This window comes from Streptomyces sp. NPDC001231 (assembly GCF_042896885.1).
GTDB lineage: Bacteria > Actinomycetota > Actinomycetes > Streptomycetales > Streptomycetaceae > Streptomyces.
Window position 1 is genome coordinate 14,964 of sequence record NZ_JBIAXS010000017.1, and the last position, 55,345, is coordinate 70,308.

At 73.4% G+C, this 55,345-nt stretch carries 53 protein-coding genes, 2 pseudogenes and 1 riboswitch (1 of these 56 running past the window's edge); of the genes and pseudogenes, 26 read left to right on the forward strand and 29 right to left on the reverse strand.

Translation table 11 applies throughout. The annotated features are described in order from the left end of the window. Positions 1–132: 132 nt before the first annotated feature. Together ACFY3J_RS21235 and ACFY3J_RS21240 are read right to left on the reverse strand one after the other, a co-directional pair. Positions 133–1,326, reverse strand: coding sequence for a glycoside hydrolase family 64 protein (locus ACFY3J_RS21235; RefSeq protein WP_390841479.1), 1,194 nt, complete (start codon positions 1,324–1,326; stop codon positions 133–135). A 191-nt stretch (positions 1,327–1,517) separates the two neighbouring features. After that, positions 1,518–2,138, reverse strand: coding sequence for an L-threonylcarbamoyladenylate synthase (locus tag ACFY3J_RS21240; RefSeq protein WP_384182146.1), 621 nt, complete (start codon positions 2,136–2,138; stop codon positions 1,518–1,520). A gap of 910 nt (positions 2,139–3,048) precedes the next feature. Between ACFY3J_RS21240 and ACFY3J_RS21245 the strand changes: the two genes are divergently transcribed. Further along, the gene (locus ACFY3J_RS21245) at positions 3,049–4,545 is read left to right on the forward strand and encodes a helix-turn-helix domain-containing protein (RefSeq protein ID WP_390841480.1); all 1,497 of its coding nucleotides are present in this window, start codon (positions 3,049–3,051) and stop codon (positions 4,543–4,545) included. Positions 4,546–4,842: 297 nt separating this feature from the next. Here ACFY3J_RS21245 and ACFY3J_RS21250 read toward each other — a convergent pair whose 3' ends face one another. From ACFY3J_RS21250 to ACFY3J_RS21280, 7 genes are all read right to left on the reverse strand, one after another. Beyond that, positions 4,843–6,075, reverse strand: coding sequence for a cytochrome P450 (locus ACFY3J_RS21250; protein WP_384182140.1), 1,233 nt, complete (start codon positions 6,073–6,075; stop codon positions 4,843–4,845). Next, the gene (locus ACFY3J_RS21255) at positions 6,072–7,310 is read right to left on the reverse strand and encodes a cytochrome P450 (protein WP_384182137.1); all 1,239 of its coding nucleotides are present in this window, start codon (positions 7,308–7,310) and stop codon (positions 6,072–6,074) included. Before ACFY3J_RS21255 ends, ACFY3J_RS21250 begins: the two co-directional genes overlap by 4 nt. After that, positions 7,307–7,909, reverse strand: coding sequence for an ATP/GTP-binding protein (locus tag ACFY3J_RS21260; RefSeq protein WP_225079439.1), 603 nt, complete (start codon positions 7,907–7,909; stop codon positions 7,307–7,309). The genes ACFY3J_RS21255 and ACFY3J_RS21260 overlap by 4 nt, the downstream gene beginning before the upstream one ends. Next, positions 7,884–8,243 (reverse strand): DUF742 domain-containing protein, encoded by a 360-nt coding sequence (locus ACFY3J_RS21265; protein ID WP_384182134.1) that lies wholly within the window; start codon positions 8,241–8,243, stop codon positions 7,884–7,886. The genes ACFY3J_RS21260 and ACFY3J_RS21265 overlap by 26 nt, the downstream gene beginning before the upstream one ends. After that, on the reverse strand, positions 8,240–8,662 hold the full coding sequence (locus ACFY3J_RS21270) for a roadblock/LC7 domain-containing protein (RefSeq protein ID WP_225079441.1): 423 nt from the start codon (positions 8,660–8,662) through the stop codon (positions 8,240–8,242). Before ACFY3J_RS21270 ends, ACFY3J_RS21265 begins: the two co-directional genes overlap by 4 nt. Then, positions 8,659–10,530: an ATP-binding protein gene (locus tag ACFY3J_RS21275; RefSeq protein WP_390841481.1), complete on the reverse strand. Its 1,872-nt coding sequence runs from the start codon at positions 10,528–10,530 to the stop codon at positions 8,659–8,661. The genes ACFY3J_RS21270 and ACFY3J_RS21275 overlap by 4 nt, the downstream gene beginning before the upstream one ends. Positions 10,531–10,778: 248 nt before the next feature. Further along, on the reverse strand, positions 10,779–11,270 hold the full coding sequence (locus ACFY3J_RS21280; RefSeq protein ID WP_390841482.1) for a TIGR00725 family protein: 492 nt from the start codon (positions 11,268–11,270) through the stop codon (positions 10,779–10,781). A 190-nt stretch (positions 11,271–11,460) separates the two neighbouring features. On the opposite strand from ACFY3J_RS21280, the gene ACFY3J_RS21285 reads away from it, so the two are divergent. The 4 genes and pseudogenes from ACFY3J_RS21285 (at position 11,461) to ACFY3J_RS21300 (ending at position 13,303) form a co-directional block, all read left to right on the forward strand. Next, a complete protein-coding gene (locus ACFY3J_RS21285; protein WP_390841483.1) occupies positions 11,461–11,856 on the forward strand; it encodes a hypothetical protein in 396 nt (131 codons plus the stop codon). 58 nt (positions 11,857–11,914) lie between these two features. After that, a pseudogene (locus ACFY3J_RS21290) lies at positions 11,915–12,166 on the forward strand (aspartate aminotransferase family protein); the annotation flags it as partial. 232 nt (positions 12,167–12,398) lie between these two features. Beyond that, a complete protein-coding gene (locus ACFY3J_RS21295) occupies positions 12,399–12,812 on the forward strand; it encodes a hypothetical protein (RefSeq protein ID WP_384182216.1) in 414 nt (137 codons plus the stop codon). 50 nt (positions 12,813–12,862) lie between these two features. Further along, complete coding sequence (locus ACFY3J_RS21300; protein WP_384182210.1) at positions 12,863–13,303, forward strand: Lrp/AsnC family transcriptional regulator; 441 nt, start codon at positions 12,863–12,865, stop codon at positions 13,301–13,303. 22 nt (positions 13,304–13,325) lie between these two features. Here ACFY3J_RS21300 and ACFY3J_RS21305 read toward each other — a convergent pair whose 3' ends face one another. From ACFY3J_RS21305 to ACFY3J_RS21315, 3 genes are all read right to left on the reverse strand, one after another. Beyond that, positions 13,326–14,438: a PP2C family protein-serine/threonine phosphatase gene (locus ACFY3J_RS21305; protein WP_384182120.1), complete on the reverse strand. Its 1,113-nt coding sequence runs from the start codon at positions 14,436–14,438 to the stop codon at positions 13,326–13,328. Positions 14,439–14,500: 62 nt separating this feature from the next. Further along, positions 14,501–15,388: a Gfo/Idh/MocA family protein gene (locus tag ACFY3J_RS21310; RefSeq protein ID WP_384182117.1), complete on the reverse strand. Its 888-nt coding sequence runs from the start codon at positions 15,386–15,388 to the stop codon at positions 14,501–14,503. A gap of 174 nt (positions 15,389–15,562) precedes the next feature. After that, a complete protein-coding gene (locus ACFY3J_RS21315) occupies positions 15,563–15,793 on the reverse strand; it encodes a hypothetical protein (protein ID WP_384182114.1) in 231 nt (76 codons plus the stop codon). A 217-nt stretch (positions 15,794–16,010) separates the two neighbouring features. On the opposite strand from ACFY3J_RS21315, the gene ACFY3J_RS21320 reads away from it, so the two are divergent. Then, complete coding sequence (locus ACFY3J_RS21320; protein WP_384182111.1) at positions 16,011–16,829, forward strand: SAM-dependent methyltransferase; 819 nt, start codon at positions 16,011–16,013, stop codon at positions 16,827–16,829. Positions 16,830–16,951: 122 nt separating this feature from the next. On the opposite strand, the gene ACFY3J_RS21325 is transcribed toward ACFY3J_RS21320, so the two are convergent. After that, entirely contained in the window at positions 16,952–17,875 is a 924-nt protein-coding gene (locus tag ACFY3J_RS21325) for a helix-turn-helix transcriptional regulator (RefSeq protein WP_225079448.1), read from the reverse strand. A 98-nt stretch (positions 17,876–17,973) separates the two neighbouring features. Then, positions 17,974–18,204: a DUF397 domain-containing protein gene (locus tag ACFY3J_RS21330; protein WP_141364546.1), complete on the reverse strand. Its 231-nt coding sequence runs from the start codon at positions 18,202–18,204 to the stop codon at positions 17,974–17,976. A 154-nt stretch (positions 18,205–18,358) separates the two neighbouring features. Between ACFY3J_RS21330 and ACFY3J_RS21335 the strand changes: the two genes are divergently transcribed. The 4 genes from ACFY3J_RS21335 to ACFY3J_RS21350 all read left to right on the forward strand — a co-directional run bounded on the left by ACFY3J_RS21335 (position 18,359) and on the right by ACFY3J_RS21350 (position 20,382). Next, positions 18,359–18,853, forward strand: coding sequence for an ATP-binding protein (locus ACFY3J_RS21335; RefSeq protein WP_384182107.1), 495 nt, complete (start codon positions 18,359–18,361; stop codon positions 18,851–18,853). A 42-nt stretch (positions 18,854–18,895) separates the two neighbouring features. After that, entirely contained in the window at positions 18,896–19,414 is a 519-nt protein-coding gene (locus ACFY3J_RS21340; protein WP_384182104.1) for a hypothetical protein, read from the forward strand. Between the two features lie 294 nt (positions 19,415–19,708). Beyond that, positions 19,709–19,975 carry a WhiB family transcriptional regulator gene (locus ACFY3J_RS21345; protein ID WP_376608151.1) on the forward strand — a complete coding sequence of 89 codons (267 nt, stop codon included), beginning with the start codon at positions 19,709–19,711 and terminating at the stop codon, positions 19,973–19,975. A 143-nt stretch (positions 19,976–20,118) separates the two neighbouring features. Then, the gene (locus tag ACFY3J_RS21350; RefSeq protein WP_384182100.1) at positions 20,119–20,382 is read left to right on the forward strand and encodes a DUF5133 domain-containing protein; all 264 of its coding nucleotides are present in this window, start codon (positions 20,119–20,121) and stop codon (positions 20,380–20,382) included. Positions 20,383–20,428: 46 nt separating this feature from the next. On the opposite strand, the gene tgmB is transcribed toward ACFY3J_RS21350, so the two are convergent. From tgmB to ACFY3J_RS21365, 3 genes are all read right to left on the reverse strand, one after another. Further along, positions 20,429–21,412 carry an ATP-grasp ribosomal peptide maturase gene (gene tgmB / locus ACFY3J_RS21355; protein ID WP_384182097.1) on the reverse strand — a complete coding sequence of 328 codons (984 nt, stop codon included), beginning with the start codon at positions 21,410–21,412 and terminating at the stop codon, positions 20,429–20,431. A gap of 14 nt (positions 21,413–21,426) precedes the next feature. Then, positions 21,427–21,618 carry a putative ATP-grasp-modified RiPP gene (gene tgmA, locus ACFY3J_RS21360; protein ID WP_384182093.1) on the reverse strand — a complete coding sequence of 64 codons (192 nt, stop codon included), beginning with the start codon at positions 21,616–21,618 and terminating at the stop codon, positions 21,427–21,429. 121 nt (positions 21,619–21,739) lie between these two features. After that, positions 21,740–22,072 (reverse strand): DUF1232 domain-containing protein, encoded by a 333-nt coding sequence (locus ACFY3J_RS21365; RefSeq protein ID WP_384182207.1) that lies wholly within the window; start codon positions 22,070–22,072, stop codon positions 21,740–21,742. Positions 22,073–22,300: 228 nt separating this feature from the next. On the opposite strand from ACFY3J_RS21365, the gene ACFY3J_RS21370 reads away from it, so the two are divergent. After that, entirely contained in the window at positions 22,301–23,338 is a 1,038-nt protein-coding gene (locus ACFY3J_RS21370) for a hypothetical protein (protein ID WP_384182089.1), read from the forward strand. Between the two features lie 190 nt (positions 23,339–23,528). Here the strand turns inward: ACFY3J_RS21370 and ACFY3J_RS21375 are convergent, their stop codons facing one another. Further along, positions 23,529–24,761, reverse strand: a complete 1,233-nt coding sequence (locus ACFY3J_RS21375; protein ID WP_384182087.1) for a hypothetical protein — start codon at positions 24,759–24,761, stop codon at positions 23,529–23,531. 481 nt (positions 24,762–25,242) lie between these two features. Between ACFY3J_RS21375 and ACFY3J_RS21380 the strand changes: the two genes are divergently transcribed. Next, on the forward strand, positions 25,243–25,476 hold the full coding sequence (locus tag ACFY3J_RS21380) for a chaplin (protein WP_384182084.1): 234 nt from the start codon (positions 25,243–25,245) through the stop codon (positions 25,474–25,476). A gap of 159 nt (positions 25,477–25,635) precedes the next feature. On the opposite strand, the gene ACFY3J_RS21385 is transcribed toward ACFY3J_RS21380, so the two are convergent. Beyond that, positions 25,636–27,000: an FAD-dependent oxidoreductase gene (locus ACFY3J_RS21385; protein ID WP_390841485.1), complete on the reverse strand. Its 1,365-nt coding sequence runs from the start codon at positions 26,998–27,000 to the stop codon at positions 25,636–25,638. A gap of 158 nt (positions 27,001–27,158) precedes the next feature. Here ACFY3J_RS21385 and ACFY3J_RS21390 point away from each other — a divergent pair, with 158 nt between their 5' ends. After that, positions 27,159–28,082 carry a DMT family transporter gene (locus ACFY3J_RS21390; RefSeq protein WP_390841486.1) on the forward strand — a complete coding sequence of 308 codons (924 nt, stop codon included), beginning with the start codon at positions 27,159–27,161 and terminating at the stop codon, positions 28,080–28,082. Positions 28,083–28,304: 222 nt separating this feature from the next. Here ACFY3J_RS21390 and ACFY3J_RS21395 read toward each other — a convergent pair whose 3' ends face one another. The 4 genes from ACFY3J_RS21395 to ACFY3J_RS21410 all read right to left on the reverse strand — a co-directional run bounded on the left by ACFY3J_RS21395 (position 28,305) and on the right by ACFY3J_RS21410 (position 33,789). Then, on the reverse strand, positions 28,305–29,210 hold the full coding sequence (locus ACFY3J_RS21395; protein ID WP_390841487.1) for a hypothetical protein: 906 nt from the start codon (positions 29,208–29,210) through the stop codon (positions 28,305–28,307). 12 nt (positions 29,211–29,222) lie between these two features. After that, the gene (locus ACFY3J_RS21400; RefSeq protein WP_384182072.1) at positions 29,223–29,603 is read right to left on the reverse strand and encodes a hypothetical protein; all 381 of its coding nucleotides are present in this window, start codon (positions 29,601–29,603) and stop codon (positions 29,223–29,225) included. Between the two features lie 12 nt (positions 29,604–29,615). Continuing rightward, entirely contained in the window at positions 29,616–32,675 is a 3,060-nt protein-coding gene (locus tag ACFY3J_RS21405) for a CHAT domain-containing protein (protein WP_390841489.1), read from the reverse strand. 268 nt (positions 32,676–32,943) lie between these two features. After that, positions 32,944–33,789 (reverse strand): RNA polymerase sigma factor SigF, encoded by an 846-nt coding sequence (locus ACFY3J_RS21410; protein WP_390841490.1) that lies wholly within the window; start codon positions 33,787–33,789, stop codon positions 32,944–32,946. Between the two features lie 599 nt (positions 33,790–34,388). Here ACFY3J_RS21410 and ACFY3J_RS21415 point away from each other — a divergent pair. Then, positions 34,389–35,888 (forward strand): MFS transporter, encoded by a 1,500-nt coding sequence (locus ACFY3J_RS21415; RefSeq protein ID WP_384182063.1) that lies wholly within the window; start codon positions 34,389–34,391, stop codon positions 35,886–35,888. A gap of 110 nt (positions 35,889–35,998) precedes the next feature. Beyond that, on the forward strand, positions 35,999–36,172 hold the full coding sequence (locus tag ACFY3J_RS21420) for a CsbD family protein (RefSeq protein ID WP_225079460.1): 174 nt from the start codon (positions 35,999–36,001) through the stop codon (positions 36,170–36,172). Positions 36,173–36,459: 287 nt separating this feature from the next. On the opposite strand, the gene ACFY3J_RS21425 is transcribed toward ACFY3J_RS21420, so the two are convergent. Both ACFY3J_RS21425 and ACFY3J_RS21430 read right to left on the reverse strand, forming a co-directional pair. After that, positions 36,460–36,996: a hypothetical protein gene (locus tag ACFY3J_RS21425; RefSeq protein ID WP_384182060.1), complete on the reverse strand. Its 537-nt coding sequence runs from the start codon at positions 36,994–36,996 to the stop codon at positions 36,460–36,462. 65 nt (positions 36,997–37,061) lie between these two features. Further along, entirely contained in the window at positions 37,062–37,607 is a 546-nt protein-coding gene (locus tag ACFY3J_RS21430) for a DoxX family protein (RefSeq protein WP_390841491.1), read from the reverse strand. A 196-nt stretch (positions 37,608–37,803) separates the two neighbouring features. On the opposite strand from ACFY3J_RS21430, the gene ACFY3J_RS21435 reads away from it, so the two are divergent. Together ACFY3J_RS21435 and ACFY3J_RS21440 are read left to right on the forward strand one after the other, a co-directional pair. Further along, complete coding sequence (locus ACFY3J_RS21435) at positions 37,804–38,367, forward strand: hemerythrin domain-containing protein (RefSeq protein ID WP_384182053.1); 564 nt, start codon at positions 37,804–37,806, stop codon at positions 38,365–38,367. A gap of 310 nt (positions 38,368–38,677) precedes the next feature. After that, the gene (locus tag ACFY3J_RS21440; RefSeq protein ID WP_384182050.1) at positions 38,678–40,291 is read left to right on the forward strand and encodes a N,N-dimethylformamidase beta subunit family domain-containing protein; all 1,614 of its coding nucleotides are present in this window, start codon (positions 38,678–38,680) and stop codon (positions 40,289–40,291) included. 33 nt (positions 40,292–40,324) lie between these two features. Here the strand turns inward: ACFY3J_RS21440 and ACFY3J_RS21445 are convergent, their stop codons facing one another. Further along, positions 40,325–40,693 carry an STAS domain-containing protein gene (locus tag ACFY3J_RS21445; RefSeq protein WP_384182048.1) on the reverse strand — a complete coding sequence of 123 codons (369 nt, stop codon included), beginning with the start codon at positions 40,691–40,693 and terminating at the stop codon, positions 40,325–40,327. A 265-nt stretch (positions 40,694–40,958) separates the two neighbouring features. Here ACFY3J_RS21445 and ACFY3J_RS21450 point away from each other — a divergent pair, with 265 nt between their 5' ends. Continuing rightward, the gene (locus ACFY3J_RS21450; protein ID WP_384182045.1) at positions 40,959–42,182 is read left to right on the forward strand and encodes a PP2C family protein-serine/threonine phosphatase; all 1,224 of its coding nucleotides are present in this window, start codon (positions 40,959–40,961) and stop codon (positions 42,180–42,182) included. 222 nt (positions 42,183–42,404) lie between these two features. Here ACFY3J_RS21450 and ACFY3J_RS21455 read toward each other — a convergent pair whose 3' ends face one another. Further along, positions 42,405–42,614, reverse strand: coding sequence for a hypothetical protein (locus ACFY3J_RS21455; protein WP_384182042.1), 210 nt, complete (start codon positions 42,612–42,614; stop codon positions 42,405–42,407). Positions 42,615–43,268: 654 nt separating this feature from the next. After that, positions 43,269–44,516: a PP2C family protein-serine/threonine phosphatase gene (locus tag ACFY3J_RS21460; RefSeq protein WP_390841493.1), complete on the reverse strand. Its 1,248-nt coding sequence runs from the start codon at positions 44,514–44,516 to the stop codon at positions 43,269–43,271. 285 nt (positions 44,517–44,801) lie between these two features. Between ACFY3J_RS21460 and ACFY3J_RS21465 the strand changes: the two genes are divergently transcribed. Next, entirely contained in the window at positions 44,802–45,614 is an 813-nt protein-coding gene (locus ACFY3J_RS21465) for an SAM-dependent methyltransferase (protein WP_384182036.1), read from the forward strand. Positions 45,615–45,672: 58 nt separating this feature from the next. Here the strand turns inward: ACFY3J_RS21465 and ACFY3J_RS21470 are convergent, their stop codons facing one another. Further along, positions 45,673–47,526, reverse strand: coding sequence for an NlpC/P60 family protein (locus ACFY3J_RS21470; RefSeq protein ID WP_390841494.1), 1,854 nt, complete (start codon positions 47,524–47,526; stop codon positions 45,673–45,675). Positions 47,527–47,534: 8 nt separating this feature from the next. After that, a riboswitch (cyclic di-AMP (ydaO/yuaA leader) is annotated at positions 47,535–47,709 on the reverse strand. 226 nt (positions 47,710–47,935) lie between these two features. On the opposite strand from ACFY3J_RS21470, the gene ACFY3J_RS21475 reads away from it, so the two are divergent. The 7 genes and pseudogenes from ACFY3J_RS21475 to ACFY3J_RS21505 all read left to right on the forward strand — a co-directional run. Further along, positions 47,936–48,682, forward strand: a complete 747-nt coding sequence (locus ACFY3J_RS21475; protein ID WP_384182030.1) for a response regulator transcription factor — start codon at positions 47,936–47,938, stop codon at positions 48,680–48,682. Between the two features lie 2 nt (positions 48,683–48,684). Further along, a complete protein-coding gene (locus tag ACFY3J_RS21480; RefSeq protein WP_390841495.1) occupies positions 48,685–49,797 on the forward strand; it encodes a sensor histidine kinase in 1,113 nt (370 codons plus the stop codon). A gap of 237 nt (positions 49,798–50,034) precedes the next feature. Further along, positions 50,035–50,778, forward strand: a complete 744-nt coding sequence (locus ACFY3J_RS21485) for an SOS response-associated peptidase (protein ID WP_390841496.1) — start codon at positions 50,035–50,037, stop codon at positions 50,776–50,778. A 258-nt stretch (positions 50,779–51,036) separates the two neighbouring features. Next, a complete protein-coding gene (locus tag ACFY3J_RS21490) occupies positions 51,037–52,209 on the forward strand; it encodes an AI-2E family transporter (RefSeq protein WP_390841497.1) in 1,173 nt (390 codons plus the stop codon). 100 nt (positions 52,210–52,309) lie between these two features. After that, positions 52,310–52,723: an SRPBCC family protein gene (locus ACFY3J_RS21495; protein ID WP_390841498.1), complete on the forward strand. Its 414-nt coding sequence runs from the start codon at positions 52,310–52,312 to the stop codon at positions 52,721–52,723. A gap of 370 nt (positions 52,724–53,093) precedes the next feature. Then, positions 53,094–54,392 (forward strand): L-seryl-tRNA(Sec) selenium transferase, encoded by a 1,299-nt coding sequence (gene selA, locus ACFY3J_RS21500; protein WP_390841538.1) that lies wholly within the window; start codon positions 53,094–53,096, stop codon positions 54,390–54,392. Between the two features lie 5 nt (positions 54,393–54,397). Beyond that, positions 54,398–55,345, forward strand: a pseudogene (locus tag ACFY3J_RS21505) (SelB C-terminal domain-containing protein) (its annotated part continues 801 nt past the right edge of the window); the annotation flags it as partial.

The following is a 55,345-nucleotide window of genomic DNA, read 5'->3' on the forward strand; positions in this document are numbered from 1 at the left end:
CCGCCCCGCGGCCGCTTTCGAGGTTTGCGGGTGCGGAGCAACACCGGGGGCCCCCCTAAAAAACGATCGGGGGGGGCTTCGGTGGGGGGCCGGGCGCGCGCGCGCCGCACCCCTCCATGGCCAACCCGCTTGCTAATCCAGGGGATCGAGGGTGAGGTAGGCCTGCTTCGGATCGCCGTCGTGGACCAGGGACTCCTGGTTGCCGACGTCGTCGAAGGCGAACGCGTAGGCCTTGGAGTCGGCCATCCGGTCATGGATGATCCGCGCGTAGTGGTTGGTCACCGAGTCCTGGTAGAAGTTCGCCGCCGTGGCGTCCGGCTGGTCGGGGTTCACCAGGAGCGTGGACCGGTTGAACGCGGCGCACAGCGTGCGGGAGATGGGACCGCGTACCGCGTCGTTCGGGGCGTCCAGCCGTTTGTGGCAGCCGAAGACGCTGTCGGCGTCCGGCTTCTGGAAGCTGGTGACGACGGCGCCCGAGGCGTCGGTGAAGTTCATGACGTCGCCCGAGACCCGGCCGTAGTAGCGGGTGCCGGGCTGGTCCCCGAACGGGGTGACGGTGAGCGTGTTGCCGGCGTACTTCTGCCAGACCCGGTTGACGTAGTCGTCCATCACGCCGCCCGGCAGGGCGCCGTTCTCCATGCCGTGCCCCGGTGAGAGCGCTCGCAGCACGGTGCCGTCGGACCGGGTCTGGATCAGACCGCCCCAGCCGCCGGGCTGCGCGCGCAGGGCGTCGAACACGGCGTGGTAGCCGCCCGGTTTGAGGCGGCCGGTGCTGACGGTGCTTCCGTCGGCGCGCCGGACACCCACCGAGTACGGCACCGAGAACATGTCCACCTGGGTGCTGTTGAGCCACAGCCCGGCGTCGTTCAGTGTGTACTCGGACCAGTTGAAGAGGATGTCGTGGTTGGGGTCGCTCGGGTTCTGCACGGCGGGCTGGACCAGTCCGCCCGTGGTCAGCCTGAAGTCGAGTTTCCGGCCGTAGGAGAAGTAGATCCGCCCGGAGAACTTGGGGATCCGGATGGTCGCCGACTGTCCTGCGGCCGGTCCGGTGATCGAGGCGTCGGGTGCGGGAGTCGGCGGGTTCCCGCCCGCCGGCCACGGGTGGAAGGCGCCGTTCGCGTCGGCCCAGCCCTGCTGACCGGTCGCCAGGGACGTGCCGATGTCGTAGATGTACAGCTGCTCGCCGCGGGCCGAGTTGTTGGTCACCTCCAGCGGGATCGTGTCGGGCACCGCCGCCTCGGCCGGGGCGGGGGCACCGAATCCGAGCAGCGCGCCGACGAGGGCCGTCGCCCCTGTCGTCGCGAGCACCTTGAGTCTGCTGAGCATGCTCCACCTCCGTGGGGGGTTGGGGGGGATACGGAGTTGGTTGGTCCGTACCTGAAGTGAGAGCGCTCTCAGAATCCCGCCTAGGGTGCGTACATGTCAATCAAAGCCCTGTTGTGCGGCACGCCCGGGGCACTTCGCGGCGGTGGCGGACGCCCGTCGCCTCTGGCCGCCCGCCGTTCGCGCCGGGTCCCTCACTCGAACCGTGAGGTGTCGCCCGCTCCCCGCCGTACGATCTCCGCCTCGCCGCCGGAGAAGTCGATGACCGTGGTCGGCTCGGTGCCGCAGTCGCCGGAGTCGACCACCGCGTCCAGCACGTGGTCGAGCCGGTCCTTGATCTCCCAGCCCTGCGTCATCGGCTCCTCCTCGTCGGGCAGCAACAACGTGCTGGACAACAGCGGCTCGCCGAGTTCCGTGAGCAGGGCCTGGGTGACGACGTGGTCGGGGATGCGCACCCCGACAGTCTTCTTCTTGGGGTGCTGCAACATGCGCGGTACCTCCCTCGTGGCGGGGAGGATGAAGGTGTAACTTCCGGGCGTGGACGCCTTGATGGCCCGGAAGACGTCGTTGTCGATCCGTACGAACTGGCCGAGCTGCGCGAAGTCCTGGCACATCAGGGTGAAGTGGTGCCGGTCGTCCAGCTGCCGGATCGTCCGGATCCGCTCGGTACCGTCCCGGCTGCCCAGCCGGCAGCCCAGGGCGTAGCACGAGTCGGTCGGATACGCGATCAGCGCGCCGTCGCGCACGCTGTCCGCGACCTGACGGATCGCGCGCGGCTGCGGATTGTCGGGGTGCACGTCGAAATACTTCGCCATCCGCCGAGCTTATGCCGAACCACACCCACCACGACGCAGGCCCTTGCCAACAGCCCCTGCGCGCCGCCCCACCACTCCGTGACCCACCCGCACCCGACAACGCCCCGGCCGCAGGCCCCACGCCCGGTCAACACCGCGCCGCCGGCGCCCCCTGCACGGAGCGGTGCCGCTCGCGCGGGCTGCGGGGGCCGCGCCGGGCCCGCCGCGCCCAGTGGCGTTGCATCGTGCAGGCGGTGGTTGACTGCGCGCGCCGCTCGCGCCCCGGCGCTCGCACTGCGCCAGGGCGGCGGGCCGCCGTCCGCCCTGTGTTCTGTCGCTGGTGCTGCGGTGTCGGCGGTGGCTGTGCCGATTGCGCGGCGGCGCCTGCGCCGAGCTGCCTGTGCTGTCTGCACGGTGCTGCTCTGTCCCGCCGCCCCCGCGCGGGCCGCGGGGGCGGCACCGGCCGGGCTGGGCTCTCCGTGCTGTTGCCCGCACTGGGCCGCGTCGCTGTACCCGCTGTGCCGCTCGCGCGGGTTGGGCCGCACCGGTGGGCTGGGCAGCCCCCCACCGTGTCACCCCGCCGAGCCGTGCCCGGCGTCCGCCCGCCTCGTGTCCGGTACCTCGGCGTCCCGTCAAGCTGCCCCGTGCCGGCGGAGTCGTACCCGCTTCGAATTCGTAGGCGTACTTACCGGGAACGGGGGAAGCAGGGTTCACGTGTCGCTCGGGAGCCGTCCCCCCCGGCCTCGGGCGCGGTGGCTTCGCCGGTTGTTCACTCCCCCCGTGAACCACCGGTGAAGCCGCCTTCCTGACCGCTCGTCCGATCGTGCGGTGTGCCCGGGGCCGGAGTGAAGGGGCACTGCCTGGTAACGTCCAAGACCGGAAACGCCGAGGTCAAGGCCACGGACAGGCGACGGATGAGGAGAGGGCCGACATGGCCGGGCGAGAGGACGGGACCGCCGGAGCACCGGGACGGGACGACCGGGAGTCCTGGGCCGAGGAACTCCTCGACCAACTGCGACCGACCGGACGGGACGTGCGCAAGGTCGTCGCCTGGCTCGCCGCGTCCGTGCACGGAACCGGCTGCCTGTTGGACGGCACCGGCACCCTGCTGGCAGGGGAGCCGGTGGCCCTGGACGGGAACGTGGTCGAGGACGTCGTCGCCGGCCGGTTCGCCTCCGCCGCGCTGGAGGACCGGGGACACCACGTCCGCCTGGTGCGCGTGGGAGGCCCGCGTCCGCAGTCGGCCCGGGTCCTGGCAGTCTCCCGCGCCGAGCCCTTCGACCGGCAGGCCGCCGAGATGGTCACCCACACCGCCGGAGTGCTCGAACTGCTGCTGCGGGCCCACGAGTCGACCGTCGCCGGGCACCGGCTCGAAAAGGCGACCGCGGCCTTGCGGCTGGCGATCCTGCAACTGCTGATGGTGGAGGACACCGTCTCGGCCCGCCGAGTGGCCGCGGGCCTGTGGCCCGGACTGCTCGACACGGACGCCGCCTGGGTCTACGTCGTCGAGACCCGCCGCGACGAACGGCACCTGCTGGCCGCCGAATGCCGGGACGCCACCGGGGAACGAGCCCTGGTGGTGCTCTGCCCGGCGGTGGACGAGCACGTGATCGTGCTCGCGCCGCTGGAGACCGACGGCCGCAACCTGCGCTCGCTGGTCGGCGCGCGGCCGCGCACCTTCCTCGGCGGCAGCACCCGGCACGGCCTGGCCCGGACCGCCACCGCGTACGGGCAGGCCGTCAGCGCCCTCGCGGTCGCCCGGTTCCGTCCGGAGGGGGCCGCCGTGTACGCCGAACGCAGCCACCCCGAGCGCCTGATGGACCCCGAGGCGCTGCGCGCCTGGTCCGCCCGGCTGCTGCGGCCGCTGGACGCACTGGCGCACCACACGCGCGCCGAACTGCTCGCCACCACCCGCCTGGGCCTGGAGTTCACCGCCGTCAGCGCGGCGAAGGTCCTCGGGGTGAGCCGCAACACGGTACGGGCCCGTATGGAGCGGGTGGAGGGACTGGTCGGCGCGGACTTCGGCAGCCTGACCGACCGGGCCGCCGTCCACCTCGCCCTGAACACCCAGGCCGGCCTGGACGACCAGCCGGCCGTCGGCCCGGCGCCGCGGACGGGCTCGGTACGCCTCGGCGACCTGCTGACCGGCCCCGCGCTGCGCACCTGGGCACGCGAGCTCCTCGGCCGTCTGGGTGCGGACGCGCGAGACCTGCGCGGCACCCTGCGCACCTGGATCACCGCCGGCGGAAACGCCGAGCGCGCCGCGCAACTGCTCGGCATGCACGCGCAGACCGTCCGCGAGCACGTCCGCGGGGTGGAGCCCGTCCTGGAACGCCAGCTCCTCGCCGCCGGCAGCGACCTGTACGAGGTCGTCCTGGCCCATGTGGCGGTGGGCGACCTCCGACCGCCCGCCCTCGGCGCGGAGTGAAGGCGGGCATTCCGGACTCACTTGTGCACGGGTGAGCCCTCCGCCGGGCCGAAGGGGCACCGGCGCGGTACCCAACGGCTGTCCTGTACACATAGGTTCGACGAGCCGCGGACACGGGACCGGAACGGGGGACCGGTCCCGTGCCGTCGGGCGCCCGGGCGCAGGTCAGCGCACCGCACGGCGCCCGCGCACGGCGAACTCCGCGCCGCGGCCCGCCGCCGAGCGTCGCGGCCCGCCGCCGAGCACCGCGTCCCGCCGCTGAGCGTCGCGTCCCGCCGCCGCGGGAACGCCCGGCACTCAGCCGTCCAGTCGCACCGGCACCTCCTGCCAGCCGAAGGCGATGAAGGACGGCACCTGGCGCAGTTCCTCCGTGCCGACGGCCAGACGCAGACCGGGGAAGCGGTCGAAGAGCGCGGGCAGCGCGGTCAGGGCCTCCATACGGGCCAGCGGCGCCCCGATGCACCGGTGCACGCCGATGCCGAACCCGAGGTGGTCGTCGGCACCTCGCGCGGCGTCGAAGACGTCGGCGTCCGGGCCGTAGTGCGCCGGGTCCAGCCCGGCGGCGGCGTAGGTCGTGATGATCGCGTCCCCCGCCGGGACGGTGACGTCCCCGACGGTCAGGTCGCTCACCGCGAACCGCAGGGGCAGCGACGCGATGGACGGGTGCACGCGCAGCGTCTCGTCGACGACCGCGTCCCAGCCGGTCTTCCCGCCACGCACCGCCTCCACCTGCCCGGGGCGGGTGAGCAGCGCGACGATCGCGTTGCCGATGAGGTTGACGGTGGTCTCGAAACCGGCGCCGATCACCAGCAGCAGCGTGTAGAGCAGTTCCTCGTCGCTGAGCCGGTCCCCGTCCTCGTCCCGGACCCGGATCAGCTCGGTGGTCATGTCGTCGCCCGGGTGCTCGCGCTTGTGGGCGATCAGCCCGCCCAGCACCGCACCGATCTGCCCCTGCACGAACGCGGTGTGCTCCGGGCTCGGATCGGAGGTGTCCATGATGGCCGCGACCAGCCGCGAGGTGTCCTCCCGCAGTTCGTCCGGCACACCGAACAGCTCGCAGATCATCCGCATCGGCAGCGGATGCGCGAACCCCTGCCGGAGGTCCACCGTCTCACCCCGCGCCCCGGCGGCCGCCAGCTCCTCCAGCAGCTCCGCCGTGATCGCCTCCACCCGGGACCGCATCGCCTCGGTGCGCCGGTGCGTGAAGCTCGGCGCCACCAGCTTGCGCAGCCGCGCGTGGTCGGGGCCGTACGTCGACAGCATGTTCACCACACCCACCCAGCCGAGGATCCAGCCCCACGAGGGGTTCCGGCCGACCTCCGGCCACTGCCTCCAGTGCTTGCGCGGGTCCTTGCTCACCCGCGGATCGAGGATCAGCTCCTTGAGGGTGTCGTAGCCCGTGGGCGCCCAGGCGGGGATGCCGCCGGGCAGTTCGACGGGCACGATCGGGCCGAGAGCGCGCAGGCGGGCGCTCTCGGCGGCGATGTCGGCCCCGAACGGGTCGAGGGCGATACGGTCGGTCACGGTCACGGTGACTCTCCAGGCTGATCGGGGGAGCGGGGGCTGAACCGCACGGGCAGGGACGTCAGCGAGCGGTGGAACGGGCCGGGCCGCCAGGTCAGTTGATCGCGGGGCTGGACCGGCTCCAGGTCGGGCAGCCACTGGGTGAGCCGCTCGATCGCCTCGGTCGCGATGAGCAGTGTGGGCTGCTTGACCGGACAGGCGTGCGGACCGGCAGACCACGAGAGGTGCGAGGCGTCCTTGGGGTGGCGGCCACCGGTCGCCTCCCGCTCGGCGAAGTGGGCGAGCGCCCCGTACGAGATCACGACCGGTACGGCGGCCCGGATCCAGACCCCGTGGAAGGTCATGGACCGGCGCGCGAAGTGGATGCCGTAGTTGGCCAGTGGGGTCTCGTGGTGCAGCACCTCCACCACGGCGTCCATCACCGGACGGGCGCCGCTGGTCAGGGTGGAGTAGTAGTCGGGGTTGCCGAGGATCCGGGACAGCGCGTTGGACACCAGGTTCGCGGTCGGCTCGTGGCCCGCGCCGAGAGTGAGGAAGACCTGCCAGGTGACCTCCTCCGGGCTGAGCCCCGCCGGGTGGTCGAGCAGCAGGCTCGGCAGGTCGTCGCCGCGCCGTTCGGTCTTCGCGGCGATCAGCTCCAGGACGTACCCGGCGTACTCGGCCTCGCCCTCGGCCGCCTGGTCGCCGCCCTCCATCATCTTGCCCAGCGCCTCGTTCAGGCGGTCGCTCGCGTCTTCCGGCAGCCCGAACAAGCTGTTGAACACGAGCGCCATCAGCGGGCGCGCGAAGTCGGCGACCAGGTCGGCCTCGCCGCGCGGCCCGACCCGGCCCACCAGCAGGCGCACCGCCCGGTGCACCCGTGCCCGCAGGTCGTGCGGTTCGAGGCGGTCGAAGGTGTCGATCAGCGAGGTGCGGTAGCGGACATGGGCGGCGCCGTCGGCGAACAGGGTGTTCGGCCGCCAGCGCATCATGCCGAGCACCGGCGAGTCGTCGGGGACGGTCGCCTCCCACGGCCGCGGGTCGTGCGAGAACGACTCGGTGTCGTGCAGCAGGTCCAGGGCGGCCCGCCGGTCCGTGACGACGTACGCGGGTACGCCGGGCGCGAGTTCGGCCCAGCCCAGCGGGCCCTGGGCGCGCAGGGCGGCGTAGTAGCGGTGGGGGTCCAGGGCGAAACCGTCCTCCCACAGCCGTACCGGAGCCGAGTGCGAGAAGGCCCGCCGGGCGGGGGAGTGGGTGGTCACCGGCGCTCCGAGGGATGGTCGATCAGATACTGGACCAGAGCGAGCAGCGCGTCGATCGAGGAGTCGGCGTCCCGGGCGTCGCACGTCACCATCGGGGTGGCGGGCTCCAGGTCCAGAGCCGCGCGCAACTCCTCGTCGCTGTAGTGGCTCGGCGAGTCGGGAAACGCGTTGAAGGCCACCGCGTACGGCAGCCCGCTCTCCTCCACCAGTCCGAGCACGTCGAACGAGGCGTCGATACGGCGGCTGTCCACGAGTACGAGCGCCCCCAGGGCGCCGTGGGTGATGTCGTCCCACAGCGGGCGGAACCGTTCCTGTCCGGGCGTGCCGAACAGGTACAGCACGATCCCGCCGGGCAGGCTGATCCGCCCGAAGTCGATGGCGACCGTGGTGGTCGCCTTCTCCCGGACTCCGGCGAGGTCGTCCACCCGCGCGGACGCCTCGGACAGGGTTTCCTCGGTGTGCAGCGGGCGGATCTCGGAGACGGAGTCGATGAGGGTCGTCTTGCCCACTCCGAACGGGCCCGCGACGATGATTTTCACCAGGTCGCGGGCGGTGTCGGGCAGGTGGATGCCGCTAGTGCTTGAGGGCGCGGAGGCCATCGGCCACTCTCTTCAGCAGGTCGGGGTCGAACCGTTCGGCGGGCGGGATCGGCGCGCGCGCCAGCACCAGGTTCCGGTCGATCAGGTCGCCGGCCAGCACGCGGAGGGCGGAGACCGGCAGTTCGAGCAGCGCCGCCGCCTCCACCACCGTCAGCGAACCGTCGTCCAGGACGTCCAGCAGGGCCAGTTGGGCGGCCGGCAGGCCCGCCGGCGCGGACCCGCCGACGGCGGTGAGCACCGACAGGCGCTCCAGGTGCGGCCGGCTGGGCCGGGCCACGCCGCCGGTCGACAGGTACGCGGGAACCAGGGGACGGCCGCCACGGCGGCCGGTCATGCCGGCGCGCCGCCGTCGGATCCTCGGGTCGCGGCGGCCATCGCCTTCTCGCCCATCCGCGCCACCTGGGAGTGGACGCGGTGCGCCAGAAGATCCAGGCGAACCTCCGGATCCCCGTACGCGGCGACACACGTGCCGTGGTCGGTGGGGACGATCAGGACGTAGCCGTGGTCGGACTCGACGACCACCTGCCGCACCTCGGCCCTGTCCTGGTCCGCGAACGCCGCCGCCGCGGTGCGGCACGCGCCCTGCACGGTGCTGGTGATGGCGGCCACCCGCTCCGCCGAGGGCTGCGAGAGCGCGTCGGTGTACCCGGTGGCGAGTCCGTCGCGGGTGAGCAGGACGGCGGCCACGACATGCGGCACCTCGAGGATCGGGTCCAGCACCCATGCCGTGTCGCCTGCCTGACGGCTGGTCATCGAGCCGCTCCCTTTTCATGGTCGTTGTGTTCGTTCTCGACTGCGCCCGCGTCGCGCGGGCCCCCCGCCGCGCTCGGGCCGCCCCGGCGTTTCGGCCCGGCGTCCCCCGCCCCGTCCCGTGCCGAGTCCGTCCCGCCGGACGGGGTGCGGGAGTCCGGTGTCTTCGCCGTGGCGGACCAGGGCTCGGCTTCCCCGGGTTCCCGTGGGGCGGTTCCGCCGTCGGTGCCGGGGCGTTCGTGTGCGGCGGGCTCGGCTCCCTCGGGCGCCGACCACCCTCCGGCGGTTCGGCTCCCGGTGTTCGCGGGCTTTCCCCCGGCGGGTCCGCCGCCGTCGGTCACCCGTGTCCGTGCCGCGGGTCCGGCCCCGGCGTGCGCGGCCGTCGGGTCGGCGGCGCCGCGGGCCGCCGCCGTGGCGGACTGAAGACCGCCGAGCACGGCAGCGGCCTCCTCCGGCGTGCGCGCCGTGAGGGGTGGTCCCGACGCCGTCGCGGGCGGCGCGGCATGGCGGGAGCGACGGCGTCGCTGCGGCAGACCTCCGCCCGTGCCGCGCGGAGCCCCACCGGCCGGGGCGGCGGGCTGCGGCTCGCCGCCCTGTTCCGTGCCGTGGGAGTGCGCGGTGTCCGCACGGTCCGGCGCCGGGGCCTGGCGGTGCGCGGTGTCCGCACGGTCCGGCGCCGGGGCCTGGCGGTGCTCCGCCGCGGTCTCCCGCGGCGCGGTCCGGCCGTGCCGGGGAGGGGACGCGGGCCGCGCGCTCGCCTCGTGGTGCGGATCCGTGGCCTGGTCCGGCGCGACGGGTTTCAGGGTCGAGCGGGGCGCGCTGGCCGCCGGCGGCCTCTCGGCCGGGTCGATACGGGTGAGCAGATGGCTCGCGACCCGCAGGACCGCGCGCACTCCTCCGTAGGGCGAGGGCGAGGACACGTCGACGCCCAGGTCGAACTGCCGGGTGAGCTGCCCGATCGCGGCGAGCCCCATGCGCGGCGGGTCCCCGAGATCGGTCAGCAGGATCGGCTCGCCGCCGGCCACCAGCCGCTGCGCGCGGGCTCGTTCGTCCTGCGTCATGCCCAGACCCGCGTCGTCGACGGTGACGCAGACCCCGTGGTGGACGTGTTCCAGGTTGACCAGGACGTCGGTGTCGGGCGCCGAGTGGCGCAGGGCGTTGTCCAGGAGTTCGGCCACGATGAGGGCGACCGGCTCCACGGCGTGCGAGACGAGCGCGGTGCCCTCCTGGAGATGGTTGTGCACCCGCACCCGGTGGTAGCCGGCGAGCCGGGCCTGGCCGCCGGTCACCGCGTCGACCAGGTGCGACTCCTCACGCGCCAGCCCGACCCAGGCCCCGCACACCACCGCGGCGACCTGCGCCCGGCGCAGCGACTGCTCGTTCTCGTGGTCGAGCGTGAACAGGGTCTGCGCCAACTCAGGGTCGTCGTAACGCTGTTGCAGGCTGCGCAAGGCGTCCTGCAGCCGGTACAGGGCGGCCTGGATCTCCCGGGTGGCGCCGCGCATCCCGGCCTGGGCGGCGGAGTCGATCCGGGTGCGCTGGGCGAGGAGTTCGGTGCGCAGGGCGCTCAGGACGCCCTCCAGCGCGACGCCCAACGGCGTCCTGGTGGTCCCCGGCTCCAGCGGACCGGGCACGACGACGTGCGGATGCGCCGTCTGCCGGGCGGCGGCGGGGATCCGCTCCGCCGCCAGATGCGCCACCTCGGTGGTCAACGCCCCTTGTGTTTCCTCCAGTTGCTGGAGCAGGGCGGCGATCCGGTCGCGTTGGACGGCCTGTCGGCGCCGGGATCGCAGCAGGCCGCCGCCGAGGGCGAGGGCGGACAGTGTCCCGGCGGCGAGACCACCGGCCACCAGGTCCGGCATTTCGATCATGGGAGGCGGTTCCAGAGGACGTCGGGAAGGGCCGGGTCCGCGACCCTGCCCCGAGGCGTTCGGAGCACCGTACACGCTGTCATCGACCGAACTCACACGGTGGGCGACAACTTCTCTGCGAAACTGCCCAGTTACCGTTCGTTTCCGTGTCAAGTGTCTGAATTGCCAGGCCAAAAAGGATAGTTGGCGAACCATCAGGGAGCTTGGGTCTCAGGGTCAATCAGGCTCAATCAGGCTGTCAGGCTCAATCAGGCCTCAGGTCGCTCGGCCGAGGGCAGGACCGCCTCGACGGCCTCCGCCGGTGTCGCCGCCTCGACCGGCCCGTGCAGCCCGCCCGTGGCGGACGGCGCGTCCGGCAGGGCCCAGCTCTCCAGCAGTGCGACCGGCTTGCCCGCCCGCAGGGCCAGCGCCACCTCGCTGAGCGTGCCCCAGCCACCGCCCACCGCGACGAGCGCGTCGCAGGTGTTCACGAGCAACCCGTTGCGCAGCTCGCCCAGGCCGGTCGCCACCGCGAGGCTCAGGTGCGGGTTCCCCGCGGCCCGGTCCCGGCCCGGCAGCAGGCCGACGACCGTGCCGCCCGCCGACGTCACGCCCCACGCGCACGCCTCCATGACCCCGCCCAGGCCCCCGCACACCACGACCGCTCCCCGCCGGGCCAGAAGCGCACCCACCCGCCGGGCGAGTTCCGCCTCCCGCTCGGAGGCCTCTCCGGGCCCGGCGACGGCTACACAGGGACGCATACGCCCATGGAACGGCCCCCGAACCCCGTCGGCAAGACGGGCGCCGGCCATACGGCGAAGCGGACCCGAGCAGCTGGCGACGCATGAATCAGTTGTGGCGACATGTGAATCTGAAACACAACCTCACTGTGGCAGGTGATCCGATCGTATGTTCCCTGCAATCCACCGCCGCCGATCACCGGGACACGCCATGGACCGCACCCGCCTTCACCACCTGCTCGCCCGTGAGAGCGCCGAGGCCGAGCGGCGCAACCCCCGTTCCAAGGCCGCCTGCGACCGCGCCGACCACCTCTTCGGCCGGGTGCCGATGACCTGGATGAACAAGAGCGCCGGCGCCTTGCCCCGCTCCCCGGACTCGGCCCGGGGCGCCCGGCTCACCGACACCGACGGTCACGAGTACGTCGACTTCTGCCTGGGGGACACGGGCGCCATGGCGGGCCACTCGCCCACCCCCGTGGCCGAGGCGGTGGCGCGCCGGTACGCCGAGCTGGGCGGGGCGACGGCGATGCTGCCCACGGAGGACGCCGAATGGGTCGGCGCGGAACTCACCCGGCGCTTCGGCCTGGCCCGTGGAGCTTCTCGCTGACGCCACCGACGCCAACCGCTGGGCTATCCGGCTCGCACGCGCGGTCACCGGCCGCCCGATGATCCTCGTGAACAGCTACTGCTACCACGGCAGTGTCGACGAGTCCCTCATCGTCGTCGGCCCGGACGGAAACGGCACCGCCCGCGAGGGCAACGTCGGAGCGCCCTGCGACGTCACCCTCACCGGCCGCGTCGCCGAGCTCAACGACCTGGAGCAGCTGGAGCGCGAACTCGCCCACGGCGACGTGGCCACCGTCCTCATGGAGCCGGCCCTCACCAACATCGGCATCGTGCTGCCCGAGCCCGGCTACCTGGCCGGCGTACGCGAGCTGAGCAGGCGGTACGGCGCGCCGCTCATCAACGACGAGACGCACGCACACCTTCTCCGCGGGACCCGGCGGCTGCACCGCCGCCTGGGACCTGGAGCCCGACCCGCTGACCATCGGCAAGGCGATCGGCGGCGGCATCCCGGCCGGCGCCTACGGGCTCTGCGCCGACCTCGCCGACCGGCTCCTCGGCCACGCCGATCTGGACCTGGTGGACATGGGCGGCGTCGACGGCACCCTGGCCGGCAAGGCGCTGTCGGTCGCCGCGACGCGCGCGACGCTCGAACACGTCCTCACCGGCGACGCCTTCGCCCGGATGGCGAAGCTGTCCGAGCGCTTCGAGGCGGGCGTCCAGGCAGGGATCGACACCCACCGGCTGCCCTGGTCGGTGAGCCGTCCCGGCGCCCGCTCCGAGTACCGCTTCGCCGCCCCGGCGCCCCGCACCGGCACCGAGTCGGCCGCCGCCGCGGACGCCGAGGTGGAGGACTTCCCCCACCTCTACCTGGCCAACCGGGGCATCCTGCTCACCCCGTTCCACAACATGGCGCTGATGTGCCCCGACACCACCGAGCAGGACGTCGACGCGCACACCGAGATCTTCACCGCCGCCCTGGCCGAACCGCACGGCTGACGGCAGGGCCTACGCTGGGGCGATCCGGCCGGAGAAGGAGAGCGACGCACGTGGACGAGATCGACCGGGCCATCCTGCGCGAGTTGCAGACCGACGGACGTATCGCGTACGCGGACCTCGGCCCCAAGGTCGGTCTGTCCGCGTCCGCCGCCCGCCAGCGGCTCCAGCGCCTGCTGGACTCCAAGACCGTCCAGGTGGTCGGCGTGACCGATCCGATGGCCATGGGCGGACAGGCCATGGCGCTGCTCGGCATCGGCGTGGACGGCGACCCGCGGACGGTCGCCGACGAACTGGCCGGACGCCCCGAGGTGGTCTACTCGGTGCTGACCTCCGGCGGCTTCGACCTGTTCGCCGAGGTGGTCGCGCCCGGCCCGAGGGACCTGCTGGACTTCGTCAACGACGTGGTCCGTCCCATCGAGGGCGTCCGGCAGGTCCAGTCGTTCCCGTACTTCGGCATCCACACCCACCGGTTCCTGTGGGACGTGGGCTGAGCGGCCCGCCCCCGGTCGGGGTTCAGCGGTCCTCCGGCGGGTGGGGCACGAGCACGAGCATCGTCACGTCGTCGCTGAGGGTGCCGCAGTGCGCGAGGAGGTCGGCCATGACGTGGTCGGCGAGTTCGGCCGGGTCGACGTCGGCGAGCCGGGGCAGCCGGTCGAGCAGGGGGTAGAACACACCGGCCCCGTCCCTGGCCTCGGTGACGCCGTCGGAGGCGAGGAACAGCACATCACCGCGGCGCAGGGGCAGGACGTGTCCGCCGCGCTGCGGGACGCCGTCGGACAGGCCGAGACCGAGGGGTGTCCACGGCACGAGGCCGACCTCCTCGGCGTGCCCGTCGCGCAGCAGCACCGGCGGGGGATGGCCGCAGGTCACCAGCCGCACCGATCGCGCGTCCCCGTCGAACTCCAGCAGCACGGCCGTCGCGAACAGCTCCGCGTGCCGCACCTCCTGCGAGTCCACCACCAGCCGGCGGTCCAGGGCGGCGGCCACCCCCGGCAGATCCGTCCGGTCGAGCACCGCCTCCCGGAAGCTGCCGAGCAGCGAGGCGACGGTGGACACGGCGGCCAGGCCGTGCCCCTGCACATCGCCCATGACCGCCCGCACCCCCTGGGGCGCCCGGCGCACGTCGAAGAAGTCCCCGCCGACCAGCGTGCCGCGCTGCGCGGCCCGGTACAGGCCCGCGCACCGCACCGGACCGACCCGCGCTGGAAGCGGCGGGACGAGGGCACGCTGCGCGGCCTCCGCGACCGTGCGCTCCAGGTCGAGCTGCGCGTCCCGGCGGCTGCGCACATAGGACAGGAACACGCTCAGGACGGCGACGAAGGTGACGGTCTCCAGGTCCGTGTTGCCCGGCCGGTTCAGCTGGAAGGCCGGCACGCTCAGCAGGGTCACCACCGTGGAGCCCAGCAGCGCGGTCGCCATCGGCCCGTACGACAGCACGGCGAGCGGCGGTATCGCGCCGAGCAGGAAGCCGATGTCGAGCGGGTTCGGGCTCAGCAGCGTGACCGCGCACACGAAGAGGACCAGCACGACCGGCAGCACACGTACCCAGCGGGGCGGCGGGGCGCCGTGCAGCCAGCCGCGCCGGTGCGGGTCCCGGCGCCGGACCGGGGCAAGCAGCTTCACCACATGACCACGCTGCTACGCCGGACCCGGTCCCGCACGCCGGAAGCCCCGGCCCGCAGGGACAGTCAGTCCGCGTCGCGCGCCAACTCGGCCTCCGCCGCCGCGAGTATCTCGGTGACCCGCAGGCCGAACGCGGCGTCGCACGGGTGCGGGCGCCCGGTGCGCGCGGCGGCGATCAGCGCGTCCGCCGCCCGGCCGTAGGCGGCGACGGCGTCCTCGGAGCTCTCCGGGAGCAGGGTCACCCCGGCCTCGCCCCGCAGCTCCACGGTGGCCCCGGCCGCCGCCGGGGGAGCGGTCAGGCTCAGAGTGAGGGTGCTGGACGCGCCGCCCACGTGGTCGAGGACCGCGTGCACCGTGTCCCCGGGGCCGTGCGCGGCGGCCGTCACACGCCGTACGTCGCCGAGGACCGGCAACAGCACCGACAGCGCGTGCGGGCCGACGTCCCACAGCGCGCCCTTCTTCCGCCGCCACGGCGAGGCGGCGAACGGGCTGTCGCCGGTGAACACGGCGCCCAGCCACTGCGCGCGGGCCGTGAACCAGTCCCCCCGGGCCGCCTGCTCGGCGATCCAGGCCTCCGGTTCGGGCTGGAAGCGGGTGGTGAAGAAGACCACCGAGGCCACGCCGGTCTCCCGGACGGCCCCGACCACCGCGCGGCCCTGTTCCACCGTCGCGGCGAGCGGCTTGTCGAGCAGCAGATGGCAGTGGGCCCGCGCGGCCCGCACCGCGAGGTCGGCCTGCACGTGCGGGGGCAGTGCGACGGCGACCGCGTCCACCTCCGCCAGCAGGGCGTCGAGGTCGTCGTAGGCGTGCGTGCCGTGCCGTTCGGCAAGATCCTTGGCGGCGGCCGTGCGTCGTCCCCATACGCCGGCGAAGTCCAGCTCGTCGTGTTCGCTCAGGGCGGGAGCGTGGACCATCCGTGCCCAGGGGCCGGTGCCGAGCAGTCCGATGCGCATACCGGTGCCTCTCCACTGTGCCGGACAGGGTGACGGCCGGCCGTACGGGCCGGTCGTCACCGAGCGTGTCACAGGAACCGGGTGCCCGAGCAAGCCCGCGGACGAAAGCGGGCACGGATCGGGCCTGGCGGGCGCGGCCCGGCGCACGGCCGCCGGGCCTGGGCGCGCGCCGGCTCAGGCGACCCGCCGCCGCTCGTCGTCGGCGGGCGGGCCCGGTGCGGGCGCGACCGGGCCGGCATCGGCCCCGGTGTCGCGGCGGCCACCCGGGAGCAGCCGCAGACGCGCGCGGCGCCCGGCATGGCGGCCCCGCGCCGGAGCCGGATCCAGCATCCGTTCCTCCACGCGGTCCATGACCGCCAGCAGCACGGACACGAGCGGCAGCAGCAGAACGGCGACGAAGACCATGACACCCCCTTGTCCGACAGAGGATCCGGGTGCTCCGTACCGGGCGGATGATGAGTGCCGTCCGGTGAAGAGTTCGTGAGGATCGGGACAGACCGTGATGCCGTCCCGGGCTGTCCTTCGTCCCCGGGCTGGTTTGGGAAGACGCGGCTTCCCTAGGATGTACTCTCAGTCGGACCGGCCCAGTTGGCGCGGTGGAATCGGCGAATCTGGGGGACTGATGCCTGCGGAGAACCAGCTGTCCACGAACATTGACGAGAACGTGCCGACGGCTGCGCGTATGTACGACCACTACCTGGGTGGCAAGGACAACTACGCGGCCGACCGGTCCGCGTGCGAGGAACTCGACAAGGTCGTCCCCAGCACCCGCCGGCTCGCCCTGAACAACAGGCGCTTCCTGCAACGGGCCGTCCGCACGCTCGCCGAGGAGCACGGGATCCGGCAGTTCCTGGACCACGGCTCCGGTCTGCCCACCCAGGACAACGTGCACCAGGTCGCCCAGCGCGTCGCCCCCGAGTCGCACGTGGTGTACGTGGACAACGACCCGATGGTACTGGTCCACGGCCGGGCCCTGTTGCAGCAGGACGAGCGCACCGCGGTCATACACGCCGACCTGCGGCAGACCGACGAGATCTTCTCGCACCCCGAGACCCAGCGCCTGATCGACTTCTCGCAGCCGGTGGCCGTGCTGTTCAACTCGGTCTTCCACTGCATCCCGGACAGTGACGCCAACGGTCCGCTCGCCGTGGTGGAGCGGGTACGGGAACGGCTCGCGCCCGGCAGCATCATGCTCATGTGCCAGCTGGTCAGCGAGGATCCCGAGGTGCGGGCCTTCGTCACCGACTTCATGGACAAGGCCACGCAGGGACATTGGGGCCGGGTGCGTCAGGAGAAGGACGTCGTCGAATGGTTCGAGGGCCTGGAGCTTCTCGAGCCGGGTCTGGTGGAGGTGTCCACCTGGCGGCCGGACTCCGAGGTGGCACCTCGTCAACTCACTCATGAATGGGTGGAGTTCGGCGGTATAGGCCTGATCCGCTAGCGGGCGGGCGTACGGGGGAACCGACACGAACGACGACGCCCCGTCCTGGACCCGGGCACCGGGTTGTGGACGGGGCGTTCGCGTTGACCGGGGCCTTCGCCTCGGGCGGGATCGCCTTCGGGCTAGGACGCGGACGCGTAACGGTCGTTGGCGGTCTTGCGCAGCAGCGCCAGGGTCTCCTGCGGCGTGAGCGCCTCGTCGGCCAGCCGGTCCAGGGCGATCCGGTACTCCTCCGTCTCGTCGCGGTCCTCGAGGAAGTTGGCGCTTCTGATGTGCTCGAGGTAGACGACGTCGGGCAGGTCGAGGCCGCCGAACCGGAGATACGTGATCGGGATGGCGGGCGCGGACGCGTTCGTCACGTCCAACGGGACGATCTGCACGGTCACGTTGGGGCGCTGCGCCATGGTGACGAGGTGGTCGAGCTGCTCGCGCATGACCTCGCGGCTGCCCAGAACACGCAGCAGGACCGATTCGTCAATGACCGCCCACACCTGAGGCGCGTCCTGCCGCAGCAGCAACTGGGCACGCCGCATGCGCAGTTCGACGCGCCGCTGCACCTCGCCCGCCGAGGCGGTCGGCAGACCCCGCTCCACCACGGCCCGGGTGTACGCCGCGGTCTGGAGCAGACCGGGAACGTACTGGATCTCGAAGGTGCGGATCGCGGCGGCCGCCTCCTGGAGGCCGACCAGCCGGTCGAACCACTCGGGCATCAGCCGCTTGTCGTAGCGCTGCCACCAGCCGGGCTCGCCCGCCCGCCGCAGCAGCCTGAGCAGGACCGAGGACTCGTACTCGTCGGTGCCGTACAGCTTCAGCAGGGCGCGGACGTCGCCCTCGGCCGGAGGGCGGCGTCCCTTGCCGGACTCGATGCGCGAGAGCTTCGCGGCGCTGAACCCGAGTTCGCGCGCCGACTGCTCCTGGGACAGGCCCGCGTCCTCGCGGAAGCCCGCCAGCTGGACGCCGACCAGCATCTTCAGCAGAGTCGGGGCCGGCTCGGGCCGGTCCAGATAGGGCTCGAGGCGGGAGATGCGATGTGGCTCGGCGGACATCCTGACTCCCAGTAGACCGGCAAACTGAAAAGTCACCGTACCGTACCGTCCGGCTGCGGAGCGCACCCGCCGGGGGAAGTCGGCAAGTTCGTTCCGCTTCACAGCAGATGGTCGAACTCGCCCTCCTTGGCGCCGGCCAGGAACGCGGCCACCTCCGCGGGGGTGTAGACCAGCGCGGGGCCGTCGGGGTCACGGGAGTTGCGCAGCGCGATGTCACCGCCGACCAGAGTGGCGACTTCCACGCAGTTGCCTTCGGCGTTGCTGTGCCGGCTCTTCATCCAGCGGGCGTCCAGCGAACTGGCCCGCACTCCGTTCCGCACTGGTGGCACCGCGGTCTCCTTGCTGTTCACGTTCGCACGTCCGCACGCACTTTCACGAGAAATTTCGCGTGCAATTGCACGCGGACGCTTTCAGCGTGGATAATAGCCGGGGCGTCAACCCCCCGTGGGCGCCCGTTCGGTGACGTCGCATCAGGGAGATGCCGTGCCCTCACCAGTGAGTCGAGAGCTCGAAGTACCGAGCGCGGCCGCCGTGATCGCGCCGTGGGCGGAGGGGACCCACGGCGCGCTCGCGGCCGCAGCGCTGCGGATCGACTGCGGAGGGGAGGGATTCGCCCGGGCTCGCGCCTTCACGCGCGAGACCTTGGGCAGATGGTCGGTCGGCCACCGCGCCGACGACGCCGCCGTCATCGTCACCGAGCTCGCGGCCAACGCGGCGACGCACGCGGTACCGTACGCCCCGCCCGGCGACACCGCCGTGTGGCTCGGACTCGCCGTCGACGCCGGACAGTTGATCATCACGGTCTCCGACCCCTGCGCCGGCCGGCCCATACGCCGCACTCCGGCGGGCTTCAGCCTGCTGGAGCACGGCCGGGGCCTGCGCATCGTCGACGCCCTGGCCGAGGAATGGGGCTGGACCCCGAGGCCTCCGGCGGGCAAGTCGGTCTGGGTGAAGCTGTCGACGCGTCCGTCCCACTGAACCGCCGTTCCCCATACGACCGCTGCCGGAAAGGACGACGCCATGCGCACCGTACCGACAGAGCAGCCCGGCACTCGGCGCACCGACCGCGCGACCCCGTTGTCGGCCCTGGGGCAGGTGCCCTGGAGCGACATCAGGGACTCCACCGGCTCCGCGGCCGCCATCCCCCTGCTGCTCCACAAGGTGGCCTCCCGCGACGCCCGCACCGCCCGCGCCGCGCTCGACGATCTGCGCGGACGGATCTGCCAGTACGGCTTCGTGGTGGAACAGGCCACCGCCGCCACGGTTCCCTTCCTGTGGGAGCTCGTCCACCTCCCGGGCGTGACCTGCCGTCCGCAGATCATCCAACTGCTCCGGAGCATCGCCAACGCCCGGCAGTGGGAGAGCGTCGCCGCTGTCTATCCCAAGCTCCTCAACCACCGGGAGAACCCGGCGCTCTGGGAGCGCAGGGCGCGGCAGGCCGTGCGCGCCCGGCGCGGCGCGCTGCCGGCGCTGCTGGCCGACCGCGACCGCGAGATCGCCGCGGCCACGGCGGAGCTCGCCGACGCGCTCTCCGACTGAGCCCGGGCCCCGGGATCTCCGGGCGGCCCCGACGGCCCGGACCCACTGCACGGATTCGGCCACCAGCACGAAGAATCACTCGCCGGGTGGGTCCGTGACCGCAGACCGTCCGCCCCGAGGGGCTCACGGCGGAGTGTTCTCCTGTTCGCCTCCTGTGTGGCGCTCACCCAGTCATGGCCGTGGGGCCGAAAAACACCTATATTGCGGATACCTCTGCCGGGTCGTGCGGCGCCCTGCTGCCGCAGACGGGAGCTGCCCGGAAAATGTGCGGCCGAGTGTTCAGCGGAGGTCCCGGTGAGCGTTGTCCGAACGATCGAGAACTGGCGCGAGCGCGGGGCGTGCCGCTTCGAGGATCCCGAGTTGTTCTTCCCGCTCGGGGAAAGCGGTCCGTCCATGCGTCAGATAGAACAGGCCCGCGCGGTGTGCCACCGATGTCCGGTGCTGCGCGAGTGCCGGGCCTGGGCTTTGCGCAACAGCGAGTACGACGGTGTGTGGGGCGGCATGACCGCCGGGGAGCGCCGCGCCGCGGCGCGGCGCAGGTCCGGGGACCGCGGCCGGTAGAGCCGGCGGCGCCCGGAGGCGAGCGGTGGCCGTGCCACCGGAAATCGACTGAATTCGGTCAAACATGTGCCCGCGAGTCGGTCGCCGTGCATGGCACGGCGTGCCGCGGGCATACGGAGCAAAAATCGAGAGAGGGGCGCTCCGTGCTGGTTCCGGACCCGAAGGTCGTCAGGACGTTGCTGACTCGGTACGCATCGCTGAAGATCGCTGAGGCGGAGAGGGGACGGGCCGAGACGGCCCGGGAGCTGGAGGACGTCAGCTACACCTTGTGCGTCATGATGGGGGCCACCGGCATCCACGAGGCCATCGGCAAGGCGGACGCCCTGCTGCTCGCCCCGGGACGAGCAGCGGACACGGACGTGAGCACCGACGCCGACGGGGACGGCGCCCTGCCCCTGGCGGTCTGATCCCGCGGCAGACGTACGGGCGCTTCCCTGGCACAGCGTGCCGCCGTCAAGGAGCGGCCGTACGCCTGCCGTCGGCGTGTTCGCGCTCCCGCGGGCCGGGGCGGGCAAGCCACTCGGCGATGGTCCGGGCGATCGGCTGGCCGGTCTCCACCTCGACGAACCCGAACTGGCCGGACTGGTTGCACTCCAGGAACCACCACGTGCCGTCGGCGTCCTCGGCGAAGTCGAAGGCGCCGTAGGCCAGTTCGGCCTGCCGCAGAAAGGTGCGCACCGCCGCGGCCACGCGCGGCGGGACCTCGGCCGGCCGCCACGGCGTCCCGGACGTGGCGAACCGGACGTCCACCTCCTCGGGGTCGGCGTCCGCCGGGGTCGCCTTGCGGGCGGCCAGCAGCGTGTCGCCGACCACGGTCAGCCGGATGTCGGCGCGCTTGGCGATCCTGCGTTGCAGCAGGGTCGGGCCGTAGGCCACCGCGCCGAAGTCCGCGTCCGGGGCGACGCGGCTGGTCGGCACCGCCCTCGGCGGCTCCTGCGGATGCGCGCCGGAGACCGGCTTGACCACCAGGTCCGGGAACCGCTCGGCGAACTCCCTGGCGGCCTGCGGGAAGGTGGTGATGAGCGTGGCCGGCACCGGCAGGCCGCTGCGCTGGGCGAGCCGCAGCTGCCAGGGCTTGTGCCGGGCCCGCCCGGCCGCGTCCGGATGGTTCATCCAGCGGGCTCCGCAGCCGCGCAGCATTCCGTACAGCGCCTGTGCCGCCTCCTCGGTCAGCCACGGGGACGGCTGGGTCGCACGGGCCGCCGGAACTCCGGGTCTGCGCACCCAGACCGAGCGCAGGTGGTTCACGCTCACCAGCCGTCCGCCCGCGGACAGATGGCCGTTGAAGGAGCCGTGGACGTACTCGCTCGACAGGGCGGCGCCCGCGGTCAGATCGGCCGGATCCAGCCGGACCACCGGAGTCGAGGAGGCGTTCAGGTGCAACACCACCATGTCCGCCGTCACGTCCTCCTCGCCGGTGAGGATCAGTACGGTCATCTCCGCGGCCGTGTTCAGTCGTCGAAGTGCGTCTTGGAGCCCGCCGTGGAGGTCGTGGTGCCCAGCTCTCTCAGCAGCGCGTGGTCGGATGCGGCGATCCGCCCGTCCATGAGAACGTTCAACTGCAGCCCGGAGTCGTAGGCGTACGGCATGGCGGCGTCCCGTTCCACTGCCGGACGAGCGTAGTTGAGCGCGAACGGTTGCATCGTCTCTCCCCTGTCGGTGCAGCCGCGACCAAGCGGTGGTGCTGCTTGTGGCGTCGCTTGGCCCGCTGACTTCGTTTCGGGTTCCCGAGACTTATACGAATCGAACGAGTGAATGGTTTCCTTACGGAGCGTAGTCCTTGGCGTCCGGCTGTCCACGGCGCCCGAAAAGTCCGGGTCGCCGCACCAGGGCGGGCAGCTGGTCGCCGCCGGCGGCGTGCAGTGAACGCAGGGCCAGGAGCAGGACGCCGATGTCGTCGAGGTACACCGGGTCGGGCAACAGGTCCGTGGGCAGGACGAGATAGAGGACGGCACCCCAGAAGACCCAGCGCGGCCCCGTCGGAAGGCCGGCACGGCGCAGCTCTCGCCGGGTGCGCACCAGACGCCTGAGCAGTACGACGGCCACGGCCAGCACGGCGGCCAAGGCCAGCGCGACCGCCGCGATGACGGCGGCCATGAGCAGCACCTTCCCGGTGGAGTCCACGGTTCGTGCCCTTCCTCGTCGTGCCGCTCACCGGCGCATGTCCTTGTCTGATGCCCGGCTGCGGCGTTTCCATGACCGGATGTCACCCCGCTGCGTCGTCCCGGTGGCGCGCCCGGCGACACCCGCCTTGTAATGGCGGGGTAAAGGCGTGTCGCGCTTCGGGGGTGCAGGAGCGGCCGCACCCCTGCCATGGAGCCCAGCATGACCACCCGCTCTTCACCATCCCAGACGAACCAGGCCGTCATCGACTTCACCGACGAGATCCACTGGTCCGGGCCGCCCGGCGGCATGGCGGGACACGGCGACGGCGAGTGCGCGGCCGGTGATCCGGTCGGCGGCCTCGTCCGGGCCGCGGTCGACGACCGGCCCCTGGAGGAGGTCCTCCGGCTCGTCACCCTGCTGGAGGGATCGCCCGAGCACGCCGAGGCCGTCCGGCACGCCCTGCGCGCCGTCGCCCTGGACCGGCCCGTGGAGGACGTCGCCCGCCTGGTCGCCGAGCTGACCCGGCCGCCGCGGCCGGCCGACAGCGCCGACGAAACGATCCGCGCCGCGGTCGGCGGCCGTTGCGTCGCGGACGTCACCCGGCTGGTGGTGCTGCTGCACCGGCCGCCGCAACTGCCGTACTGCGGCCGGGCGGCGATCCGCGCGGCCGCCGCAGGCCGCACGGTCGAGGATCTCGTGGAGCTGATCGGGCGGCTGGCACGGGAGCGGACCGACGATCCGTACGACGAACCGGGTGCGCCGCCCGGCGTGGCCGCGGGCCAGGAGCAGAAGGCCGAGGGCGAGCCCGGCGAGCGGCCCGTACGGCCTGCCTTCTGGCCCAGCTGGATCGCCGCGGCGGCCCTCGTGGTGTGCGGCGCGGCCTACTTCCCGCTGCGCTGGCAGGGCGTCCCCCTGCTCGTCTGCCTCCTCGCCCTCACCGTGTCGGGGCTGTGCGGGCTGCTGGCCGTGTTGCTGGCCCTGCGTGCCGGAGTGGCGGCCCTGGTGGCGGGAGCGGTCGTCCCGGCGGTGCTGGCCGGAGTCGGCTATGTCGAGGGCAGGTTCGCCCCGGCGCAGGTCTCCCGAGCCCTGGCGATCACGGTGGCACCACCGCTGAGCGCCGGACTCACCGCGGTGTGCGCGTCGCTGGCCAGTCTGGCCGCGCTCTCGCTGCTGCTCATGGTGCAGGCGGCCGAGCGACATCCGCCGCCCCGGTCGGCCGGACTGGGCTCACGGGCCGTCAACCCGCCTGCCCCGTGAACCGCTTGCCCGGTGCCGGGAAGGGCTCGTTCGGAAACGAACACCCGTGGCCCGGCGGACGGCGCCGCCCGCGAGGGAGCCGCTCCGCCGCGGCGCGTCCGGGCGGCCTCCCGGACGTGCCGCCGCGCGGACCGCGTGTCCGCGCCGCGGCGCCCGGCGGGTCCGGGCACCCGTGCCGCCGTGGACGGGGTCAGTCCCCGGTCCGCGGCTTCGAGCCTCCGGCCGGTGGGGACGTGCCGGCGTCCCCACCGGCCGGAGATCCGCCGTCGTCGTCGGAGGCCGCGCCGGCCTTCGGCCGCCGCTCGGGCGTGGTGCCCGGGCGCAGCGACAGGGCGGTGCCCTTCAGACGTTCCAGTCCGCGGGCCAGTTGCTGGAAGGGGGACCCCGCGGCCGTACGGGTCTGCTTCCTGGCGGGCAGCGTGCCCTCGGCCTCCGACTCCCGGTACACGGCGAGGGCCTCGTGGGCGCGCTCGGCGGCCTCCCGGTACAGATCCCGGGACTTCGTCATCGCCTCCAGGGCCTCGGAGTACATGGTGACGAGCTCGCGTGCCCGGGTGAGTTCTTCTTCCAGGGTCAGTAGCTGCCACTCCTCGCGCAGCGCGGTGAGGGCCCGGTCGGCGTCGTTCGGCAGGGGCCTGGGCAGCGCGGCGAAACGGTTGACGGCGTCGATGAGTTCGGTGGGTTCCGTGCCGTCCAGGAAGACGCTGCGCACCGAGAAGTCCCGTACGTCGTAGCCGGGTGGCGGCGGACTGCCCGGCAGGACCAGGGCGCCGCCGCGGGGCAACCGGACGCCGAAGTCGTCCAGCACCCAGTTCACGGCCCTGAACCGGTGCGGTGCGGCCCGGTGCTCCACCACCCGGTGCCGCAGGCCCTCGGGCAGCACCCGCACCACCGCCGCCCGGCCACGCTCGTCGGGCGTCATGGCCTCGTGGACGACGACGTGCAGGGTCCAGGTGTCCCGCGCCGCGTGCCGCAGGACCCGCCTGAGTTCCTTGTCGTCGTCCGGGAGAGGAGTGACCTCCCCGAGCCGCAGCCCGGTGACGGCCTCGTACTCCCAGCCGGCGTCGGGGCCCTGCGGCCAGAACATGGTCGCGGGGGAGGGCCACCGCGGGTCCCACGGCTGCTCCGCCTCCGCCATCAGCACCCACTCGCGCCCCTGTCCGGCACCGGAGCCGGCGAGGGGCGACAAGGTGAGCCGGGCCCGTACGGTCACCTCGCCGGGCACCAGCCAGCGGGCCTCGAAGACCTTCTCGCCGCCGGGGCCGCTGGGCTCCGGTTCGAGGTGGTCGTGGATGACGTCGTCGGCCTTGAGCCGCTTCAGGTGGTGCCGCACGACGTCCTCAGCGGCGGGCCCGGCGTGGCGGCCGCGGGCCGGCCACACCGTGGGCGGGGTCGCGGGGCGGGGGGAGGGAGAGTTCGACATGAGCCAATCTGAGAGCGAGGACGGCGGGTGCGTTCAGTATCGCCAAGCCGGATCATGCCCGGTCGCGCGGGGTCGGCGCCCGTCCCGCCGTGGCGGCGGCGCCGGCCGCCCACGGCCGTGCGCGTGCCGTGGCGGGACGTTCTCCGTGGTCAGCCGGTCCGGGCGAAGGCCCGGCCGGCCGGCCGGTGACGTCCACGGCGAGTCCCCGGAGGGCGGCGGCACGGCGTTGACGCGGGCGCCGAAGCCGGGAACTCCGGCAGGTCCGACATCCTCCTGCCGCAGAGCCCCGACCCCCGCCCGTCCGGCCACGGTCCGTCACCTCTCCCTGCGAGGCGTTACCCGTGCCGCCTGCCCCGTTCGGAGCATGTCACGCCCTGTGAGGCTGACAGTCCTACTGCATTCGGCGGTGGAACGGTGTTCTGCGGCGCCCGGGACCCTCACCGTGGGAACGCCCGTGTTCTTCGAGCGACAGGAGTTCTCCATGAGGATCAGAATGACGGCTGCCGCGGCCCTGGCCGGTGCGGCCCTGATGACGTGCGCGGGAACCGCCGCGGCCGACGCCGACGCTATCGGTACCGCCAGCAACAGCCCGGGGGTGCTCTCCGGCAACGTCATCCAGGTCCCCCTCGACCTCGGCCTCAACCTGTGCGGCAACTCGGTCAACCTGATCGGCCTGCTCAACCCCGCCGTCGGGAACGCGTGCGCGAACAGCTAGAGCGACCCCTGGCGGGGCGGTGCGCGTCCGGCGCACCGCTTCCCGTGAAACGGAACGAGCCGTGCCCTGCCAGGGGCACGGCTCGTTCCGTTCGGGCTCCACACGCCGTCCGCCGGGCGGTCCCTGCCCGGCAGCGGGCGGGCCGGCGGGCGTGCCGGACTACGCGCCGCTCGCGCGGAGCATGTCCTCGCGTTCGACGATCTTCACGCGCTCGCGGCCCTGCGGCTCGCCCAGGGCCTTCTCTGCGGCGTCCAGCCGGTACCAGCCGTCCCACGTGGTGAAGCGGACGTTCCGCTCGGCGAGGAAGGCGTCGACGGCCTCCGGGGCGGGCGAGGCGGGGGTGTCCAGGCGCCCGTTCGCGAAGTCGTCCAGCAGGTTGGCGACCGTCTCGTTGGCGTCGCCCTTGGTGTGGCCGATGAGGCCCACGGGGCCGCGTCGGATCCACCCGGTGACGTACAGGGACCGCACGTGCTCGCCCGACTCGGCGACGATCCGGCCGCCCTCGTCCGGGACCGTGCCCGACTCCAGGTCCCAGGGCAGCTTGGGCAGCTTGTCGGAGAGGTAGCCCACGGCGCGGTAGACGGCCGTGACGTCCCAGTCCTTGAAGGTGCCGGTGCCCTTGACGTTGCCGGTGCCGTCGAGCGCGGTGCGCTCGGTGCGCAGGCCGACGACCCTGCCGTCCTCGCCGAGGACCTCGGCCGGGGACTCGAAGAAGTGCAGGAACAGCTTGTGCGGCCGGTCGCCGACGTCGCGGATCGCCCAGTTCTCCAGCGTCTTGGAGACCATGTCGGCCTGCTTGTTGCCGCGCCGGGTCGCGATGGAGCCCTCGTCGTAGTCGATGTCCTCGGGGTCGACGACGACCTCGATCGACGGCGAGTGGTCCAGCTCCCGCAGCTCCATCGGGCTGAACTTCGCCTGCGCCGGGCCCCGGCGGCCGAACACGTGGATCTCCACCGCCTCGTTGGCCTTCAGGCCCTCGTGCACGTTCGGCGGGATCTCGGTCGGCAGCAGCTCGTCGGCCGTCTTGGCCAGGATGCGGGCCACGTCGAGGGCGACGTTGCCGACCCCGAGCACGGCGACCTTCCGCGCCGTCAGCGGCCAGGTGCGCGGCACGTCCGGGTGCCCGTCGTACCAGGAGACGAAGTCCGCGGCGCCGTACGAGCCGTCCAGCTCGATGCCGGGTATGGGCAGCGCCCGGTCGGCCGTCGCGCCGGTGGAGAAGATCACGGCGTCGTAGAACGCGCGCAGGTCGTCCAGGCTGATGTCGCCCGGGTAGTCGACGTTGCCGAAGAGCCGGATCTGCGGCTTGTCGAGCACCTGGTGGAGGGCCGTGACGATGCCCTTGATGCGCGGGTGGTCGGGGGCGACTCCGTAGCGGATCAGGCCGAACGGGGCCGGCATGCGCTCGAAGAGGTCGATGGACACGCCCGGCTCGGTGGCCACGTCGGACTTGAGGAGGGCGTCGGCGGCGTAGATCCCGGCGGGGCCGGCTCCGACGATGGCTACCCGCAGGGGGCGGGGCATGATCAGGTTCCCTTCGAGCGAGGATGGTCGACTCGTCGGCAACCTTAAACTAAGGCAAACCTAAGTTGGTACGCGGGTCCGGCCTATGGGCCCATAAAGTCGATTTATGGCGTGCTCGACGGCAGGACGGCACGGCGCCGGTCGGGCATGGTGGACCTGTGATCGGGTTGGCTGCGTTCTTCGCCGTCATGGGGGCCGCCAGCAACGCCATGGGCACGGCCTTCCAGCGCAAGGCGGCCTCCACCGTCGCGCGCGGCGGCGGACTGCGCCTGCTGCTCGCCCTGACACGCCGCCCCGCCTGGCTGGCGGGCATCGGCGGGGTGATGGGGGCCGCCCTGTTCCAGGCCCTCGCGCTGGTGAACGGCCCGATGGCGCTCGTGCAGCCGCTGTTCATCCTGGAACTGCCCTTCGCCCTGCTCATCGCCGCTCCCTTGATGCACCGCAGGCTGCCCCGCGCGGGCTGGTGCGGTGTGGCGGGCATGGTCGGCGGCCTCACGCTGGTCCTGGTCTCGGCCGCGCCCTCCGGGGCCCGGGACCAGGCGTCCATGATGCGGTGGGTCCCGGCCCTGGCGGTGTGTCTGGGGGCGATGGCGGCGGCGGTGGTCCTCGCCCGGCCGGGACGCCCCTCCCTGTTCCGCGCCGCCGTGCTGGCCGCGGCCGCCGCCATCGGCAACGCCCTGACCGCCGCCCTGCTGAAGTCGGCGGCCGGCACCCTGGACAGCTCCGGCTTCGCGGTCTTCCTCACCACCTGGCAGACGTACGGTTTCGCCCTCACCGGGGTCGGTGCCCTGTTGCTGCTGGAGAACTCCCTCCAGGCCGGCTCGCTGGCCGCCTCCCAGCCGGCGCTGACGCTCGGCGACGCGACGGTGAGCCTGCTGCTGGGCGTCACGCTCTTCGGCGAGCAGATCCGCACGGGCTGGTGGCTCCTGCCGGAGCTGATCGGTGCCGGGCTGATCCTGTGGGGCGTCCTGCGCCTCATCCACGTGGTCCCGCACGCCCAGCAGACCCTGGTCGGCGACGGCCGCGCGGCCGGCAGTCCCGCCGGCCGCCCCGCCCCACCGGAGCGCGCGTCCGGCCCCTAGCCAGTGCCGCGGCAGGCAACGTTTGCCCGTCAAGGAGCGGCCTCCGGTGCGTGCTCTGGGGGTCCCCCCTGCTCGAAGAGCTTGGGGGAGTGCCGGCCGGAAGTCCTCGTACTGGATGTACTTGGGCTTTCGGGCGGTGCGGCGAGTGGGGGTCCCCCTGCTCGAAGAGCTTGGGGGAGCGTGCCGGGCGTCGCGACGGGGCGAACGTTGCCTGTCGGGGCACTAGGAGGCTTTGCGAGCGATCCGGGTCAGCGCGGCGCCCACCCGGCGGTCCGGAACCGGGGCGGACGGGGCGACGCGGAGCTCGTCCACCAGTCTCCTGAGGTGAAGGTCGACGATCGACTCGACGAGCTCGGCGTGCAGTGCGGCGGCGCTCCGGCCGCGGCCCCATGCCGCGAGCCCGACCACGAGCCCTACAGGCGCCGCCGGCCACCAGAGGAGGCCGAGCACGACACAGCAGGCGGCCCACGTGGTGCCCTCGACCGCCGCGCCGAACCGGGCGCGGGAGGCGCGCAGTTCCACCCGCACGTCGTCGGGCAGCACCAGCCACAGCAGCGTCCAGCACGCCGCGAGGTCGATGCCGTACTGGTGGTGCAGCCGGGTGGCGGTGGCGGCGAGCCGGTCTCCGGAGTACGTGGGCCTGCTCGGCCTGGCGAGCGCGATCCGGTCGCGACGGGCGGTGAGCTCGTCCAGGAAGCGCTGCTGCTCCGGTTCGCGCTGGCGCGGCGGCGTGGCGCGGCGGCGGTCGTCGATCCGGCCCTGGATCCGGTCCCAGCGCTCCTGGCGCGCGGTGGTCAGCCGCTTCGCCGGCCACCTCGCGAGGGCCGGCCAGTCTCCGGTCCAGACGCGCTCGACGCCCTGGGCGCAGCTCCGTACGAAGGTGCCCACGGCGACCGAGCCCAGGACGACCGCGGCGAGCAAGGCCAACTGACCCACCGCGGACCACTCGGCCGCCGCCGCGCTCCAGTGCCCGATCCGCTCCCGCAGGACGGTCGGGTCGAGCGCGGACCGCTGGCCGAGCACCGTACCGGCCGTCGCCACGGCCATGAGAAGCAGACCGGGAACGGCCAACGCAGAGATCCACTTCTCGGCCAGCTTCTCGCCGAGGCCGTCGAGCAACGACGCCATCGTCCCGTCCCCTCACGCCTCGACGACGCGCAGCGAGCGGTTCCGCAGCCAGCAGCGCCCGCCGGCCGGCACCTCGCCGCCCGGCTCGCGGACCAGGTTGAGGCTGCACCAGCCGTCCGGGCAGCGGTACGCCTCTCCCGCACCGCGCGGCACGAGTCCCGGCAGGCCGTCCAACCCCTCGCGCGCCGGCCCGGCCCCCTCCAGCACGTGCACAGGGATGTCCAGTCCCGCGACCGCCTCCCGCACCGGCGTGTCGGCGAGGACGGCCTGGACGGCGGAGTGCAGCTCGGCCGCCCTCCCGTCCGCCTCCAGGTCCTCCTCCAGCAAGGGCAGCGCCGAGCAGAACCCGGCGAGCCACCTCCGATCCAGGTCCCTCTCCCGGCCCATGGACATCGCTCTCTCCTTCTACGGACCGGTGTGGATGACGGAAGCCCAGAACAGCGGTTCGCCGTACCGGGGATGAGCGCGCAGCGCGCCGACCGCCCGGTGCAGGCAGTGAGCGGCGCCCGGGGTGTCCGGTGCGGCGAGGAGCCGGTAGACCTCGCGGGCGAGCAGCGGGCCCATGTCGTCCTCCACCGTCCACAGGCTCCCGATCACCTGCCGATAGCCGGAAAGCTGGAACGCCGAGGCGACCGAGACGGCCTCGTCGACCAGCTCCTCGCCGAAGGCCGCGCTGTGGCAGGCCGCCAGGTAGGCGAACTCCGCCTCCAGCAGGCGCTCGGCGGCGAGCCGGCCGATCGTCAGATCACCGCTGTGCAGGAGGAGTCTGCTGCGCGACGGGTCGGCGCCGTCGCGCACGCCGTGGCAGGCCAGGTGGGCGTGCGAGTGGGTGCGAAGCGCCGCCAGCACCGCATCCGGCGTGGCATCGCCGTTCCGAAGCTCCGACCTGGGTCCGGGCAGCTCGCGGGTCGCCGCCAGCTCGTCCTCCAGGGCCATGAGCCGCGGGTACGCGTCGCCGGCCTGGAGGGCGTCCACGGCCACCGCGACGAGGGACGTGCGGTCGGCGGTCGGCGCGGTCCTGGCGCGGGCGTGCAGCAGCGCGCCGAGCGTCGGCACGTAGGAGGAGACCACCCGGTCCCGGGTGTACACAGCAGGTGACCGTCGGCCGTCGGGAGCGTCCAGCACGGCCGCGTGCAGCGGCAGCAGGGACAGGGCGCCGGTCGGACACCACCACATCCGGGGCCAGGCCTCGCCCGGTCCGACCGGGCGGTCGTAGCCCAGCCGTTCGAGGACCGGCCCGACGATGTGCTTGCCGAGCCAGCGGAGCGTCCGCTTCATCTCCCGGTCGTACCGGTACCGTTCACCGCCCGAGGTGTCCGGCGCCGTGAGTTTCGCGACGGCCGTCCGGAAGGCCTCGGCACGGCGGCCGATCTCCTCGCGTGTGACCTTGGAGAGCGGCAGGACCTCGACCACGGTGCGGCCGAGCCGACGGCGCAACAGCAGGACGTCGCAGCGCACCACGGACACGTTGATCACCGCGACCGGCCCGTGCGCGGCGGCATCGCTCAACTGCCGCCACTCCGGAGGCCGGTGGAAGTCCTCGAACCCCTTCTGCGCACGGATCTCCTCGACCACCCCGTCGAACTCGGCCGCCGACGCCTTGCGCTGCTCCGGGCCGCGCTGCGACTCGACCAGCGCCGCGCAGACCTGCTCGAAGCGGTGCGCGAGTGCGGGGGCCGTCCGGACCAGGTCGTCGTGGCGGCCGCGCAGTTGGAGCGCCTGCGCCAGCAGGACGCCGCGGCCCTGCTCCAGGCGGATCAGCGCCTGCTGCGGCCGGTCCGCCGTGATCTCCACCGCCGCCGCGTCGTTCGCCAGATGGTCCGCCTCGCGCAGCCGAGCCTCCTGCGACGCCCTGCCGAGCGCGCGCCCGGTCAGCTTGGGCAGCACGTCGTCCAGCGCCACGCCGTACGCCGTGCAGGCCTGGTCGAGGTCGCCGAGCAGGGCGCACAGCATGGCCCACCGCGTCACCGCGAGCAACCGGGTACGGATGTCCTCCGTGGCCTCCAGTGTGATCGCGCGGCATTGCGCGGCCGCCTCGGCGAGGTCGGCGCCGGTCTCCTGCCGCAACCCGCGCACGGCGAGGAGGTCGCCCAGCTCCAGGCGGGCGAGGTGTGCGTTGGGCCTGGTCGAGGGGTCCTCCGCCACATGTCGGAGGATCCCCTCGGCCGCGGCGACGTCCTCGTCCTCGCCCACGTGCATGCCGCGTCTGCGCAGCGCGACGGCGAGTTTGATCAGCATCACGGGATGGTCGTGCTGCGAGGGCGGGGTGACGACCACGGCGTGCCGCAGGTGTTCCACGGCCTCGTCGAGGGCGGCTATGTCCTCGTGGACGTCGAAGCGCGCGGTCAGGACGGCGGCCAGGTTGGTCAGACGCTGGGCGTGGGCGGGCGACGCGGCCGTCTCGGCGGCGCAGGCGGCGCGGACTGCGGTGGTGGCCGCCTCCAGGTCGGCCGGGTCCCCCACGGCGGTGAACCGGTCGAGATGGGCCAGGCCCAGGAACGAGGAGGCGGTGGCCCGCGTCTCGGCGTCGAGCGGCGCGTCGAGGGCCGTAGTGATCACGTCGATCGACTCGTCGAGGTGGTCGAGTTCGCCGTCCATCTCGAACCGCATCCGCAGGACCTGGCCCAGTTCGACGAGGCGGTGAGCGCGTTCCGACCCTTCCGCCGCGGCCGCGGCGGAGCGCAGGCGGTCGATCACCGGGTCGAGCCGGTCCCGGTCCCCGTCCCGCATGTACCGGTTGAGCTCGGCGCGGACGCCTTCCTCCGGCTCGGCGGGCGCCGGTCCCCGCGCCTGCGCGTCCATGGCGGTGGCCAGCATCCTCTCGCGCGCCGGATCGTCCACGGGCAGCAGGGCGAGCGCCCGCCGCATGTGGTGCAGGGCGGCTCTCCGCAGCTCCGCCGGGTCGAGGGCGGGGTCGTCCAGCTGGGACAGCACCAGCAGGGCAGAGCCGAGATTGAAGGTGATGTGCGGCTCGGAGATCTGGCCCCGGGCCATCTCCGAAGCCTCGCCGAAGAGACCGACGGCCAGAGCGAGCGAGTCCCGCTCCCCGGCGGGTGCACTCGCCTCGTACAGCGCGTTGCCGACCACGTTCAGGATCTCGTGCGCGGGGACCAGCCGCGGCGGCCGCTCCGCGAACATCTCGCGGTACGGCTCCGGCACGGCCTCCGGGCGCAGGGCGAGCACGATCGCGAAGAGGAGCTCGAACGCGAGCTCCTCCCAGGAACTGGCCTCCCTGGGCAGGTGCTTGAGCCGGGCGGTGTAGTAGCAGGCTGCCAAGTAGACCGCCTCCAGGTCGACGCCGTCCGCACCGCCAGGCTGGTCGAGGGTCAGCCGCCCCCGCGCGTCGAACACCATGTCGGCCGTGGTGCGGTGCATCCGCAGGCCCAACACCGACTCCGCCGGTTCGGCCATGAAAAGCAGTCCGAACTCCGGCGCGGCCATCGCCTTCCGGACCTCGGCACGCATCTCAGGACTCAGTTCCGCCATGCCCGCCCCCCGCCCGCCTCAGGTGACGGTCAGCGTACGCAGCATCGGCCCTCCCGCCAGGCTTTCGACGGAAATTCACTGATTGAGCATCACCTCCGCAGCCAATGCCCTAGTGTTCTGCCGGTTCCCCCGGGCCTGCCGGCGATCCTGGGCATGCCGCAGTCGACAACCAGCCCACCACACTCACCCAAACCGCCCCTGAACAGGGAAAACGTCAAAGTGCTGCTGGAGTACCAGGGGCCGTGGTTCAGCGGGTGGTCAGCAGGCCCTGCCGCAGCCGGCCCAGCAGCCGGCCCAGCAGGCGGGACACATGCATCTGGGAGATGCCCAGGCGCTCCCCGATCTGTGCCTGGGTGAGCTCCTCGACGAACCGCATGTGGATGATCAGCCGGTCCCGCTCGTCGAGTTCCGCGAGCAGCGGAGCCAGGCTGTGGAAGTCCTCAACGAGTTCCAAGCCGGTGTCCTCGGCGCCGATGAAGTCGGCGAGGACGTTCTCGCCCTCCTCGCTGCCGCTGACGGCGGCGTCCAGGGAGGCGGAGGTGTAGCCGTTGGAGGCCACCATCGCGTCGACGACCTCCTGCTCGGGCAGGTTCATCAGCTCCGCGAGCTCCACGGTCGTCGGCTTGCGGCCCAGCCGGCTGCCGAGTTCCTCGGTGGCCTTGGCCAGCTCGACCCGGGCCTCCTGCAACCGGCGCGGGACGTGCACGGCCCAGGAGGTGTCGCGGAAGAAACGCTTGATCTCACCGACGATGTACGGCACGGCGAAGGACGTGAACTCCACCTCGCGGGCGAGCTCGAACCGGTCGATCGCCTTGATCAGCCCGATCATGCCGACCTGGACGATGTCCTCCATCTCCTGCGGGCCCCGGCTGCGGAAGCGGCCGGCCGCGTAGCGGACCAGGGACATGTTCATCTCGATCAGCGTGTTGCGGGCGTACTGGTGCTCGGGCGTGCCCTCCTCCAGCTTCGCCAGCCGGTCGAAGAACAGGCGTGACAGGGCCCGCGCGTCGGTGGGCGCGACCTTTGAGGGGTCGGCCACCTCCGGCAGCTCCGTACGAGCCCGAGTCGCCTTCGCCTCCGTGGTCACCGCCATGGTGCGGCCCTCCCTCTCAGCCGGAACATCTTCAGTACGCGTCCACCTTGTTGATCAAGGCGGACCCCGCAGCGCCTACCCCGGTGCGTAAACCTCACACCCATATATTTCCCCCTCTCACGCCGACGCGCCTGCCGAGCCGGGGTGGGAGGGGCCGCCCGGCAGGGTGGTGCCGCCCAGATGCGGCACGGCCGGGCCGGCTCACGGAAAGCGCCGGGCGATCTCCTGCGGACCGTCGAACAGAAGCGTGCCGCCCGGGACGTACAGCCGCCGGGCCGGCGACGGGTTTGAACCCTCGGATCGCGTCAACGGGCACTGTATGGGCCAGCCGTGTGGAATGGGCCCTCAGCCGCCGCCGGGCAGCGAACGCGACGCCGCGATCCACCACGCCCGCAAGGCGGCCGGACGGGTCCGCCATGTCGCCGAGGCGGCCCGCCCGGCACTGGGCGAGGCTGCCGCACACCTGGGCCGACGGGCCGAGCCCGTGCGGCGGTATTCGACCGCGACTGGCGGGGAACGCGGCTGGAGCGCGCGGATTCCGACCGCCGGTGCGTGCTTGGGCGGCAACCGGGAGGAGCCTTCGTGAACGAGGAGCCCTCGTGAACAGGGACGCGCGGGCAGGCGGACGCACCGGCGGTACGTCGGGACTCGATCCGAGGCGCTGGAAGGCCCTGTGGGTCACGCTCGCCACCGGATTCATGAGCCTGCTCGACGTGACGATCGTGGCCGTGGCGCTGCCGTCGATGCAGCGGGACCTGAGCGCTTCGGCGGCCGCCGTGCAGTGGGTCGTCTCCGGCTACGCCCTGTCGTTCGCCCTCGCCCTGGTCCCGGCGGGCCGGCTCGGCGACGCGATGGGACGGCGCAGGATCTTCCTGGGGTCCCTGGCCGGTTTCGTGGTCTGCAGCGCCGGAGCGGGCGCCGCGCCCACGATCGCCTGGCTCGTCGTGGCCCGGATCGCGCAGGGCGCCTGCGCCGGCTGCCTCGCCCCGCAGAACTCGGCGCTGATCCAGCAGCTGTTCCGCGGGGCCGAGCGAGGCCGCGCCTTCGGCCTCTTCGGCGCCACGGTGGGCATCTCCAGCGCGGTGGGACCCGTCACCGGAGGCCTGATCCTGGCACTGGCGCACGGCACCCAGGGATGGCGCTGGATCTTCTACGTCAACGTGCCGATCGGCGCGGTCGCGCTTCTGCTGGGCCTCCGGCTGCTGCCCCGCGTGGCGCCCGGCCGCCGGGAGAGCCTGGACCTGCCGGGTGTGGTCCTGCTGGGCGCCGGGGTGCTGGGCCTGATGCTGCCCCTGGTGTTCGCCGACAGCGGGGGACTGCGCCGGCTGTGGTGGCTGTTCCCGGTGGGCCTGGCGCTCCTCGCGGCCTTCGCCCGCTGGGAGAGGTGGGTCGCGGCGCGCGACGGCCGGCCGCTGCTGGATCCACGGCTGCTGACCTGCACGCGCGGCTACGCGGCGGGGACGTCGCTGGGCGCGCTGTACTTCGTGGGGTTCAGCGGGGTGTGGCTGGTGTTCGCCCTGTTCTTCCAGGACGGCCTCGGCTACGAGCCGTTGGACTCCGGTCTCGCGGTGACCCCGTTCGCCATCGGTTCGGCGGCCGCGGCGGTGGTCTCGGGCCGGCTGGTGGAGCGGTTCGGGCGGCTGCTGACCCTCTGGGGCCTGGTCACCGTCGTCGTCGGGCTGGGGGCCACCGCGCTGATCCTGCGGTCGGCTCCACCGGGCGCGGAGGCGTGGTGGGCCGCGCCCGCCCTGTTCGTGGGCGGCGTGGGCAGCGGCTGTGTCATCTCCCCGAACGTGACCATGACACTGAGTGACGTGCCGGTGCGGATGGCCGGGGCCGCGGGCGGCGCCCTGCAGACCGGACAACGGCTCGGGGGCGCGGTGGGCACGGCGGCCCTGCCGGGCCTGTTCTACATGGTGCTCGCGGCGAACGGCAAGGACTACCACGATGCCGTCGCCCTCGCCGTGGGCTGCGCCCTCGTGGCCCTGCTGGGGGCCCTGGCGCTCGCCGTCCTCGACCTCCACCACGACCGGCACCCGCGCGGCCGGCGCGATGCGCGCGGGGTCCGAACCGAGCACACCCGTGCGGGCCACGGCTGACCAGGACCGGTCACGCATGGTGATCGGGAGCGTGATCGGGAGGTTTGGCCGCCGCCCTGCCGAGCACCCGGAACGTGACACCGACAGCGATGTGCTTGGAGTGAGAGACAGTGGCTGGTGACCAGAAGGGCAAGGCCAAGAAGGAACAGATGAAGGGCAAGGCCAAGGAGACGGTCGGCCGCGCGGTGGGCAACGAGAGGATGACCGCCGAGGGGCAGGCCGAGAAGGCCAAGGGCAACGCCCGTCAGGCCAAGGAGAAGACGAAGGACGTCTTCAAGGGTTGACCCCGGACGGCGAGGACGACGATCCGAGCGTCCTCGGACGCCCCCCGGAGTGTCCTCAGCCGAACCCGGCGAGTGCCTTCGGACGACCCGAGCGCCCTCAGCGGGACCCCTGCTCGTCGAGCGAGGGTCCCGCCGGCGTCTTCCCGGGCAGCGGGGCCGGTCGCCGGGCCCCGTCTGGACTGTTGAACCAAGCGTCGGTAATCGCTGGGCCATGCGCGCACATGGGGTGCGGTCAGCGGCTCGGGGCCGCGGGGCCCTCGTCCTCCGAGTGGCATCGCGGGTGCGGATCAGCGGTCCCGGAAGACCTCCGCGGCCTGGAGCCTGCGCAGTTCCTCGACGATGCGCCGCTGCCGCCGGGCCCGTTCGAGCAGGTCGTCGAGCTGCTGCCGGTCCAGGCGCGTGTCGCGGTCGGCGAGCCCGCGCAGGACCTCCCAGACGCAGGCCTTGCCCTGCACGCCCATCTGGAGCAACTCCAGCTCCAGCAGGGAGGTCAGCGGAGAGCGCCGCATCAGGCCGCCGTTGCTCTTCAACCGCGCGGCCCGTTCGCCGAGGCGGCCGGCGTACACCTTGTAGCGTCGTACGGGTACCCGGAGCCGGCGCATGATCTCCAGGAGGCTCCTGCGGTCCTCGGCGATCTCGGCCGCGATCGGGCCCAGCACGTCGCCGATCTCCGAGCCCCGGCACGCCATGGCGAGGTGGCGGGAGCGGTCCGTACCCGCGGTGGCGCCCGCCAGGTGGTCGTTGAGATAGATCCCGAGCAGGTCGTGACCGGACTGCCCGGTGAACACCGGAAGCCGGGCCCCGGCGCGGGCGTTCTCGTTCATCGCGTGTCCTCCTCGTCGCGGGAGCCGCGGCCTTCCCTTCGCCGTTCAGCCGCGGCCCTCGCCGTTCAGGCGCCGTTCCGGACGGGCAGCTTGGCGCGCAGGCCGCCGACCGCGGCGGCCGGGCGTGCGGTGGCCCGTACCGAGCGGCGCACCAGGCGCGCCTCGCGCCGCAGTTCGTGGGCCGTGTGACGGCCGCGCCACAGCAGGGACGGCGCGCCGCCGGTGTCGTCGGCCGCGATCAGCAGACCGCCCAGCATGGACAGGTTCTTCAGGAAGTGGATGCGCTGCTGGACGCGCCCGGCGTCGTCCTCCGCCTCCCAGAAACGGTGTCCGGCCAGGGTGGTCGGCACCAGCGTCGCGGCCAGGGCCACGGCCGACAGCCGCGGAAACCGCCCCAGGCCCAGCAGCACGCCCGCGACGACCTGGAGGCCGCCGCTGAGCCGCACGACCTGCTCGGTGCGGTCCGGCAGCACCGCCACCCGCTCGGTGATCGGCCGTACGACGGGTTCGGCGGCCGTCGCCACCGCCTCGGGACTGCGGAGGGAGTTCATCCCTCCGGCGACGAACATGGAGGCGAGCAGAGGACGACCGGCCACGCGCAGCAGACTCATGATCCTCTCCCAAGGGTGTGAGGGTGTGAGGGGAGTGACAGGTGTATGCGGCGTCAGCCGGGTTCCCGGGCCACGCGAGGACAATCGGGCCCGGGCGTGATCCGCGCCCGCTCGGCGGTGTGCCGGCGCCCGGCGCGGGAACCCGGCGGCGGTCCAGCGGTACGACCTGCAACGTCCACCAGCAAGGAGCCCTGTCATGGGACACGGCGGAGACGTCATTCGGGAACTGACCACCGACCACCGTGAAGTGGAGGAGATCTTCGCGCAGATGGAGGCCCTCCCGACGGGGAACGCGCGGCGCAAGGACCTCGCCGACCAGGCCACCATCGAACTGGTCCGCCACTCCGTGGCCGAGGAGATGTACCTGTACCCGGCGGTGCGTCACTACGTCCGGGACGGCGACGCGATCGCGGACCGGGAGATCCAGGACCACGCGGAGGCCGAGCGGACCATGAAGGACCTAGAGGGCCTCGGCGCGGACGACCCGCGGTTCGACGAACTCGTCGGCCGCCTGATGCGGGAGATCCGCGAGCACGTCACCGACGAGGAACAGAACCTGTTCCCCCTGCTGCGGGAGGCCACCGGGCCCGAGGACCTGGAACAGCTCGGCGAGAAGGTGCGCTCCGCGAAGAAGACCGCGCCGACCCGGCCGCATCCCGCCGCTCCGGACAGGCCGCCCCTGAACAAGCTCCTCGCGCCCGGTGCGGGACTGGTCGACCGGATCCGGGACGCCGTCACCGGACGCGGCAGGACCGGCTGAGGACGGGCGCCGGGCCGGCAGCGCGCGGACGGCCGGCAGTACGCGGACCGCCTCGCTCACGGGGCCGTCAGCACCGTCACCGGCCGACGGCCCCGCGGTCATGCCCGTACGCGCGCCTGTGCCGCGGGCGCACTCGGCGGACCGTACCCGCACCCGTACCCCAGGTCCCTGCCGGCGGTCCAGGTCCGCCGCACCCGCGGTCCTCGCGCCCGGTGTGCGCGAGCCGTGCGGCCCCCCGCCGCAGCCGCTACCTTCGACGAAGGCGCGTCGGAATCCGCGGGGAGGGCCCGTTCACCCCCTGGGAGGCGATGTGAGCCCGCACCACGCACACGAGCACACGGGGGACGCGGAGGACACGGGAGACACGGGCGCGGAGCGCACGGAAAAGGGCTCCGGGCACAGCCCGGCCCGCAGGCAGTTCCTCGGCCTGTGCGCCGGGGCCGGACTGGGCGCGGCGGCCGTCGCCTGCGACCGCACGTCCGCGAACCGGCCGTCCCCCGCCACGGACAGCCGCCGCCCCGAGGCGGACCGGGACCGCCCGGGGACCCGGGACTGGCGGATCGGCTCCCTCGGCCCGCCGGACGCGGTGGCCGGCTACACCGACCGGATCAGCGTCACCCCGGGCCAGGAGTGCGGCCTGCACGTGTCGACCACGGCGTCCTCCTTCCGCGTCTCGGCCTTCCGCGTCGGCTGGTACGGCGGCAGCCACGCCCGGCTCGTGTGGCACTCGGCGCAGGTGCGCGGACGCGCGCGGCCGGCCGCCCGGACGCTGTCGGCCACCCGCACCGTCCGCGCCGACTGGCCGCGCACCCTGGCCTTCGGCACCGAGGACTGGCCAGAAGGCGCCTACCTGCTGCGCCTCGATGCCGACAACGGCCATCAGCGGTACGTCCCGCTCATCGTGCGTTCCACGCACGGCGCCGGCCGGACCGTACTGCTGCACGCCCCGGCGACCTGGCAGGCGTACAACCGCTGGGGCGGCTCCAGCCTGTACTCCGGCGCCTCCGGCGCGTACGCGACCCGCTCCCTGGCCGTCAGCTTCGACCGGCCCTACGACGCGAGCGGCGCCGAGAAGTTCCTGGTGTACGAATGGGCGGCCGTGGTCCTCGCCGAACGCCTCGGCATACCCCTCGCCTACACCACCGGCACCGATCTGCACCACGACCCCGGCGTGCTCCGCGGCGCCACCGCGCTCGTCTGCCTGGGCCACGACGAGTACTGGACGCCCGAGCAGCGCCGGCATGTCGCCGAGGCCCGCGACGCGGGCACCAACGTGGCCCTCCTCGGCGCCAACACCTGCTTCCGCCGGGTCCGCCTGGAAGGGGGCGGGGCGGGGGCCGGGCGCACCGTGGTCTGCTACAAGTCCTCCTACCGCGACGACCCCTGCTATCCGACCCGCCCGGCTCTGGTCACCACCGACTTCCGGCAGGCCCCGGGCGCCGACCCCGAGTCGTCCCTCACCGGCGTCCTGTACGAGGGCTATCCGGTGGACGCCCCCTACGTCGTGCACGCGGCGGACCACTGGCTGTACGAGGGAACGGGTGCCCGCCCCGGCGAGAGCTTCGACCACCTGGTCGGAGTGGAGTACGACCGGGTCACCCCGGGCTCGCCCGTGCCCGAACCGCTGGAGATCACCGCGCACTCGCCGCTGGTGTGCGCCGGCGCCCGCAGCCACAGCGACTCGGCGTACTACACGGTGCCGAGCGGGGCGGGTGTCTTCGCCACCGGCACCATGCGCTGGGTGGAGGCGCTGATGGCCGGCACCCCCGAGGGGGGCCGTGACCACGGCATGGACGCCCGCACCCGAGCCTTCGTCACCCGTACCACGGAGAACCTGCTGCGCGCCTTCGCCGAGGGTCCGGCGGCCCGGCACCGGCAGGCACCCCGCCCCAACACGCGCCAGGTGTACGGGATGCCGGGGTGACCGGGTCTTTCCGGGTCTTTCCGGCCCTGCGGGTCAGCGGGCCGCCAAGGCCGCCTCCAGGGTGGGGTAGCAGGGTATGAGCGTGTCCACGCCGACGAGTTGGAGCACGCGCAGGACCGCCTCCTGCGGTGCGGCCAGGCGCAGCCGGGTGCCGCCCGCCTGTGCGGCCTGGTGGGCGATGATGAGGGCGTTGATGCCGCTGGAGTCCATGAAGGTCACGTCACGGAGGTCGACCACCGTGCCGGGCGCGGTCTCGGGACAGGACAGCAGGGCGTCGCGGAGATGTGCGCTGCCGTCGAGGTCGACCTCTCCGGCGAGGGCCACGACACAGCTGCCGTCGTCGGCCGTGGTACGGGTGATCAGCAGCCGCTCGGGCACCGCCGGTCCCTCGGTCTCTGCCACACTGCCCTCACTTCTCGTGAACATCTGGCCATGGTCAGGGGGATGTTGGCCATGATGTCAGGGCTATGTGAAGCCCGAGGTGAGTAAACGTTCGTGAAGTCGGCGGGCATCGCCCCTCCCCGGTCTGGTGCACCACCCCTCACCTCGGTAAAGAATCCGCTCCGGCAGTCCTGGCACCGCGGGTCGCTACCCGCCGACAATCGCCCGCGATGCTGGGATGAATCCGGCAGAACGGGAGAAAGGGGTCGCGGTGGAAGGTGAGTTGGTGTCGGACCCCGGGAGTGCCGCGACGGATCGCTTCGCACTGGCCCGGCGGGCGGTCGCCGCGATCGGTACGACCCTCGACGATCGCAGGACGGCAGCCGAACTCGCCGCCTTCCTGGTCGACGAACTGTGCGACTCCGCGACCGTCGATCTCTACGGCTCGCAGGAGGGCCACCGTGAACCCGGCGAGTCCCTGCGTTCCGCCGCCGTGGCCGGGCGGCGCGACCTCCTCGACAGTCTGGAGAAGGCCCCGCGCGATCAGGTCTCCGTCCGTGCCCTGGACGCGGGCCACCCGATCACGGCCTCGTCCACCCACGGCGGCCCCGCCCTGGTGACCCTCTCGGTGCCGCTGCTGGCCTGGGACCGGGTCTACGGGGTCGTGCTCGTCCTGCGGGCCGGCCGGCCCTTCGACGACCACGAGACGGCGGCCGTCCACTACGCGGCACGGCTGGCCGCCGCGCACATGCGGCACGCGGAGGAGCAGCGCGAGGCCGGGCCGAGGGTGTGGGACCTGCGGAAGGTGCTGCCGGCCGACCCGGAGCGTACGCACCCCGATGTGGAACTGGCGGCCCGTCACGTGCCCTGCGGTACGGGCGGACGCGTGGGCGGCGACTGGTACGAGACGCTGCACCTGCATTCCGGCCGCGTCCTGCTGGTCGTCGGTGACGTGATGGGCCACGGCCTGGACGCGGCGGTCGACATGAACGCCTACCGCTCGACGCTGCGGTGCGTCGCCTCCACCGACCTCGCGCCGCACGGCATCCTGCGCCGGCTGGACGCCATGATGTCCGCGGAGAGCGGCCGCCGCCCGGCGACCTGTCTGCTGGCCCTGCTGGACCCGGCGGACGGAACGGCACTGCTCGCGAGCGCGGGGCACCTGCCGCCGGTCCTCTTCCACCACGACGGCACGGCCGGGCCCGTCCCGCTGCGGGTCGGCCCCCCGATCGGCACCGGCCCCGGCACCGGGCTCGCCGCCCACGAGGCCACGAGGCTGCCCCTCGCGCCGGACGACACCCTGGTCATGTTCACCTACGGGCTGATCGAGCGGCGCGGCGAGGACATCGACACCTCGCTCGCCCGGCTCTCGGGCCTGCGGACGGGGCCCGGTACCGAAGCCGGCGAACTCCTGGACGGCATCCTCGGCGAATTCCTGCGCGCCCCGGGCTCCGGCCAGTCGGACGACGACGGCGCGGTGCTCGCGGCCCGCCTGCGCCCTCGGCCGTGAGGGGCCGTGTGGGCTGCCCGGCGTCCGAATGATCCGTCGTGCACGCGGAGACATGATGACGTTGCTCCCCTGTCCGGCCGGCAGCTGTCGAGATCACGTCCGCGCTCCTGGCGGACCACCAGCCTTCCGTCTCCACTCCGAGCGGGACCTGAGCCGGGCCGATCAACCTGCCGTCGCAGTGAGCGCGGTCCCCCGGTGGTCGCGCTCACGGCGGCCGGCGGGTCAGGACAGCGCCAGCATGAGCGCGGCCGCCACGGTGAGGGCGGCCAGCGGCACCATGACCAGACGTGCGCGTTCCCACCAGGCCGGCCAGCCGTCGCTCCGGTGCCAGGGGCGATCGACGCGGAGCCCGGCGTCCGCAACGGTGAGGGCCCGGCCGGAGCCGAGCAGCGAGCGGCACCAGGGGCATTCGCCGTCCTCCCACGCTTCCATGCCGCGCTCAACGACACCTCCGGGGCCGGGCAACGCCCACGCCCACCATCGTGATGCCGCCGTCACCGAGCCGTGAGCAAGTGGTGCCCCGCGCGGTCCGGGCCGGGCCCCGGGGAACGGCCCGGCCCCTTCTCCGTCCGGACTCACAGGCCCGGGAGCCCACGCGGCACCGGCACCGCGGGGACCGCGGGCACGATCCGCGCCGCCCCTTCCGGCGGTGGCTCCTCGGAACCGACGCCCCAAGGCCGCAGCAACGGCGTGACGGGCTCCCGCCCCGCGGACGCCACGGCCGGTGGCGGCTGGCCGGCGTCCGCGCAGGACGCCCACTGCACTCCGGACGGCTCGGGCGCGTGCCGCCCGGTGGCCCGCGGTGCCGTCAGGTCCCCGGCGCGGGGCGGCGAGTGGACCGGTGACCGGCTCGAGGGCCCGCCGGTCGGTTCCGCGTAGGGCTGTTCCGCGGGGAAGTGTCCGGCCGAGCGCGGCACGGCCCGAGAAGTGCTCTCCATGTCGGAGCAAACGGCGCTTGCGCCGTCTGCGTACGCCTCGTGCAGCAACCCCTCACCACATCAGGTGAGGACACCGCTCGAACGGCCGCCTCCGCTCATGCGACAAGCAGCCCGGCGCGGCAGCCCGACGGGTCCTCCCCGGCCCCCGTCAGTTCTTCCCGGGGGTCAGCTCGGCCAGCAGCAGGGTCCGGTCGTCCGTGACGTCGTCGGCGCCGTCGTGACCGGAGTCGGCCAGCAGCCGCCGGCACAGCGAGTGCAGCGCGTCCGGGTGCGCGGCGTCCGGTACGTCGTCGGTCCCGGCGTCCAGGGCGCGGGCGAGGCGCGAGATGCCCTGGTCGATGTCGCGGGTGCGGGACTCGACCAGACCGTCGCTGTAGAGCAGCAGCAGGGTCGGCTCGGACAGGCGCAGCACGGTCGGCTCGTAGGGGCCCGTGGCCAGTCCCAGGGGGAGACCGGCGGAGGCCAGGGCGACCGGCGCCGCCGGGCGGCCGGGACCGCGGATCAGGGGCGGTGGATGGCCGGCGCCGACGAACGTGCAGGTGTGCTGTTCCGCGTCCCACTCCGCGTAGATGCAGGTGGCGAAGGAGGCGCCGGGCGTCGTGCCGGCGACGGCGTCCAGCTGGTCCATGAGTTCGGCCGGGCCGATGTCGAGCGCCGCGAGGGTGCGGACGGCGGTCCGCAGCTGGATCATGGCCACGGCGGACTCCGGCCCGTGTCCCATGGCGTCGCCCACGATCATGGCCAGTCGCCGGTCCCCTCGGGGCAGCACGTCGTACCAGTCGCCGCCGATGACGTTGTCCTGTCCGGCGGGCCTGTAGCCGTGCGCGACCCGGCAGCTTTCGAAGGCCTGCCCGGTCTCCGGGAGCAGGCTGCGGCGGATGGCCAGCGCCGTGCGGCGTTCGCGTTCGTAGCGGCGGGCGTTGTCGAGGGCGACGCAGGCCCGGGCGCCGAGCGACTCCACCGCCACCACCTCGCCGCGGGTGAAGGGGTCCTTGCCCGGACCGCGTGTGCAGGCGATGAAGCCGACCGCCGCGCCGCGCAGCCGCAGCGGGACGATCAGGAACGAGGCGCTGCGCAGCAGGGCGTCCACGCCGGCGTCGTCCGGGTCGGTGCTGCGCAGTCTCTCGAAGGTGTGCCGGTCGACGCCGTCGAGCAGCTGGGTCTGTCCGGTCGCCACGGCACGCGCGTACGGCGTGTGGCGGGGGAAGACCAGCACCTCCCCGACCGGCAGCAGGTGCTCCCAGTCCTCCGAGGTGTCCGACCCTATGCGCAGGGCGAGCCGGCGCGCCTCGATCTGCGGCGGGTCGACGGCCGTGCGCGAGTGCTCCTCCAGCAGCCAGCGCTGGAGCAGGTAGACCGAGGCCGCGTCGCAGAAACCCGGTGCGAGCGCGTGCACGACATGACGACCGGTCAGGTGCAGGTCGAGCGCGGAGCCGATGGCGTCGGCCGCGGGGGAGAAGTACGAAGGGCGGCGGAGCGGCCCTGTGGGGGGTGGACCTTCTGGCCGGCCGCGTTCTGTGTTCCGCAGGATCGTGTGCCTTCCGGGTGGGGCCGGTGGGCCGGAGGTCCGGTGGGGCGGGGACGGACAGGCCGGTCGGACCGGTCGGGCGGTACGGCAGCGTATGCCACCGGCAACTATATGATGCACAGTCAAGGTCGTTTAATAGTAGGGGAGTTGCTCATGCGGGACGGAGACGGACTGCCGCGGGGCGTGGATCCGGGCAAGGCCAGCGTGGCCCGGATGTACGACGCCATGCTGGGCGGCGAGCACAACTTCGCCATCGACCGGGAGGCGGTGGCCGCCTTCACGGCGATCGATCCCCAGGTCCGCACCCTGGCCCGCGCCAACCGCGCCTTCCTGGGCCGCGCCGTGCGGTTCCTGGTGGACGCCGGGATACGCCAGTTCATCGACCTCGGCTCCGGGATCCCCACCCAGGGCAATGTGCACGAGGTCGCCCAGGCCGCCAGCCCCGGCGCCAAGGTGGTGTACGTGGACAACGACCCGGTCGCGGTCGCGCACAGCGAGGCCCTGCTCGCCGACAACCCGGACGCGGCGATCGTGGCCGCCGACATCCGTGATCCCGCGGGGGTGCTCTCCGCGCCGCAGGTGCGCAAGCTCATCGACTTCGAGGAGCCCGTCGCCGTTCTGATGATCACGATCCTGCACTTCGTCACACCGCAGGAGGACCCGGGCGGCATCGTGGCCGCTTTCCGGGACGCACTGCCCGCGGGCAGCTGGCTGGCCCTGACCCACGCCACGGACGAGGACCGTCCGGACACGGCCGCGGCCGTCGGGCAGCTGTACCGCGACCGGGCCACCTCGCCGGTCACGGCACGCTCCCACGACGAGATCACGTCCCTCTTCGACGGCTTCGACCTGGCGGAGCCGGGGCTGGTCTACGTCCCGCTGTGGCGCCCGGACCGGGACGAGGAGATCCCGGAGGATCCGTCCCAGTTCTGGGTGTACGCCGGGGTGGGCCGCAAGAACGCGTGAAAGGCGGTGGGGAGGCTCCGGCTCCCCGGGCCTCCCCACCCGTGACGGCCGTGACGGCTCAGGCCGGACGTATCGCGCTGTGAATGGCCCGTGGGCCGGCGAAGAAGATCGACTCCTCGCGTATCGACGCGCCCGGACTCGGGGCGTGGACCATGGTGCCGTTGCCCGCGTACAGGCCCACGTGGCTGACCTCGCCGTAGAAGAAGATCAGGTCCCCCGGCTCCAGTTCGGCGAGCTGGATCGCCGCGCCGGAGCCGACTTGTTCGTGGGTGGTACGGGGCAGCGCCACCCCGGCGGCCCGCCAGGCGGCCTGGGTGAGACTCGAGCAGTCGTAGGAGCCCGGGCCGGTGGCCCCCCACACGCACGGCTTGCCGATCTGGGCGCGGGCGAAGGCCAGCGCCTTGGCGGCCTTCCGCTCGTAGGCCGAGAACGGGCTGTCGCCGACGCCGACGCCGACGCCTGGGCCGGTGGCGGGGTCGGGGCCGGTGGCGGCCCCCGGCTCGCCCGCCGCTCCCGGGCCGCCGGCCTGGCTGGCGTCGAAGAGCGAGTTGCCGTCCAGCGGCGGGGTCGTGTCGAACAGTCCGGTGGCGTGCTGCTGCCACTGCGCCGCCTCCGGCTGAGGCGCGGGCCGGGGCTCCTCGGCCGGGCGCGCCCCGACGGCGGCGGGCGGCGGCGCGCTCTGCTGCGCGGCGTGCCTGGACAGCATTTCGCCGGCCAGGGCGAGCTTGTTCCGCATCCGCTCCTTGGCGGGCCGCCGCACCGCGCCCTGCCGGTGGCGCGCGACCGAGACACCCGCCCCGCCGACCACCTCACGACCCGCCTCGGCCACGCCCGCAAACCCCGCGACGGGGCCCGCGGGCGGGGTCGCGGTGCCCGGACTTCCGGTGCTGAGCACCTCCATGGCCCCGGTGGCCGACGCCTCAAGGGTCCCGGCGGAGAGCGCCTCCATGGTGCCGGTGGGCGGCGGCTGCATGGTGCCGGTGGGTGGCGGTTGCATGATGCCGACGGGGAGTACTCCCATGGTGCCGGTGGGCGGCGGCTGCATGATGTCGGCGGGGAGGGTCCCCATGGTCCCCGTGGGCGGCGGCTGCATGGTGCTGTTGGGGAGGGCTTCCATGGTGCCGGTGGTCGGCGCCTGCATGTTGCCGGGGGGTGGCGGTTGCATGATGCCGGCGGGGAGTACTCCCATGGTGCCGGTGGTCGGCGCTTCCATGGTTCCCGTCGGGAGTATCCCTGTGGTCCCGTTCGGCAGCGAGTCGATTGCGCCGGTGGGTGGCGGTTGCATGATGCCGACGGGGAGTACTCCCATGGTGCCGGTGGGCGGCGGCTGCATGGTCCTGTTGGGGAGTACTTCCATGGTGCCTGTGGGCACCGGTCCCGCCGTTCCGGTGGCAGGCGGCACCATGGAGCGGGCGGTCAGTTCCGCCACGGGGGAGGCGGCCACGGTGGCGGTGGGTGCGGCGGGCAATTCCGGTGGGGGAGTGGTGTCCCGTACCGCCGCCGGCAGTTCGGGCACCGGGCCCGCCGGGCCCGCGGTCAGCTCCGGCCGAGGCGCCCTGCCCGCCTCGAGGCCCAGTCCCTCGCGGACCTCCGCCGGACGCCTACTCGGCGCGACGGAAGGGGAGTTGGCCGAGTTGGGCATACGGTCCGGCGGCAGGACCGCGGGCATGGTCGGACCCAACTGGGCACGCCCCACGTCGAACCACTTCCTGGCCACCCGATCGATCGCCGGATCGGATCCCCCGGAACCGCCCAAGGCAGCCGAACCGCGCCGCGTACGTGCGCTCTTGCTCATCGCGCGCGTGGCGTTGAAATTCCCCGTGGCGTTCTCCGCCTGGTCGTAGAGGCTGCTGATCCGCTGCTGGACCTCGGCGCGGCTGGGCCTGTCGTCGCTCGGTCGTTCCCGCGTCAAGGAAGACGCACTCCTCCCATGGGCCGCCTACCGGTTCTGCTCTCGGCATCGGGCGGACGTTCTGTGGAAGGCGTGCCCTACGGCCCTTGTCCGGAGGGACAGTTGAGCCGCTTCACCCCGAGGTTGGTCGGTTCCCCGGCTCCGGCTGCTGTGGGGGCGTACCGGACTCGGCGGAGGTCGCACGATCCGACGCGACTCGCCGGAGGCAATCGTGCGGCCTGGTCGTCAACTTAGCGAACATGTGTGCCTGGTGTGAAGAATGAAGCGTGGAATGTCCGATACGTATTCGTGACCTTCCCGTGAGGTGCCTCACGCTCGTCCGGCCCGGCTTCCTTACGGAATGCGGACGTCCGAGGGCGGGGAGCGCTCGGGGGCGGCGTGAGCGTGGGGGTGGTGCCACGCTGGAGGCATGCAGGAGTCTTACGAGTCCACGGGTGCCGGGTCCGGCGAGCGGCGGCCGACCGGGGCGGCGCGGGTACTGGTCGTCGAGGACGATGCCACGGTCGCCGAGATCGTCTCCGGCTACCTGGACCGCGCGGGCCATGTCGTCGACCGTGCCGCGGACGGGCCGACCGCGCTCGCCCGGGCCGCCGCGCACTGGCCGGACCTGGTCGTGCTCGACCTGATGCTGCCGGGCATGGACGGACTGGAGGTGTGCCGCCGGATGCGCGGGCGCGGCCCGGTGCCGGTCATCATGCTCACCGCCCGCGGCGACGAGGACGACCGCATCCTGGGTCTGGAGGTCGGCGCCGACGACTACGTCACCAAGCCGTTCAGCCCCCGCGAGCTCGTCCTGCGGGTGGAGTCGGTGCTGCGCCGCACCCGGCCCGCCACCGCGCCGCGGCCGCTCGCCGCGGCCGGACTCGCCGTGGACCCGGCCGGCCGCCGCGCCACCAGGGACGGCGCCGAACTCGCGCTCACCCTCCGCGAGTTCGACCTGCTCTCCTTCTTCCTGCGCCACCCCGGCCGGGTGTTCAGCCGCGAGGACCTGATGCGCGAGGTGTGGGGATGGGACTTCGGTGACCTCTCCACGGTCACCGTCCACGTCCGGCGGCTGCGCGGCAAGGTCGAGGCCGACCCGGCCCGTCCCCGCCTCATCCAGACCGTGTGGGGCGTGGGCTACCGGTTCGACCCCACCGGGCACGACGGGAGTTGACAGTGCGGGACAACCTGTTCATCGCCTTCTACGCCTTCCTCGGCGCCGCAGTGGCGGGTCTGGTCGGCGCGGGTGCGCTGCGGCTGATCCGGCGGCGTTCGCTGACGGCCTCGCTCGCCGTGGTCGCCGCCGTGGCGGTGGGCGCGATGCTGACGGGCACCCTGGCCGTGGCCCAGGCGATGTTCCTGTCCGCACACGACCTGTCCGTCGTCACCACCGTCGTGGCGATGGCGGCGGTGGTGTCCCTGGCCACCGCGCTGCTCCTGGGCCGCTGGGTCGTGGCCCGCAGCCGCGAGCTCGCCCGCGCGGCCCGCTCGCTCGGCGACCACGGCGACTTCGCCGCGCCCCACCGTCCGGCGACCGCCGAACTTGAGTCGCTGAGCCGCGAGTTGGCGGCCACCAGTGCCCGGCTCGCCGAGGCCCGGGAGCGTGAGCGTGCCCTGGAGTCCTCCCGCCGGGAGCTCGTCGCCTGGATCTCCCACGACCTGCGCACCCCACTCGCCGGACTGCGCGCCATGTCCGAGGCGCTGGAGGACGGGGTGGCCGCCGATCCGGACCGCTACCTCCGGCAGATCCGCACCGAGGTGGAGCGCCTCAACGACATGGTGGGCGACCTGTTCGAGCTGTCCCGCATACACGCCGGCTCCCTGGCCCTCACCCGCTCCCGGATCTCCGTGTACGACCTGGTCGGCGACGCGCTCGCCGGGGCGGACCCGCTGGCGAGGGAACTCGGCGTCCACCTCGTGGCCGACCACGTCGAGCCGGTGCCGGTCGAGGTGGACGGCAAGGAGATGAGTCGCGTGCTGGGCAACCTGCTGGTGAACGCGATCCGCCGCACCCCCGCCGACGGCACGGTCGCGGTCGCCGCCGCACGTTCCCCCGGCGGGGTCGTCCTCTCCGTCACGGACGGCTGCGGCGGCATCCCCGAGGAGGACCTTCCGCGCGTCTTCGACACCGGCTGGCGCGGCACCCACGCCCGCACACCCCCCGCGGGAGCGGGCCTGGGCCTGGCCATCGTCCGCGGCATCGTCGAGGCCCACCAGGGCCGGGCCGCCGTACGCAACATCCCTGGCGGCTGCCGCTTCGAGGTGACCCTGCCGGCACCGGAGGCGTGAGCCCCACCAGTCCCGCCCGTCCCGGCCAGTCCCGCCCGTCCCGGCCAGTCCCGCCCGTCCCGGCCAGTCCCGCCCGTCCCCACCAGGTCCCGCCAGACCCCGCCAGACCCCGTCAGTTCCCACCAGTCCCCGTCAGCCCCCACCAGTCAGCCCCCATCAGGCGGGAGAGCCCCCACCGCCTCCCCGCCCCGTGAGGCGCTCCCGACCGCGGCCGTGCCGCCGTGGCACCCTGGCCCCATGTGCGGTCGCTACGTCTCCGCCCGCGGTCCGGAGGACCTGGTCCGGCACTTCCGGGTCACCGAGTGGCGCCCGGCGGAGGTGCTGGCGCCGAGCTGGAACGTCGCCCCGACCGACGAGGTGTGGGCCGTTCTCGAACGCGCCCCGCGCGAGGACCGCACCGCGGCCGCCGTACGCAGGGAGCTGCGGCCGCTGCGCTGGGGGCTGGTCCCGTCCTGGGCGAAGGACGTGAAGGCCGGCGCCCGGATGATCAACGCCCGGGTGGAGACCGTGCACGAGAAGCCGGCCTTCCGCCGCGCCTTCGTGCGGCACCGCTGCCTGCTGCCCGCCGACGGCTTCTACGAATGGCAGCAGATCAAGTCCGCCGACACCGGCAGGACCCGCAAGCAGCCGTACTACATCAGCCCCGAGGACGGCGCGCTGATGGCGCTCGCCGGCCTGTACGCGTACTGGCGCGACCCGCACGTGGCGCGGGACGACGACCCCGCCGCCTGGCTGACCACGTGCACCATCATCACCACCGAGGCCACCGACGAGGCCGGCCGCGTCCACCCCCGGATGCCGCTGGCCCTCACCCCGGAGCATTACGACGCCTGGCTCGACCCCCGCCATCAGGACCCCGGCGAACTGCGGGCGCTGCTGAGCCCGCCCGCGGACGGCAGGCTCGGCGCCCGGCCCGTCTCCCCGGCCGTCAACAGCGTCCGCAACAACGGCCCCGAACTGCTGGAGCAGACACCGCCGTGACGGGTCGGGTCGCCCCGGCCCACCCGCACCGCGCCGTGCGCCGGACTGGCACCCGTTCCCCCTGATGCCCCCGATGACCGCCCACCCGGGCGAACTGCACCCCTGCCCCCGCCCGACCAGCCCTTACGGTGCTCAAGAGGGCTCAAGACGCCTCAAGGGTGCTCACCGGCGCTCGACAGGCGATGTCGAAGGCGGCGCGGTCCGGCGGTCCGGGTGTGACGGCCCGGACGGGACGGCCGGCCCGGAAGGAGAGGCGCGGTGGCTGGTGCGGGCGCTCCGGCGGGCGGGCCGGGCCGCGGGCGCCGGGCCGCGGGCCGGGTGCCCGGCAGCCGCCCGGCGCGCTCCGTACGCCTCCCGCCGCGCGCCCGGACCGCACCCATGGTCCCGAAGGCCGAGAGCACCGTGCCCTGGCTGCGGGTCGCCGCCGCCTACGCCTGGCGCCTCATCCTCGTCGGCGTCGTCGTCTACGGCGTCTTCACCGTCCTCGGCCGTTTCCAGCTCATCGCCGTGGCCCTGTTCCTGGGCCTGGTCATGACCTCGATCCTGCGCCCCCTCACCGACCTGCTGAACCGCTTCCTGCCCCGAGCGCTGTGCGTCGCCGTCGCCCTGGTCGGCAGTCTGCTGCTCCTGTTCGCCCTGCTGGCGCTCGTGGGCAACGCGGTGGCGGGGGAGTCGGCGAAGCTCGCGGGCGAGTTCGGCGGCGGTATCCACAGGATCGAGCAGTGGCTCCAGCGCCCGCCGTTCCGGCTCAGCCAGAACAAACTGTCCGATCTCCAGAGACAGGTCCTGTCCTACCTGTCCGCCCACCGCGCCGGGCTCCTCAGCAGCGCGCTCAGCGGCTTCGGCAGACTCGTCGAACTGGTCACGGCGGGCGCCCTCGCGGTCTTCTCCTCCGTCTTCTTCATCCACTCCGGCGAGAACCTCTGGCGGTGGGTGCGCGACCAGCTGCTCCCCAGCGGGGCCCAGCCGGTGTGGGACCGGGCCGGGCAGGCCGCCTGGCGGACGTTCGCCGGGTACACGCGCGGCATCATCATCGTGGCGGCCACCAACGCCGTACTCGTCGGTGTCGTCCTGCTGGTGCTGCGCGTACCGCTCGCGCTGCCGCTGACGCTGCTGGAGTTCTTCGCCACGTTCGTGCCGCTGATCGGCTCACCGGTCGCGCTCGGCGTGGCCACGGTGGTCGCCCTCGCGGGGCGCGGCCCGCTCACCGCGGTGGCCGTGCTCGCCCTGATCGTCGTCATCGGCCAGCTCGAAGGACATGTGCTGCACCCTGTGGTGATGAGCTGGGCGGTGCGCCTGCACCCGCTCGTCGTCGCCGTCTCCGTCATCGCGGGCGGCATCGTCGCGGGTGTGATCGGTGCCGTGGTCGCCGTCCCGTTCGTCTCCGTCACCTGGGCGGTGCTGCGCGCACTGCGGCCCGCCCCGCCCTGACGTCCCGCCTACGAGCCGTTTCCGGCGCCGGCGCTTTTCGGCCGCGGCAGAAGGGGCACGCGTTCGTCGTACGACCCCCGAGCGGAGGAACGGTACCGTCATGGCCGAGTACGAACGTTCACGCACGATGCCCGCTCAGCCCGAGTACGTCTTCGACGAGGCCGCCGACGTCGGCCGGTTCGAGGCCTGGCTGCCCGGCGAACTGCACGTGCACGCGGAGGAGCCCCCCGCCGTCACGGTGCACGAGGACCACGCGGACCGGGACACCGCCGCCCAGCTGCGCGCCCAACGCGACCAGATGCGGATCGAGTGGGGCACCCGCGAACAGGGCGGCTACGCGGGCTGGCTCCAGGTCGCGGGCATCGGCAGCGGCGCCAGCGAGGTGACGGTCCACCTGTCGTTCTTCGACGACCGCTACGATCCGGGCGAGCGCGCCGCCTGCGACGCCCTCGACAGCAGCCTGCGCCGCCTGGAGCAGCAGATACGGCTCCGCACCGAACACACCGCCGGCTGACCGCCCCGACGGGGCCGCGCCCCGCGGCCACCCTGGTCACCGTGGTCGTGGCTGGAGCTGGACTGGAGCAACGGCCTTGGTCGTAGCTCGAGTCGTGGCCGGGACGCGTCGTCCGGCCCCGAGCGGCTGCCCGGGGGACCGGCCGGGCAGCGGGTGCGCGGAAGCCCGACCTCTCGTACGGCGTGTCGTGCGGACGGCCGCGGGCACTGGGAGACCATGGGCGGGCGTTGACACCCCCACGAGGTCGGTCTGTGGACGGAGAGGCAAGGTGGAGCAACAGGTCACGGGGCAGCGGGCGGGCCAGGAGACCGGTGCGGACGCCCGCGGTTCCGGCCCGACCGGTCACGGCCGGACCGGCCATGACCGTGCGGTGAGCGATGCCCGCCGACGCATCCCCCGTACCGACGCCGTCCTGCGGGACGCGCGCCTGGTGGACGCGGCGGCGCGGCTCGGTCCGGCCCCGGTGAAGGCCGCGGTCCGGCAGGCGCAGGACCGGGCACGCCAGGGCGCCATCACCCCCGAGCAGGTGGCGGATACCGCCGTGGCGCTGCTGCCGCGGGTGGGCGGCGGGCTGCGTCCGGTGATCAACGCGACCGGGGTCCTGCTGCACACCAACCTCGGCCGCGCCACCCTGTCCGCCGCGGCCCGGCAGGCGGTGCAGGACGCCGCCGGGCCCACGGACGTCGAACTCGATCTGCGCACCGGCGTCCGCGCCCGCCGGGGCCGTACGGCCCTGGACGCGCTGTGCGGCCGGGTGCCGTCCGCCGCCGCGGCCCATGTCGTCAACAACGGCGCCGCCGCGCTCGTCCTCGCCGCCACCGCGCTCGCCGCGGGCCGGGAGATCGTCATCAGCCGCGGTGAGATGGTGGAGATCGGGGACGGCTTCCGGCTGCCGGATCTGCTGGTCTCCACCGGGGCCCGGCTCCGCGAGGTCGGCACCACGAACCGTACGACCGTCCAAGACTACGCCGACGCGATCGGCCCCGGCACGGCGTTCGTCCTGAAGGTCCACCCCTCCAACTTCCGCATCACCGGCTTCACTCGGGCCGCCGGTGTCGGCGATCTGTCGGCGCTGGGCGTTCCGGTGGTGGCCGACATCGGCTCCGGACTGCTCGCGCCCCATCCGCTGCTGCTCGACGAGCCCGACGCCGAGACCCAGTTGAGGTCCGGCGCGGCCCTGGTGACGGCGAGCGGCGACAAACTGCTCGGCGGCCCCCAGTGCGGACTGCTCCTCGGCGACGCGGAACTCCTGCGCACCCTCACCCGGCACCCCCTGGCCCGTGCCCTGCGCGTGGACAAGCTCACCCTGGCCGCGCTGGAGGCGACCCTGACGGGCCCCCGGACCCCGACGGCCGCTTTCCTGACCGCCGACGCCGCAGGGCTCATGCGGCGGGCCGAACACCTCGCCGCCGAACTGGGCGCCGCCGGGGTCGAGGACGTCCGGGCCGTCGTCGGGACCGCCACCGTCGGCGGCGGCGGGGCGCCGGGCGTGACGCTGCCCAGCGCGGCGCTGTCCCTGCCGGAGCCGTACGCCGCCCTCCTGCGCACCGGTGAGGTGCCCGTGGTGGGGCGCCTGGAGGCCGGGCGGTGCCTGCTGGACCTGCGTGCGGTGCCGCCGGGGGACGACGAACGCCTCGCCGAGGCCGTGCGGTCGGCGGCGGAGAGGTAGGGGTCATGCGAGTGCTGGCCACCGCGGGGCACGTCGACCACGGCAAGTCCGCCCTGGTACGGGCCCTGACCGGGATGGAACCCGACCGCTACGAGGAGGAGCGGCGCCGGGGACTCACCCTCGACCTCGGCTTCGTGTGGACGCCGCCGGACGCCGGGGGAGAACGCCTCGCCTTCGTCGACGTACCCGGCCACGAGCGGTTCGTGGCCACCATGCTGGCCGGAGTCGGCCCGGTGCCCGCCGTGCTGTTCGTGGTCGCCGCAGACCAGGGCTGGCAGCCGCAGTCCGAGGAACACCTCGCGATCCTCGACGCGCTCGGTGTACGGCACGCGGTGCTCGCCGTGACCCGCAGCGACCTGGCCGACCCCGAGCCGGTGCGGGCCGAGGCCGTCAAGCGGCTGTCCCGGACCTCGCTCGGGACCGTGCCGTCCGTCGCGGTGAGCGCGGTGACCGGCGCCGGACTGGAGGAACTGCGCACCGAACTGGCCCGGATGACCCGCGCACTGCCCGTGCCGCCCGCCGACGCGGACGTACGGCTGTGGCTGGACCGCGCCTTCACCGCGCGCGGGCACGGCACCGTCGTGACCGGCACGCTCGGCGCGGGGACCCTGCGCGTCGGCGACCGGCTGGTGAACGGGGCCGGCGCGCACACGCTGAGGGTGCGCGGGCTCCAGTGCCTGCAACAGGACCACAGTGCCGTCAGCGGCGTGGCGCGGGTCGCGGTCAACGTGCACGGCCCCCTCGCCGGGCAACTGCGGCGGGGGAAGGTGCTGCTGGCGCCGGACCGCTGGCTGTTCACCGACCGGATCGACGTGCGCGTCACCGGCGAGCCGGTCGGCGAGCTGCCCCGGAGCATCACCCTGCACATCGGCACGGCGGCCGTCGCGGTGACCGTCCGCCCCCTCGGCGAGGACACCGCCCGGCTGACCCTGCGCCCCGCACTGCCCCTGCGC

Coding starts and splice junctions, on each gene's coding strand:
- ACFY3J_RS21235 (WP_390841479.1), bottom strand. CDS start 1,326: ATGCTCAGCAGACTCAAGGTGCTCGCGACGACAGGGGCGACGGCCCTC.
- ACFY3J_RS21240 (WP_384182146.1), bottom strand. CDS start 2,138: ATGGCGAAGTATTTCGACGTGCACCCCGACAATCCGCAGCCGCGCGCG.
- ACFY3J_RS21245 (WP_390841480.1), top strand. CDS start 3,049: ATGGCCGGGCGAGAGGACGGGACCGCCGGAGCACCGGGACGGGACGAC.
- ACFY3J_RS21260 (WP_225079439.1), bottom strand. CDS start 7,909: ATGGCCTCCGCGCCCTCAAGCACTAGCGGCATCCACCTGCCCGACACC.
- ACFY3J_RS21265 (WP_384182134.1), bottom strand. CDS start 8,243: ATGACCGGCCGCCGTGGCGGCCGTCCCCTGGTTCCCGCGTACCTGTCG.
- ACFY3J_RS21270 (WP_225079441.1), bottom strand. CDS start 8,662: ATGACCAGCCGTCAGGCAGGCGACACGGCATGGGTGCTGGACCCGATC.
- ACFY3J_RS21275 (WP_390841481.1), bottom strand. CDS start 10,530: ATGATCGAAATGCCGGACCTGGTGGCCGGTGGTCTCGCCGCCGGGACA.
- ACFY3J_RS21280 (WP_390841482.1), bottom strand. CDS start 11,270: ATGCGTCCCTGTGTAGCCGTCGCCGGGCCCGGAGAGGCCTCCGAGCGG.
- ACFY3J_RS21285 (WP_390841483.1), top strand. CDS start 11,461: ATGGACCGCACCCGCCTTCACCACCTGCTCGCCCGTGAGAGCGCCGAG.
- ACFY3J_RS21295 (WP_384182216.1), top strand. CDS start 12,399: ATGGGCGGCGTCGACGGCACCCTGGCCGGCAAGGCGCTGTCGGTCGCC.
- ACFY3J_RS21310 (WP_384182117.1), bottom strand. CDS start 15,388: ATGCGCATCGGACTGCTCGGCACCGGCCCCTGGGCACGGATGGTCCAC.
- ACFY3J_RS21315 (WP_384182114.1), bottom strand. CDS start 15,793: ATGGTCTTCGTCGCCGTTCTGCTGCTGCCGCTCGTGTCCGTGCTGCTG.
- ACFY3J_RS21320 (WP_384182111.1), top strand. CDS start 16,011: ATGCCTGCGGAGAACCAGCTGTCCACGAACATTGACGAGAACGTGCCG.
- ACFY3J_RS21325 (WP_225079448.1), bottom strand. CDS start 17,875: ATGTCCGCCGAGCCACATCGCATCTCCCGCCTCGAGCCCTATCTGGAC.
- ACFY3J_RS21340 (WP_384182104.1), top strand. CDS start 18,896: ATGCGCACCGTACCGACAGAGCAGCCCGGCACTCGGCGCACCGACCGC.
- tgmB (WP_384182097.1), bottom strand. CDS start 21,412: ATGACCGTACTGATCCTCACCGGCGAGGAGGACGTGACGGCGGACATG.
- tgmA (WP_384182093.1), bottom strand. CDS start 21,618: ATGCAACCGTTCGCGCTCAACTACGCTCGTCCGGCAGTGGAACGGGAC.
- ACFY3J_RS21365 (WP_384182207.1), bottom strand. CDS start 22,072: ATGGCCGCCGTCATCGCGGCGGTCGCGCTGGCCTTGGCCGCCGTGCTG.
- ACFY3J_RS21370 (WP_384182089.1), top strand. CDS start 22,301: ATGACCACCCGCTCTTCACCATCCCAGACGAACCAGGCCGTCATCGAC.
- ACFY3J_RS21375 (WP_384182087.1), bottom strand. CDS start 24,761: ATGTCGAACTCTCCCTCCCCCCGCCCCGCGACCCCGCCCACGGTGTGG.
- ACFY3J_RS21380 (WP_384182084.1), top strand. CDS start 25,243: ATGAGGATCAGAATGACGGCTGCCGCGGCCCTGGCCGGTGCGGCCCTG.
- ACFY3J_RS21385 (WP_390841485.1), bottom strand. CDS start 27,000: ATGCCCCGCCCCCTGCGGGTAGCCATCGTCGGAGCCGGCCCCGCCGGG.
- ACFY3J_RS21395 (WP_390841487.1), bottom strand. CDS start 29,210: ATGGCGTCGTTGCTCGACGGCCTCGGCGAGAAGCTGGCCGAGAAGTGG.
- ACFY3J_RS21400 (WP_384182072.1), bottom strand. CDS start 29,603: ATGTCCATGGGCCGGGAGAGGGACCTGGATCGGAGGTGGCTCGCCGGG.
- ACFY3J_RS21405 (WP_390841489.1), bottom strand. CDS start 32,675: ATGCGTGCCGAGGTCCGGAAGGCGATGGCCGCGCCGGAGTTCGGACTG.
- ACFY3J_RS21410 (WP_390841490.1), bottom strand. CDS start 33,789: ATGGCGGTGACCACGGAGGCGAAGGCGACTCGGGCTCGTACGGAGCTG.
- ACFY3J_RS21425 (WP_384182060.1), bottom strand. CDS start 36,996: ATGAACGAGAACGCCCGCGCCGGGGCCCGGCTTCCGGTGTTCACCGGG.
- ACFY3J_RS21430 (WP_390841491.1), bottom strand. CDS start 37,607: ATGAGTCTGCTGCGCGTGGCCGGTCGTCCTCTGCTCGCCTCCATGTTC.
- ACFY3J_RS21435 (WP_384182053.1), top strand. CDS start 37,804: ATGGGACACGGCGGAGACGTCATTCGGGAACTGACCACCGACCACCGT.
- ACFY3J_RS21455 (WP_384182042.1), bottom strand. CDS start 42,614: ATGGAAGCGTGGGAGGACGGCGAATGCCCCTGGTGCCGCTCGCTGCTC.
- ACFY3J_RS21465 (WP_384182036.1), top strand. CDS start 44,802: ATGCGGGACGGAGACGGACTGCCGCGGGGCGTGGATCCGGGCAAGGCC.
- ACFY3J_RS21475 (WP_384182030.1), top strand. CDS start 47,936: ATGCAGGAGTCTTACGAGTCCACGGGTGCCGGGTCCGGCGAGCGGCGG.
- ACFY3J_RS21485 (WP_390841496.1), top strand. CDS start 50,035: ATGTGCGGTCGCTACGTCTCCGCCCGCGGTCCGGAGGACCTGGTCCGG.
- ACFY3J_RS21495 (WP_390841498.1), top strand. CDS start 52,310: ATGGCCGAGTACGAACGTTCACGCACGATGCCCGCTCAGCCCGAGTAC.